The 57,671-nt window shown below is 34.2% G+C and carries 53 protein-coding genes and 3 tRNA genes (2 of these 56 only partly in view); 21 read left to right on the top strand and 35 right to left on the bottom strand.

Going from position 1 to position 57,671, the window contains the following annotated elements:
• The 4 genes from CAP47_RS09620 to rlmB all read left to right on the top strand — a co-directional run.
• On the top strand, positions 1 to 89 hold the 3' end of the coding sequence (locus CAP47_RS09620; protein WP_100776421.1) for a SusC/RagA family TonB-linked outer membrane protein. It extends 3,109 nt beyond the left edge of the window; 89 of the gene's 3,198 nt are visible here — the last part of the coding sequence; its start codon lies off the left edge, out of view; the stop codon is at positions 87 to 89.
• A gap of 7 nt (positions 90 to 96) precedes the next feature.
• A complete protein-coding gene (locus CAP47_RS09615; protein ID WP_100776420.1) occupies positions 97 to 1,572 on the top strand; it encodes a RagB/SusD family nutrient uptake outer membrane protein in 1,476 nt (491 codons plus the stop codon).
• A 99-nt stretch (positions 1,573 to 1,671) separates the two neighbouring features.
• On the top strand, positions 1,672 to 3,624 hold the full coding sequence (locus tag CAP47_RS09610) for a S8 family serine peptidase (RefSeq protein WP_100776419.1): 1,953 nt from the start codon (positions 1,672 to 1,674) through the stop codon (positions 3,622 to 3,624).
• Between the two features lie 75 nt (positions 3,625 to 3,699).
• On the top strand, positions 3,700 to 4,431 hold the full coding sequence (gene rlmB / locus CAP47_RS09605) for a 23S rRNA (guanosine(2251)-2'-O)-methyltransferase RlmB (RefSeq protein ID WP_100776418.1): 732 nt from the start codon (positions 3,700 to 3,702) through the stop codon (positions 4,429 to 4,431).
• A 19-nt stretch (positions 4,432 to 4,450) separates the two neighbouring features.
• Here rlmB and CAP47_RS09600 read toward each other — a convergent pair whose 3' ends face one another.
• A complete protein-coding gene (locus CAP47_RS09600) occupies positions 4,451 to 5,209 on the bottom strand; it encodes a rhomboid family intramembrane serine protease (protein WP_100776417.1) in 759 nt (252 codons plus the stop codon).
• Between the two features lie 74 nt (positions 5,210 to 5,283).
• Between CAP47_RS09600 and CAP47_RS09595 the strand changes: the two genes are divergently transcribed.
• A complete protein-coding gene (locus tag CAP47_RS09595; RefSeq protein WP_100776416.1) occupies positions 5,284 to 6,564 on the top strand; it encodes a replication-associated recombination protein A in 1,281 nt (426 codons plus the stop codon).
• A 16-nt stretch (positions 6,565 to 6,580) separates the two neighbouring features.
• On the opposite strand, the gene CAP47_RS09590 is transcribed toward CAP47_RS09595, so the two are convergent.
• From CAP47_RS09590 to CAP47_RS09530, 13 genes are all read right to left on the bottom strand, one after another.
• Positions 6,581 to 7,333: a hypothetical protein gene (locus CAP47_RS09590; RefSeq protein WP_100776415.1), complete on the bottom strand. Its 753-nt coding sequence runs from the start codon at positions 7,331 to 7,333 to the stop codon at positions 6,581 to 6,583.
• On the bottom strand, positions 7,330 to 8,007 hold the full coding sequence (locus tag CAP47_RS09585; protein ID WP_100776414.1) for a YjjG family noncanonical pyrimidine nucleotidase: 678 nt from the start codon (positions 8,005 to 8,007) through the stop codon (positions 7,330 to 7,332). Before CAP47_RS09585 ends, CAP47_RS09590 begins: the two co-directional genes overlap by 4 nt.
• On the bottom strand, positions 8,007 to 9,296 hold the full coding sequence (locus CAP47_RS09580; RefSeq protein ID WP_100776413.1) for a DUF7033 domain-containing protein: 1,290 nt from the start codon (positions 9,294 to 9,296) through the stop codon (positions 8,007 to 8,009). Before CAP47_RS09580 ends, CAP47_RS09585 begins: the two co-directional genes overlap by 1 nt.
• Positions 9,297 to 9,995: a RadC family protein gene (gene radC, locus CAP47_RS09575; protein ID WP_100776412.1), complete on the bottom strand. Its 699-nt coding sequence runs from the start codon at positions 9,993 to 9,995 to the stop codon at positions 9,297 to 9,299.
• A 61-nt stretch (positions 9,996 to 10,056) separates the two neighbouring features.
• Positions 10,057 to 11,412: a UDP-N-acetylmuramate--L-alanine ligase gene (locus CAP47_RS09570; protein ID WP_100776411.1), complete on the bottom strand. Its 1,356-nt coding sequence runs from the start codon at positions 11,410 to 11,412 to the stop codon at positions 10,057 to 10,059.
• 47 nt (positions 11,413 to 11,459) lie between these two features.
• On the bottom strand, positions 11,460 to 12,314 hold the full coding sequence (locus CAP47_RS09565) for a tetratricopeptide repeat protein (protein ID WP_100776410.1): 855 nt from the start codon (positions 12,312 to 12,314) through the stop codon (positions 11,460 to 11,462).
• A complete protein-coding gene (gene rodA / locus CAP47_RS09560; RefSeq protein WP_100776409.1) occupies positions 12,314 to 13,567 on the bottom strand; it encodes a rod shape-determining protein RodA in 1,254 nt (417 codons plus the stop codon). Before rodA ends, CAP47_RS09565 begins: the two co-directional genes overlap by 1 nt.
• A complete protein-coding gene (gene mrdA / locus CAP47_RS09555) occupies positions 13,568 to 15,433 on the bottom strand; it encodes a penicillin-binding protein 2 (RefSeq protein ID WP_100776408.1) in 1,866 nt (621 codons plus the stop codon).
• Positions 15,430 to 15,921: a rod shape-determining protein MreD gene (mreD, locus tag CAP47_RS09550; RefSeq protein WP_238141027.1), complete on the bottom strand. Its 492-nt coding sequence runs from the start codon at positions 15,919 to 15,921 to the stop codon at positions 15,430 to 15,432. Before mreD ends, mrdA begins: the two co-directional genes overlap by 4 nt.
• Before the next feature lie 4 nt (positions 15,922 to 15,925).
• Positions 15,926 to 16,756 carry a rod shape-determining protein MreC gene (gene mreC, locus CAP47_RS09545; RefSeq protein ID WP_100776406.1) on the bottom strand — a complete coding sequence of 277 codons (831 nt, stop codon included), beginning with the start codon at positions 16,754 to 16,756 and terminating at the stop codon, positions 15,926 to 15,928.
• An 11-nt stretch (positions 16,757 to 16,767) separates the two neighbouring features.
• The gene (locus tag CAP47_RS09540) at positions 16,768 to 17,796 is read right to left on the bottom strand and encodes a rod shape-determining protein (protein WP_100776405.1); all 1,029 of its coding nucleotides are present in this window, start codon (positions 17,794 to 17,796) and stop codon (positions 16,768 to 16,770) included.
• Between the two features lie 43 nt (positions 17,797 to 17,839).
• The gene (purH, locus tag CAP47_RS09535) at positions 17,840 to 19,375 is read right to left on the bottom strand and encodes a bifunctional phosphoribosylaminoimidazolecarboxamide formyltransferase/IMP cyclohydrolase (RefSeq protein WP_100776404.1); all 1,536 of its coding nucleotides are present in this window, start codon (positions 19,373 to 19,375) and stop codon (positions 17,840 to 17,842) included.
• Between the two features lie 82 nt (positions 19,376 to 19,457).
• Positions 19,458 to 19,898, bottom strand: a complete 441-nt coding sequence (locus CAP47_RS09530; RefSeq protein ID WP_100776403.1) for a retropepsin-like aspartic protease — start codon at positions 19,896 to 19,898, stop codon at positions 19,458 to 19,460.
• A 50-nt stretch (positions 19,899 to 19,948) separates the two neighbouring features.
• Here CAP47_RS09530 and CAP47_RS09525 point away from each other — a divergent pair, with 50 nt between their 5' ends.
• From CAP47_RS09525 to CAP47_RS09490, 8 genes are all read left to right on the top strand, one after another.
• Positions 19,949 to 20,719: a TatD family hydrolase gene (locus tag CAP47_RS09525; protein WP_100776402.1), complete on the top strand. Its 771-nt coding sequence runs from the start codon at positions 19,949 to 19,951 to the stop codon at positions 20,717 to 20,719.
• The gene (locus tag CAP47_RS09520) at positions 20,716 to 21,744 is read left to right on the top strand and encodes an asparaginase (RefSeq protein ID WP_093237964.1); all 1,029 of its coding nucleotides are present in this window, start codon (positions 20,716 to 20,718) and stop codon (positions 21,742 to 21,744) included. Before CAP47_RS09525 ends, CAP47_RS09520 begins: the two co-directional genes overlap by 4 nt.
• A gap of 78 nt (positions 21,745 to 21,822) precedes the next feature.
• Positions 21,823 to 21,912 (top strand) — tRNA-Ser (locus CAP47_RS09515).
• A gap of 56 nt (positions 21,913 to 21,968) precedes the next feature.
• On the top strand, positions 21,969 to 22,754 hold the full coding sequence (locus CAP47_RS09510) for a MotA/TolQ/ExbB proton channel family protein (protein WP_093237967.1): 786 nt from the start codon (positions 21,969 to 21,971) through the stop codon (positions 22,752 to 22,754).
• Between the two features lie 8 nt (positions 22,755 to 22,762).
• On the top strand, positions 22,763 to 23,197 hold the full coding sequence (locus tag CAP47_RS09505; RefSeq protein ID WP_100776401.1) for a hypothetical protein: 435 nt from the start codon (positions 22,763 to 22,765) through the stop codon (positions 23,195 to 23,197).
• A gap of 2 nt (positions 23,198 to 23,199) precedes the next feature.
• A complete protein-coding gene (locus tag CAP47_RS09500) occupies positions 23,200 to 23,826 on the top strand; it encodes an ExbD/TolR family protein (protein WP_093237973.1) in 627 nt (208 codons plus the stop codon).
• Between the two features lie 15 nt (positions 23,827 to 23,841).
• Positions 23,842 to 24,324: an ExbD/TolR family protein gene (locus CAP47_RS09495; RefSeq protein ID WP_093237976.1), complete on the top strand. Its 483-nt coding sequence runs from the start codon at positions 23,842 to 23,844 to the stop codon at positions 24,322 to 24,324.
• Between the two features lie 80 nt (positions 24,325 to 24,404).
• Positions 24,405 to 25,106 (top strand): outer membrane beta-barrel protein, encoded by a 702-nt coding sequence (locus CAP47_RS09490; RefSeq protein ID WP_238141022.1) that lies wholly within the window; start codon positions 24,405 to 24,407, stop codon positions 25,104 to 25,106.
• Here CAP47_RS09490 and CAP47_RS12380 read toward each other — a convergent pair.
• The 17 genes from CAP47_RS12380 to cysQ all read right to left on the bottom strand — a co-directional run bounded on the left by CAP47_RS12380 (position 25,094) and on the right by cysQ (position 43,245).
• On the bottom strand, positions 25,094 to 25,306 hold the full coding sequence (locus tag CAP47_RS12380; protein WP_192869979.1) for a phosphatase PAP2 family protein: 213 nt from the start codon (positions 25,304 to 25,306) through the stop codon (positions 25,094 to 25,096). The two genes, CAP47_RS09490 and CAP47_RS12380, sit on opposite strands and share 13 nt — an antisense overlap.
• A 398-nt stretch (positions 25,307 to 25,704) precedes the next feature.
• A complete protein-coding gene (gene rpoN / locus CAP47_RS09480; RefSeq protein ID WP_100776398.1) occupies positions 25,705 to 27,150 on the bottom strand; it encodes an RNA polymerase factor sigma-54 in 1,446 nt (481 codons plus the stop codon).
• Positions 27,151 to 27,152: 2 nt separating this feature from the next.
• Entirely contained in the window at positions 27,153 to 28,031 is an 879-nt protein-coding gene (locus tag CAP47_RS09475) for an RluA family pseudouridine synthase (protein ID WP_100776397.1), read from the bottom strand.
• A 5-nt stretch (positions 28,032 to 28,036) separates the two neighbouring features.
• Positions 28,037 to 29,479, bottom strand: a complete 1,443-nt coding sequence (gene asnS, locus CAP47_RS09470) for an asparagine--tRNA ligase (RefSeq protein ID WP_100776396.1) — start codon at positions 29,477 to 29,479, stop codon at positions 28,037 to 28,039.
• Between the two features lie 344 nt (positions 29,480 to 29,823).
• Complete coding sequence (locus CAP47_RS09465) at positions 29,824 to 32,211, bottom strand: efflux RND transporter permease subunit (protein ID WP_100776395.1); 2,388 nt, start codon at positions 32,209 to 32,211, stop codon at positions 29,824 to 29,826.
• Positions 32,212 to 32,268: 57 nt separating this feature from the next.
• On the bottom strand, positions 32,269 to 34,569 hold the full coding sequence (locus CAP47_RS09460) for a DUF5686 family protein (RefSeq protein ID WP_100776394.1): 2,301 nt from the start codon (positions 34,567 to 34,569) through the stop codon (positions 32,269 to 32,271).
• Between the two features lie 18 nt (positions 34,570 to 34,587).
• Positions 34,588 to 35,142: a ribosome recycling factor gene (gene frr / locus CAP47_RS09455; protein WP_093238007.1), complete on the bottom strand. Its 555-nt coding sequence runs from the start codon at positions 35,140 to 35,142 to the stop codon at positions 34,588 to 34,590.
• Between the two features lie 10 nt (positions 35,143 to 35,152).
• Positions 35,153 to 35,860: a UMP kinase gene (gene pyrH, locus CAP47_RS09450; protein ID WP_093238010.1), complete on the bottom strand. Its 708-nt coding sequence runs from the start codon at positions 35,858 to 35,860 to the stop codon at positions 35,153 to 35,155.
• A gap of 169 nt (positions 35,861 to 36,029) precedes the next feature.
• Positions 36,030 to 36,854: a translation elongation factor Ts gene (gene tsf, locus CAP47_RS09445; RefSeq protein WP_100776393.1), complete on the bottom strand. Its 825-nt coding sequence runs from the start codon at positions 36,852 to 36,854 to the stop codon at positions 36,030 to 36,032.
• A gap of 84 nt (positions 36,855 to 36,938) precedes the next feature.
• On the bottom strand, positions 36,939 to 37,838 hold the full coding sequence (gene rpsB / locus CAP47_RS09440) for a 30S ribosomal protein S2 (protein ID WP_093238015.1): 900 nt from the start codon (positions 37,836 to 37,838) through the stop codon (positions 36,939 to 36,941).
• Between the two features lie 159 nt (positions 37,839 to 37,997).
• Complete coding sequence (rpsI, locus tag CAP47_RS09435) at positions 37,998 to 38,384, bottom strand: 30S ribosomal protein S9 (RefSeq protein ID WP_093238018.1); 387 nt, start codon at positions 38,382 to 38,384, stop codon at positions 37,998 to 38,000.
• Positions 38,385 to 38,840: a 50S ribosomal protein L13 gene (gene rplM, locus CAP47_RS09430; RefSeq protein ID WP_093238021.1), complete on the bottom strand. Its 456-nt coding sequence runs from the start codon at positions 38,838 to 38,840 to the stop codon at positions 38,385 to 38,387. It abuts the gene before it with no gap.
• A 356-nt stretch (positions 38,841 to 39,196) separates the two neighbouring features.
• Positions 39,197 to 39,550: a hypothetical protein gene (locus tag CAP47_RS09425; RefSeq protein WP_100776392.1), complete on the bottom strand. Its 354-nt coding sequence runs from the start codon at positions 39,548 to 39,550 to the stop codon at positions 39,197 to 39,199.
• Positions 39,551 to 39,609: 59 nt separating this feature from the next.
• Positions 39,610 to 40,866, bottom strand: a complete 1,257-nt coding sequence (locus tag CAP47_RS09420) for a sulfate adenylyltransferase subunit 1 (protein ID WP_100776391.1) — start codon at positions 40,864 to 40,866, stop codon at positions 39,610 to 39,612.
• 80 nt (positions 40,867 to 40,946) lie between these two features.
• Positions 40,947 to 41,852: a sulfate adenylyltransferase subunit CysD gene (gene cysD, locus CAP47_RS09415; protein ID WP_100776390.1), complete on the bottom strand. Its 906-nt coding sequence runs from the start codon at positions 41,850 to 41,852 to the stop codon at positions 40,947 to 40,949.
• Between the two features lie 11 nt (positions 41,853 to 41,863).
• Positions 41,864 to 42,451, bottom strand: coding sequence for an adenylyl-sulfate kinase (gene cysC, locus CAP47_RS09410; RefSeq protein ID WP_100776389.1), 588 nt, complete (start codon positions 42,449 to 42,451; stop codon positions 41,864 to 41,866).
• Complete coding sequence (cysQ, locus tag CAP47_RS09405; RefSeq protein WP_100776388.1) at positions 42,448 to 43,245, bottom strand: 3'(2'),5'-bisphosphate nucleotidase CysQ; 798 nt, start codon at positions 43,243 to 43,245, stop codon at positions 42,448 to 42,450. The genes cysC and cysQ overlap by 4 nt, the downstream gene beginning before the upstream one ends.
• A 191-nt stretch (positions 43,246 to 43,436) precedes the next feature.
• Between cysQ and CAP47_RS09400 the strand changes: the two genes are divergently transcribed.
• The 8 genes from CAP47_RS09400 (at position 43,437) to CAP47_RS09365 (ending at position 55,741) form a co-directional block, all read left to right on the top strand.
• Complete coding sequence (locus tag CAP47_RS09400) at positions 43,437 to 46,079, top strand: calcium-translocating P-type ATPase, PMCA-type (RefSeq protein WP_100776387.1); 2,643 nt, start codon at positions 43,437 to 43,439, stop codon at positions 46,077 to 46,079.
• A 2-nt stretch (positions 46,080 to 46,081) separates the two neighbouring features.
• The gene (locus CAP47_RS09395; protein ID WP_100776386.1) at positions 46,082 to 46,411 is read left to right on the top strand and encodes a DMT family transporter; all 330 of its coding nucleotides are present in this window, start codon (positions 46,082 to 46,084) and stop codon (positions 46,409 to 46,411) included.
• A gap of 96 nt (positions 46,412 to 46,507) precedes the next feature.
• On the top strand, positions 46,508 to 47,683 hold the full coding sequence (locus CAP47_RS09390) for a CynX/NimT family MFS transporter (RefSeq protein ID WP_100776385.1): 1,176 nt from the start codon (positions 46,508 to 46,510) through the stop codon (positions 47,681 to 47,683).
• Positions 47,684 to 47,794: 111 nt separating this feature from the next.
• On the top strand, positions 47,795 to 50,527 hold the full coding sequence (locus CAP47_RS09385) for a TonB-dependent receptor (RefSeq protein ID WP_100776384.1): 2,733 nt from the start codon (positions 47,795 to 47,797) through the stop codon (positions 50,525 to 50,527).
• A gap of 10 nt (positions 50,528 to 50,537) precedes the next feature.
• Complete coding sequence (locus tag CAP47_RS09380; RefSeq protein WP_153043515.1) at positions 50,538 to 51,887, top strand: DUF4876 domain-containing protein; 1,350 nt, start codon at positions 50,538 to 50,540, stop codon at positions 51,885 to 51,887.
• A 24-nt stretch (positions 51,888 to 51,911) separates the two neighbouring features.
• Complete coding sequence (locus tag CAP47_RS09375) at positions 51,912 to 53,468, top strand: DUF6850 family outer membrane beta-barrel protein (protein ID WP_100776382.1); 1,557 nt, start codon at positions 51,912 to 51,914, stop codon at positions 53,466 to 53,468.
• Between the two features lie 9 nt (positions 53,469 to 53,477).
• Positions 53,478 to 54,611, top strand: a complete 1,134-nt coding sequence (locus CAP47_RS09370; protein ID WP_100776381.1) for a cytochrome-c peroxidase — start codon at positions 53,478 to 53,480, stop codon at positions 54,609 to 54,611.
• Positions 54,612 to 54,778: 167 nt separating this feature from the next.
• Entirely contained in the window at positions 54,779 to 55,741 is a 963-nt protein-coding gene (locus CAP47_RS09365) for a YfaP family protein (RefSeq protein ID WP_100776380.1), read from the top strand.
• A 280-nt stretch (positions 55,742 to 56,021) separates the two neighbouring features.
• Here CAP47_RS09365 and CAP47_RS09360 read toward each other — a convergent pair.
• The 4 genes from CAP47_RS09360 to CAP47_RS09345 all read right to left on the bottom strand — a co-directional run.
• Positions 56,022 to 56,096: transfer RNA gene (locus CAP47_RS09360), tRNA-Val, on the bottom strand.
• Between the two features lie 38 nt (positions 56,097 to 56,134).
• A tRNA-Val gene (locus tag CAP47_RS09355) sits at positions 56,135 to 56,209 on the bottom strand.
• 64 nt (positions 56,210 to 56,273) lie between these two features.
• On the bottom strand, positions 56,274 to 57,494 hold the full coding sequence (locus tag CAP47_RS09350; protein ID WP_100776379.1) for a bifunctional folylpolyglutamate synthase/dihydrofolate synthase: 1,221 nt from the start codon (positions 57,492 to 57,494) through the stop codon (positions 56,274 to 56,276).
• Positions 57,495 to 57,671, bottom strand: partial view of an energy transducer TonB gene (locus tag CAP47_RS09345; RefSeq protein ID WP_100776378.1) — the final stretch only. 690 nt of this gene lie beyond the right edge of the window; the window shows 177 of its 867 coding nt (coding positions 691-867); its start codon lies off the right edge, out of view — the gene reads right to left on this strand; it ends in the stop codon at positions 57,495 to 57,497.

Here is a 57,671-nt window from a genome sequence, read left to right as displayed (position 1 = left end):
TCAACCCATCAACGTCTATCAGTGGAGCATCCACATATAGATATTCACCGCTTTCTACTTTCACAGTAGGCGTAACTTTAAAATTCTAAAAAAACTATGAAAACACTAAATAAATTATTCGGTGCAGCTCTAGTGGCGTCATTGTTATTTTCTTGTAACGATGATTTCCTTGAAACTGAACCAACTGAGTTTATCAGTTCAGATCAAATCGGAGATCTTTCAGAACAGAATCCTGAACTCCAAGCCGCAAACATTAAAGGTATCTATGCCTTAATGTACCAAAGAGGAACAGGGGGAACTTTAAGACATACTGACTTTGGTCAAAAATCTTATGATATTTACGGAGATTTGCTCTCTGGAAACATGGTCATGGGAGGTCTCAACTACGGATGGTATTCTAACGTTGCAGACTTAACGATGACGACTGATTATAATGACACTGAGAATTATGAAGCGTGGAGATATTACTACAGACTGATCTTCTCTGCCAACTTAATGATTGAACAGTTGGGTGGTAATGATGAAATACCAGAAGACGAACAAGCACAAGTATATTATGCTCAAGCAAAATTCTTCAGAGGAATGTCATACTTTTACTTGATGAATTATTTCACAGAAGGTTATGCACCCGGAACACAAGGAATCCCATATTATGACGTTGTGTCTGATGCTCAACCATCAATAGAACAAGCAGAATTGTATGGTAAATTAACTGATGACCTTAAGCAAGCAACTCAATTACTCGAAGGTTTCGATCGAGGAACAATTAAAAATGAGGTTAATCAAGACGTTGCTGAATCATATTTAGCGTATGCTTATGCAGCAATGGGTGAAGACGATTTAGCAGCTACACATTCTAAAAATGTTATTGACAGAGGTAATCACCCTATTATGACAGCTGCTGAAGTATCTGGAACAAGTGCACCAGCTGGTTTTAATGATGCATCTACTCCAGGTTGGATTTGGGGTATGGACATTACTTTAGACCAAGGCTTAGGTCTTGTATCATGGTGGGGACAGGTTGATGTTTACACTTATAGTTATGCATATGTAGGAGATCCTAAATCTATAAACGCTGAATTATTAGATGAAATGCCTGCTGATGATGTAAGAAAAAGCCAATTTTCTGACGTTTTTGGATCAGGGCAACCAGCACCAGTTAACAAATTTTTTGCAGAAGGTAGAAGCTTAGGAGGTCAAAGAAATATTACTTCAGATTATATTTATTTAAGAATGGCTGAAATGTATCTGTTAAATGCAGAAGCAAGCGCTAAATCAGGTGATGAAGCAACTGCAAAAACTTCATTAAAAGCTGTTGTTGAATTGAGAGTAAATGATGCGACTTACATTGATGCTTTATCAGGTCAAGATTTACTTGATGAAATCTATGTACAAACTCGTCGTGAACTTTGGGGTGAAGGTAAATCTTACTTAGCAATGAAGAGAAACGAAGCGACAGTGAAGTATCCTACAAATCATTTAACAAATGCTGGTGAAACATACCAATATAATGCAGATGAATTAACTTTTGAATTTCCAATTGAAGAAGTTCAAAATAACCCGAACTTGTAATTATCAAATATTTTATAAATATTTAATAATAAGTTAAATCATTAACATTGATTACGCCCAAATATCTATATATTTGGGCGTAATTATTTATATAAACTTATGAAAAAGATTATTTACTCTATTTTATTTTTAACAACATGCTTTGGTTATTCTCAGACAGAAAATGACAGAGAAAAAATCAAAAGTTCTTACAATCAAAAAAATGTTGAAAGCTTAAAAAAGGAAGTCTTTAAGTATTCAAAAGAGAGAAAAAAACGTGTCAACAATCTTATTGCTAAAAATAACATTACCGATCAAGATTTTATTAATAGCTTATACGATGTTATCGACAACAATCTAATTTTCAGAGCAACTGAAAATGTTAACGCATCTTTACTCACAAGGACCCTTGAGTTAAATACAGGCGGAAGTTTGGGATTAAATCTTAATGGTGAAGAACATTCTGTAGGTGTTTGGGATGAAAAGAGAGTAATGGTAAATCATGATGAATTCAAACTAGTTGATCAAGATTCTAAAGTGACTATAGGAGATTCAGGAAATAGTTTTGGTGGTCATGGAACGCATGTTGCCGGTACCATTGGAGCTTACGGAATAAACCCTAGTGCCAAAGGAATGGCTCCGGAAGTTGAAATTTTAACTTACGATTGGCAAGATGATATTGCTGAAGTTCTTGCTGCCGCAAATGAAGGCCTTTTAATCTCCAATCACTCTTATGGAATACCCATTTTTAATAATCAAGGAAATCTAGCTCTACCTGCTGCTTATGTAGGAGCATATATGAACGATGCATATTATTGGGATTATCTAGTTCATCAGCTAGATTATATATTGCCTGTCATGTCAGCTGGAAATGAAGGAGTTCCCAATAATAGCCAAGCCATAGCACCTGGTTATGATAAATTATTTGGAAACAAGGTCAGTAAAAACTTATTGATAGTAGCAAATTCATTCAAACCTTATTTTGATGAAGATACGAATGAAAGATTGACTGAAGCAACAATTAATCCTTCTAGTTCTGAAGGCCCTACAGATGACGGACGAGTAAAGCCTGATATTGCTGGTATGGGCTCCAACTTAGAGTCATCATACTATTTTGTTGGCTCACCGAGTGCTACTGATGGTTATGCAACTTTGACAGGGACTTCGATGTCAACTCCAAATGTTGCGGGATCTTTAATCTTATTACAACAATATAATAATGAACTATATAGTGAACACTTAAAATCATTTGAATTAAAGAATTTAGCTATTCACACAGTATACGATCCACAATCACCAAGTATAGGTCCTGATCCAAAATTTGGTTGGGGCGTGCTTGATGCTTATGAATCAGCATTGGTAATTCAAAATAAAAATAATAGTGAAATTATTTTTGAATCACATGAATTAAGCGATGGGCAAACGATCTCTTATGATATTACAGTATCAGAAGACTCTAGTGTTAAAGCTTCTATAGTTTGGAACGACATTGCAGGTAAAGGAACGGCAAGCTCCCCAGGAAACTCTCCAACTTTAAATGATCCAACTCCTGCATTAGTCAATGATTTAGATATGCGAATCATAAACAATGATACTGATGAAGAATATATGCCATGGGTATTAGATATGTCGTCTACTCCAATTGCTGCTATTAAAGCTGATAATAATGTAGATAATGTTGAAAAGATAGAAGTTAATAATTTACCAGCAGGTAATTATACAATTGAAATATCTCACAAAGGCTCGTTGGTTGCAGGAGATCAAGAATTTAGTCTTATTGTAACTGGTATCGATTCTTTTTTAAGTACTGAAAATATTATTAGTCAAAATGAGATCAAAATATGGCCTAACCCAGTCAAAAATTATTTAAACATAACAGGTGCTGAAGCATTTGAAGGTCAAGCCGAAGTAAAAGTTTATGATTTAAGTGGGAGGTTAGTTCTTTCTTCAACAAAAAATTCTACTTCTCAAAATACAATCCAAATGAATACAAGTTCATTATCAACTGGAACATACTTAGTCAAAATTACAGATGGTAAAACATCATTAAACAAGAAAATAATTAAAGAATAATCACTTTAATATTAGACTAAATTAAAAGGCTGACATATCTTTGTCAGCCTTTTGTTTTTGTATAAAATGAATCTTATGGAAAATATAATTTTTGGAAATCACAGTGTTCAAGAAGCTTTAAATCAGAAAAAAGATATTGATAAAATATTAATCAATATGAACTTAAAGAACAAGTTTAACGATTTGGCTTCTCAAGCTAGAAAGGAAAACGTCAAAGTTTCTTATGTTCCTGTTCAAAAGTTTAAGAAGTACGATCATCTAAATCACCAAGGTATCATTGCTGAAATTTCTGATATCAACTATGCTGATTTTGAAGAAACAGTTGAAAAAGCTTTAGAAAAAGATGAACCAGCGACTTTCTTATTATTAGATGGAATTACAGATGTAAGAAATTTAGGAGCTATTTTAAGAACAGCTGAATGCACAAATGTTGCTGCAGTGATTTTGCCAACACAAGGAAGTGCAAAAGTCAATAGCCAAGCGATAAAAACTTCAGCAGGAGCAGCCTATAAAGTGAATATTTGCAAAGTTAATCATCTTAAAGACGCTATATTTTATCTTCAATCATCAGGTGTGAAACTTATTGGTGCGACAGAAAAAGCAAATCAAAATATTTATGAAACTCAACTCACAGAATCAACCGCATTTGTGATGGGAAGTGAGGAAAACGGCATTCATCATAGCATTGTAAAAATGTTAGATGAAACTGCTAAAATTCCACTTTTAGGTGAAATCAACTCTCTCAATGTTTCAGTGGCTTGCGGAATGTTTCTTTATGAGAATTTAAAACAAAAACTCAATAAATAATTGAGATAACAGAGGTGTTTTAATCTTCCTGTTTCGGCTTATAGTAAACCTTTATTTCTAATTGATTTGATGAATCGTTTGATACTTTATCGATTGATTCTTCTTCGGGTTCTACAGGACTAAAATGACCATTTTCATCAAATTGTCGCATAAACTCTTTCTCTTTTTCTGTTTGCTTCACTGACTTATGCTTTTTTATATTAAATTCAGAAGTAACTAACTGAGAAGTGTAAAAATAGCTTAATAGAAAGCCGACAATTAAACCAGACAAATGGCCTTCCCAAGAAATATTCTCTTTCGTTTGATCAGGCAAAACGCCCCAAACTAAACTCCCATAAACAAATGCTACAGTGAGCGCAAGCGCAATTAATCTATAATTTTTAGATTTAATACCATTAAAAAATAAAAAGCTAGCCAGAAAGTAAACTACGCCACTCGCTCCAATATGGTATGACGGCCTGGCCATAATCCAAGTTAATATTCCGCTCAACAGAAACCCATAAAGTAGAATTTTGAGATGCCTTTTAGGATAAAAAAAAGTTAAAGCAGAAATTAAAATAACCAACGGAATACTATTTTTAAATAGATGTTCTATTCCGCTATGAATAAAAGGACTCAGCAAAATCCCACTCAAACCTTTAAGAGATCTTGGGTACAATCCATATTTATTAAAATTGAATCCAAATCTAATTTCAATCCAATAGACAATCCAAATTGCTAATAAAGCAAAAAAAGGAAGCCATAAATATCGATATGTTTGGTAAAGCTTAGATTTCATCAACGTGAAGATATCAAAAAACTTTCCAATCTACATCTTCTGCTATTGTGTCAGTAAAATTGTAATTTTGCAATATGAATACGCCATTAGCAGAAAGATTAAGACCCAAAACATTTGCCGATTACATGAGCCAACAGCACTTAGTTGGCTCACAAGGCTCTATCACTCAACTTGTTAAAAATCAAGTCTTACCCTCACTGATTTTATGGGGACCTCCTGGAGTTGGTAAAACAACTTTGGCACATATCATCGCTTCACAAACAGACAGAAATGTTTACACACTTTCTGCAATAAGTAGCGGTGTTAAAGATGTGAGAGAGGTGATTGACAAAGCAAAAAAGAATGATGGTTTATTCAGTAAACAGAAAAATCCAATTCTTTTTATAGACGAAATACATAGATTCAGCAAATCTCAACAAGATTCACTTCTTGCCGCTGTTGAAAAAGGCTGGGTTATTTTAATCGGTGCGACAACTGAAAATCCAAGTTTTGAGATTAACTCTGCCCTGCTCTCGCGCTGTCAAGTCTATACTTTAAAGCAATTCAGTGAGAATGATTTAAAAGAATTGCTTCAAAAAGCAATGAAAGATGATGACATTCTTAAAACAAAAGAGATTAAAATTCAAGAATACGAAGCTTTGATTCGTTTTTCTGGTGGTGATGCCCGAAAGCTTCTTAACAATTTTGAACTCGTTGTCAATTCCTTTGCAGCTAATGAAACCATCAATATTACAAATGCAATTGTTGCTGAAAGAATAAACCAACAAAGCACGCGCTATGACAAAAATGGTGAGCAACATTATGACATCATTTCTGCATTTATCAAATCAATAAGAGGAAGTGATCCAAACGCAGCCGTTTATTGGTTAGCAAGAATGCTGGATGGTGGAGAAGATGTAAAATTTATTGCAAGACGTTTATTAATATTGGCCAGCGAGGATATTGGTCTTGCAAATCCAACAGCTTTAGTTATGGCAAATAATACTTTCCAAGCAGTAAATACAGTAGGAATGCCTGAATCGCGTATTATTTTGAGTCAATGTGTAATTTACATGGCAACATCAGAAAAGAGTAACTCTGCATATATAGCAATCAATAAAGCGATGGTAGAAGTCAAAAGAACTCAAAATCTCAATGTTCCCTTATCACTAAGAAATGCACCAACAAAACTGATGAAAGACAGTGGTTACGGTGCAAACTATAGATACGCACATGATTATCCAGGTCATTTTGTGCAACATGAATTTATGCCAGAAAGTTTGACACAGACAAGTTTTTTTAAACCAACTGATAATAAAAGAGAGCAGCAGCTCAGACAGAAACTAAAAAAGCAATGGCCAAAGTACAATTACTAAGGCCATCTTGTTAGGTTTATTGAACTCTATTGAAGTTTAAGGTTTGTACTTCATCAATATCTTGATCTCTGTACTCAACTTTTAAATCACCTTTGGAAGTGAAATAAGCAGCACCTAATAAATCTCCTGATTTATAAATATAACTTCCTTTATCAGCAGCTTCTAATTCGGCAAATTTATTTTGGCTTGAGGCGAGATAGATCACAAAATGATCTTCACTTTTTTGAATCATCCAATAGGTTTGACCAGCAAATTTAAAAATAATTTTATCTAAAAATTTATCTTGGTCACCTGTACTTTCTTTAGCTTGATTTTCGTCAACTTGAACCAGCCTAAAATTGTTAGAAAGAGTTACATCTTTCGAAGAAAAGCCTTGAAAAGAACCACGAAGAGCCTCTACATAGGCCTCTTTAAATTTTTTAGAATTACTTACTCCTACCTCAGAAGTATAAACCGAATTATCACTACAATCCCGTAAAGAAAAGAAGAGTCTTTTTCTTAAAAAAGAATCCACTTCCTCTAATTCAAAGCGAAGATTTGAGCATGGGTTGGATTGAATTTCTAATGGCTTTTCTTCAACGTCCATATAAACATTAAATCCAGCTTCTTTGAGTAAAACACGTGCTAGAATATTAAGGTTATACTGATTTTTTTCTTTTAAAAAATCAAACTTCATAGGAACGGTAACACTCATTTTATTTTCATCAAAATCTTGAGCTTGTAAGCCAAGTGATAATGTAAATATAAAAAGTAAAAATAATTTTCTCATTTCAGTATTGTTTTTAATTCAGATAAACATGTGATTTGATGCCCGTCAAAGGTATCATCTTTGCCGAATAACACAGCATTGATCCCGAATTTTTGTGCACCTTCTACATCAGCTTCAATATTGTCACCTATCATTAAGCTCTCTACTTTTTTAGCTTGAGCTAAATTGAGCGCGTAAGCAAAAATATCAGGGTTTGGCTTTTTACAGCCAGCGTCATCAGAAGTCGTTAAAGTCTCGAAGAAGTGATCAATATTAGAACTCTTCATCTTTTTTGCTTGAACTTCCTTAAAACCATTTGTAATAATATGAAGTTGGTAAAAAGGTTTCAACTCAGACAAAATTTCAATTGTATTGGGAAATAACTGGTTGTAATTAGCTAAATTCTGAATATAATCTTCTGATAAAACAGATATCAAATCGTCATTCGCCTTGTATTTTAAAACATCAAAAGCTTCTTTTAAACGCGCATATCTCAAATCTTCTTTAGAGATTTTATTATGTCTAAAAAGTTGCCAATATTTTGCATTGATCGGTTCATAAACGGGTATGAAATCCGTCATGTCAACACCGACATTGTGATGATCAAAAATATGTTGAAAGGTTGATTTAGAGTTTGAATTAAAATCCCACAAAGTGTGATCTAAATCAAAGAAAAGATGCTTTACAGGCTGCATTAACTAAGTTTTTTTAAAAGTGTATATATTTTTTCGTGATCTTCATATAATGAAAAATCAGCATTGGTAAATGTTAACCGATTGATTAAACCCAACTTTCTTAAAATAGCAGATATTCTTAATAATTCTGCTTCAATAGCATTGAAACTTCCACTTTGAAGCGTGTCACTATTAAACAAATATGGATGTATAACAAGGCGTGTACTTTGCTCTAGATTAAGATCATAATACTGAAAAGCACTTGCTGTTCCTGCTCTAAAGCCAATTTGATTTGGGTAACCCATTGAATAATCATCTGTGATTTCAAGCTTGTTCATATGTTCAAAAACCAAAGGAAAATTCAATCCATCAGAATTGATAAGTGTTGCATATAAATTTTGGTTAACAATATTTTGCCATCTCTTTTTTTCCTTCTTAAAAATCAAAAAGTTATTGATGGCTTCGTACCCTGGTCTTAATCCTAGCTTTACATAATCGCCCATAGATTTTATCAATTTGTGATAAACACGTTTATTGTAGCTAATGCTTTTTGAATAACGCGTATAATCACTCAACTGAAAGTAAAAATCAAGAATGATATTTGAGTTTTGACCAAATTTAACCAGATCATCATAAACATCATAAGGATCTGGAGCCAACCTGAACATTGTCTTTAATCTCTGATAAATATTCAGAAAATCAAATTTGAATAAATCTTGAAAACTCGCTCCCAGCAACCTCACAAAACCCCTGTGCCTAAAAGCATAAGCTTGCTCAACTGAAATGTTGACTTTTGCTTGATAGTTTTTTTCAGTTTCAGGAAGTTCAAATTTTTGTTGTAAAAGATTTTTAAAACATTCAACCCACATTTCAATAACAGGGAGCGTTAAGAAGTTTTTCTGAAAAGCTAAGCTTTCTTCATACCCAAAGCATCCATATTCATTTTTCACATGAGGTTGATATTCTTCATATCGTGAGAGCAGATAAAAGCTTGCGGAAAATATATCAAAGGATAAATCACTATTATTCGATACTCTGAAAAAACAAGGACACTCTGCTTCTTCCCAATAATCAACCATGATGCTGACATCGTTGATACCATGTTCTTCTAAAAGGCCATATTGCTGAATGAAAATTTCGTTTCCAAGCTTCTTTTTGCAATAAGATATTTTTGGACCTTTAAAGCTAATAAAAGTTTCAATTTTAGAAGTAAATTGAACCTCAAAACCCATCATACGGCCACAAATATGATTAAAAATATAGCTAATCCGAGAGCTGTTTTTGGGCACGTAAACAAGTAATTCCTTCATTTATAATAATCCTTCATCTGCGAAACTAAAGTAAGATTTTTCTGTGATAATGAGGTGATCTAGAACTTTAATATCAAGAATTTCTCCTGCTTTCTTTACTTTTGCCGTTAATTGCTTGTCTGCCTGACTTGGCTTGAGTGTTCCCGACGGATGGTTGTGTGCCAAAATAATACTCGTTGCAGATTGGCTTAATGCTTTTTTAAACAATAGCCGTATATCGACCATCGTCGCAGTGATGCCGCCCTTACTCAAGTTGTATTTATGTATAACTTTATTTGAATTGTTTAACATCATGATCCAAAATTCTTCATGAGAAAGTTCTCCTATATAAGCATACATTAAATGATAAACATCTTGGCTAGATTTAATTTTAGTTAACTCGTGAGCATCCTCACTCCTTCTTCTTCTCCCCAGCTCAAGAGCAGCAACAATTGTAATAGCTTTTGCTTCTCCAATTCCTTTAAATTGCATCAAATCTTCAACACTAGCTTTGGCGATATTCTGCAATAAATTTTGATGCGATTTCATAATACGCTGACATAAGTTCACAGCAGATTCATTTCGATTCCCGGAACCTATTAAAATCGCAAGTAATTCAGCGTTTGTCAAGGCTTGTTTACCTTTAGCAAGTAACTTCTCCCTTGGTCGATCAGCAAGAGACCAAGTTGTGATAGGGAGTGATTCAGCTTGTTTTTTCATGAAAGAACTTTCCTAAAGATAATGATTTTTAAGAAACCAAAAGACAAACTGAAATTACCAACTACGAATGTTTATCCGAAAAGTCTTTAAAATTAAAACCTCCGTAATGACCGCTACTCATCATAAGTAAAACGTCTTTTTGATATTCTTTTTGTTCTAAATATTCGAGAACATCTTCAGCAGAAGTAAAAACTTTCAAATCTTTTCTCTTGAATTTATCTAAAATTGCTTCTTTTGATAAAATGTCTAATCTTTTAATTTCAACAGCTTTTGGTGAAAAGAAAACAATCGCTTCATCAGCTGCATCAAGTGTTGCTTCATATTCGTCTAAAAATTCAGAATTTAAACTACTGTAAGTATGTAATTCTAAACAAGCGATCAAATGTCTGTTTGGGTATTGCTTTTTAACAGCTGCTGTTGTTGCTTGCACTTTAGATGGTGAATGCGCATAATCTTTATACACGATCACATCATCAGATTTATGCATTAACTCCAAACGTTTTGAAGCGCCTTTAAAACTCGCAATCGCTTCATAAAAATCATTTTCATCAACGCCCATGTGTTGGCAAATCCACTTGGCACCTGCAAGATTTTGTAAATTGTGTGCACCAAAAATCTCTAGAGGCATTTCACCTTCTGGTGTTTCTATTGAAGTGACACCGTCATTTATCGTAAATTCAGGTGTTTGATATGGATGATTTCGAGTTGGCTTTGTAGCTTCTTCTGCTATTCTAACTAAATTTTTATCTTCAGCATTATAAACTAAAGTTGATCCATTTGTCATTGAATCTAAAAATAATTCAAATTGTTTAATGTAGTTTTCAAATGTTGGAAAAACATTGATGTGATCCCAAGCGATGCCACTTAATAAAGCAATATTGGGTTGATATAAATGAAATTTAGGTCTTGTATCTAGCGCAGATGAAAGATACTCATCTCCTTCTAATAATATGAAATCGTTTGTTTCAGTAAGGTGAACGGAGTTTTCGAAGTTATCTATTTGAGCACCAAGCATATAATCTACTTCGCGTTGATGATAATGCAAAACATGCAAAATCATTGCTGTGATACTCGTTTTCCCGTGTGAACCACCTATCACAACACGTGTTTTTTCTTTAGAATGCTCGTAAAGAAATTCTGGGTAAGAGTAAATATTTAAACCGAGTTCTTTGGCTTTAAGAAGTTCAGGATTGTCAGCCTTGGCATGCATACCAAGAATAACTGCATCAATATCTTCTGTGATTTTTTCAGGAAACCATCCGTATGCTTCAGGAAGAAGTCCATGGGATTCTAGTAAAGACTTCGAGGGATCAAAAATTTCGTCGTCACTTCCTGTGATTTTATCACCTTTTTCCTGTAAGGCAATAGCTAAACTATGCATTGCACTGCCGCCAATTGCTATAAAATGTAATCGCATATCAATGATTTTGATGTAAAATTAAAAACTTAAATGTTTTAATGAAGTTAGATTGAATCAATTTTCAGTTGAAGTTTTTCCAAAAGATGAATATCCTTTTTAGGGTTTTCTCTTCTAAATAATTCTTGAAATTTATTTCTTACTCTTGTTGACAAATATTGCGTTTTAATATCTTTTTCTAAAAGTTGTTGTAAAAATTCAGCATTATACGTTTGTTGATATGCTTCAATCAAGGTGATTATCTCTTTTTTAAAAGCATTTTTTTTATGATAAAGGTTTATCAATTTCTGGTAAGTCGTTGTTGATTGTCCTATTTCAACAGCTTTTTTATAATGAACCTCAGCCTGATCATAATTTTCACCGTAAACTTCAATATAACCAAAAGCCAAGGCTCCATCTACTGGGCTAATATCATGAAGTTGATTTGCATATTTTTCTGAAACTTTTTGGCTTCCTCCTATAATTCCAGGAAGTTCCATATAAAGTTGAATCAATGCCCAGCGCGTATCAATATGATTTCTATCTAACTCAGCTGCGCGTTTTAAATGATGTTTCACATCATCTAGTAAAAATAATGCCTGAAATTTTGAAGCATTTTTAGCCCACAAACCCAGCGTTCCTCCATATCGATAATGGTAATCGGCGTTATTCTCATCGCTTTCAACTAGTTCTTTATTAACATCAGAAGATTTTTCCCATTCTTTCTGATGTGCATATATTTCGCCTAAAAGCATTTTTGCCCTAACATCCTGTTGATTGTATTTCAAATGCTTTTTGACAACAACTTCAGCCTCTACATAATCCTTTTCTTTGATTTCATTTTGAGCTTGTGCATAGAAATCTTGCCCAAAAAAATTAAGTGGACAAAATATGATAAGGATAAAATTCAGAACAATTTTCATTAGTTTAAGCTGATTCGTTTAGCATCTAATTTTAGAAAGATAAAGATTAAAATTAAGAATCCCCATAATCCTGAACCGCCATAACTAAAAAAAGGTAATGGAATGCCAACTGTTGGGAACAAACCAATAACCATAGCGATATTGACAAAGAAATGAAAAAACAAAATTCCGAATACCGAATATCCAAAAACCCGATTAAATTGAGATTTCTGCCGTTCTGCCAAAAAGTAAAGTCTTAAAAGTAAAACTGCAAATAAAATAACAACTGTACTTGTTCCTAAAAAGCCCCATTCCTCTCCAACGGTACTAAAAATATAATCTGTGTGTTGCTCGGGCACAAATCGACCTTGCGTCTGAGTTCCTTTCAGCCAGCCCTTACCTGTCATACCGCCGCTTCCGATAGCAACTTGACTTTGGTACAAATTAAAAGCTGTTCCTTTTATATCAATGTCATCTTCCAAAAGTACATCAAAACGATCTTGCTGGTGTGGCAGTAAAACTTTATTAAATATAAAGCTGACTGACAATGAAAATCCAACAGCAATTAATACACTAAAAATATAGGGTAAAAGTTTTTTTCGCTTTGATTTATTAAATAAATAAGCCAAAGTCACAAGTAATATGACAATCGATGAAACGATAACAAAACCAAATTTTAACGTTAGAACAAATAGAACGCCTGCCAAAATTGCAAGTGTCAAGTACCAATGCGGTAAACCTTCTCTATATAAAGGGATGGCAAAGGACAAATAAATCAATGCGCTACCAGCATCTGGCTGCAACATGATTAATAAAATTGGCAATAAAATAATGACAAATGCTTTGAGCTGATTTTTAAATCTTTTTAAATTCACATCAATTTCACTAAGGTATTTTGCCATTGCCAAAGCAACTGTCGCTTTAACGAATTCTGCCGGTTGGATGCTAAATGAACCAAAGGAATACCAAGCTGTTTGACCTGCGATTGTTTTTCCAAAAAAAAGCAGACCTAACAAAGAGAGTAAGGCAACTAAATAAAAAACATTCGCAAACCGCTCATAAAACTTGACTTCAACTGATAAAATAACAATTACCAAAAAGAAACCCATAATAATCCAAAGGATTTGCTTCCCGTAAATTTCAGAAAAATCTAAAATATCTGCATTCGCATCGGTGACAGTGGTTGAGTAGATGTTTCCCCATCCGAAACCAATAAGAATCACAACGAGTAAAATACTGAACCAATCTAACTGAAAAAAAGTACGTTTTGACATTTAGTTCTCCTTTTCTTCTTTAATGAGATAAGGTTTTGCATACTCTTCTTCTAAGCTGTTTGACAAAATCCATTTCTCTAAATCTGTTCTTTCAATTTCATCTTTTAGATATTTTTCAATCATCAAGCTTGAAATTCTACCTGCGTAAGTTGAACCAAAACCTCCATTTTCAACAAAAACTGCAATTGCAATCTCTGGATCATCCTTTGGTGCGTAAGCCACAAAAATAGAATGATCTTCAAGTTGAACGATTTCACCATTGATACGCGTTTTATTTTCAGCAGTTCCTGTTTTTCCACAAACCTCAATACCGGGAACTCTCAAAAAGCGAGCTGTTCCGTATTCATAGGCATTATGCATCCCTTCGATAATCGGATCGAAGTTTTCTGGCTTTATTGTCGTATAGTTTTTCTTAGTGTATTCTTCAAATTTAATAGGCTCACCATTAACCTCTTTTAAAATATGCGGCTTGATATACCATCCTCTATTTGCTATTGCTACAATCCCATTAGCCAATTGAATTGGAGTTGTTAGCACTTCACCCTGACCTATTGCATTAGAAAGTGTTGCAGTTGCGTACCATTCATACTTAGGATATTGGTAAGCGCGGTTGTAATAATCTGCGTCTGGCACCAGACCTTTTCTTCCTACAGGTAAATCGTAACCTAGATAATTTCCAAAACCAAAACTTTCTAAATGTTTTCTCCAAACTTCAATTCCTTCTTGAGGTGTGTCATATTTTTCTATAGTATGACGATAAACTTGTGCAAAATAGGCATTACATGAATATGCCAACCCACTCACTGCATCAACAGGATTTTTGTGATGGTGGCAAGCCATTCTCGCGCTACGTCCGTATGAATAATAACCTTTGCAATAGTATGTTTCATCTGGTGACATCACATTTTCTTCTAAGCCAATTAAATCTGTGAAAGCTTTAAATGGTGATCCTGGAGGGTAAACAGCTTGAAGCGCTCTATTGTATAAAGGCCTAGAAATTGAGTCATAATACATTTCCGTATAATTACGTGAACGTTTACGACCCACTAAAATTTCAGGATCATAAGAAGGTGCTGTGACCAAACTGAGTATCTCTCCCGTTTTAGGTTGTATAGCGACAATTCCTCCTCTTTTATTTTTCATCAACTTCTCGCCGTAAGCTTGCAGTTCAGAATCTATAGTTAAGCTTAGATCCTTTCCTTTTTTAGAAATCGTATCGTATTTCTTGTTTTTATAAGGTTTGATATTTCTATTAAATCTATCCCTAAGAAAGTGCTTAACACCTCGCGTTCCTTTAAGTAAATCTTCATATTGTTGCTCAACTCCTCTTCGACCAATAAAATCACCAGACTGATAGTAAGCATTCTTTTTAATATCCCTTTGATTCGCTTCAGCGATATAACCCAAAATGTTTGCACTATGACTCACATTGTAATCACGTAAAGATCTTTTCTGAATGTAAAATCCAGCATATTTATACATACTTTCTTGAACGTAAGCATACTCATCTTTTGTTAACTGAGGTGTCACAACTGAAGCCAAACGCGGAGAATAAATAATTGCATTTTCAATACGATCTTTTAAACGCTCTGGAGTCAAATTAAGCAAATCAGCTAAAGCTAAAGTATCAAACTCTTTGACATCATTAGGCACAATCATCACATCATAGGCAGGTTGATTTCCAACGAGTAACTTCCCGTTACGATCAAAGATATATCCACGTTGAGGGTAATCATAAACCTTACGTATGGCAATATTTTGAGAGACATCGCCATAAGAATCATCAATCATTTGAATATAAAACAAACGCGTCAAAAAAATAATGACTGAAAAGCTTACCAAAACTAAAGGGAGTAATTTTTTCATCTCAATTTCTTTTTGACTAGACTCATCATTAGCATAATTAATAAAATACTAAATACGGATGATAAAAGCAATTTTTCTAAAAATAAGCGCCAAAGATCAAAACTAAAAACCTCTAAAGCAAAAAGAACTGAATGATGTATAAAAACCAATAGAGCGACGTAAGTCATTTTTTTAAAAAAACCTTCATGCTTGATGCTTAAGGTTTGATAATCATAACTTAAGCCAAATGTCAAGTGCAAAAGCTGTGGCCTAAAATAAGCGGCGACCAATGTAGCAGAAGCATGAATCCCACCTGTACTTTCAAAAATATCAATCGATAAACCTAGAATAAAAGACAGAATTAATGTTTGGACACGGTTTGCATGTGGCGGCAATAAGACCAAGAACATGATATAAACATAGGGAATCACAAAACCAAACAAATAAACTTCGTTAAGGATGAGCGTTTGCAATAAAACCAAACCTATAAAAGCAAATATTTTTTGCAAACTTTTATTCACTTTGCTCTGTATTTTCTAATAATTCCATTGCTTCTTCTTTGTCCTTTCTTTTAACAACGTAAATTTCACCGAGATCTGTCATGTCATTAAATAATTTAATCTGAATATCATAATAACCTCGATTTAAATCTAACTCAAAACCTTTAACGGTACCAATTAAAACTTCTCCTGGAAAAATAAATGATTTTCCTCCCGTCGTAATTGTATCACCAACATTAACTTTAGCTGATCTAGGCACATCAATCAAATTGACAATATAAGGATCTTCACCAACCCAAGTTAGGGTTCCAAAATGATTACTCTTTTTTAACTTAGCATTGATTGAAATATTCCGGTTTAATATAGAAATAACGCGTGTAAAATTTGCAGAAACTTGTTCTGTGATGCCAACGACACCTAAACTTGAGAGAACTGCCATACCAGGTTCTAATCCATCTTTATCACCAGAATTTAATAATAAGTAATTATCGGTATGCGAATAATTGTTGGCTATGACTTTAGAAGTATAAACTTTGAAAATCGTGTCATTGAAAACAACTGAAGTATCTATTTTCGGCAATTGTTGTTGACGATATTGATAAAGTTCTTCTTGTAAATTTTTATTTTCTTGTAACAGAACTTCATTCTGAGAAGCTAGCCTGAAGTAGTCACTAACATTTGTCTTCATTTGGAACAAATTGCCAGTCACGCCATTTGCAGCACTTATTATTTTCGAATTTTGATAATCGTGTGCTTTAACGGTTAAACTCAAGCCTAAAATCAACAATCCTATAAATACCAATCCAGCCTTATACTTGATAAGAAAATTGAAAATCTGCTGCATGGATTATGGACTTATTGAATTAAAATCGGCTTAAATTTTTCGATATTTTTCAGTGTAATTCCTGTTCCCCTCACTATCGATCTCAAAGGATCTTCTGCTATGTAAACTGGTAGATCTGTTTTTTGAGACAAGCGTTTATCAAGCCCACGAAGCATTGAACCTCCACCAGCAAGATAGATTCCTGTATTATAAATATCAGCAGCAAGTTCGGGTGGTGTTTGTGATAAAGTTTCCATCACTGCATCTTCGATGCGCAAGATAGACTTATCTAGTGCTTTTGCTATTTCTCTAAAAGAAATTTCAACTTGCTTAGGTTTTCCAGTCAGCAAATCACGTCCTTGTACATTCATGTCTTCAGGAACTGTCTCTAAATCTTCAGTTGCCGAACCAATTTGAATTTTGATTTTTTCAGCTGTGCGTTCACCTACGAATAAGTTATGTTGGGTACGCATGTAATAAATAATATCATTCGTAAAAACATCTCCTGCAACTTTTACTGATCGGTCACACACAATACCACCAAGCGCAATAACAGCAATTTCGGTCGTTCCTCCACCGATATCAACAATCATATTTCCTTTAGGCTGCATGATATCAACACCGATACCTATCGCAGCTGCCATAGGCTCATGGATCAAATAAACCTCCTTTCCATTAACGCGTTCAGCTGAATCTTTTACAGCACGCATTTCAACCTCAGTAATACCACTTGGAATACAAATAACCATACGTAAGGAAGGTGTGAACAAACGTTTTTTAAGTGCAGGAATTTCTTTGATAAACATACTTATCATTTGCTCACTGGCATCAAAATCGGCTATAACACCATCTTTAAGAGGACGAACAGTTTTGATATTTTCATGAGTTTTACCTTGCATCATCGCAGCTTCATTTCCGACAGCGATTATTTTACCACTAAGTCTATTTCGCGCAACAATTGAAGGACTATCAACAACAACCTTGTCATTATGTATAATTAATGTATTTGCTGTTCCTAAATCGATAGCAATGTCCTCAGTTAAAAAATCAAAAAATCCCATGCGTCAAGTTGTAATTCAAGTATAAGGTGTAAAGTTAGCTAAATTAATGCTTAAAATGTCTAATGCCAGTCATTAACATTGTCATTTTATTTTGGTCGCAATAATCAATACTCAGTTGGTCTTTTATAGAGCCTCCTGGTTGTATAACGGCTGAAATTCTTGCTTCGTGTGCAATCTCAACACAATCAGGAAAAGGGAAAAACGCATCACTTGCCATCACGGCTCCTTTTAAGCTAAAGCCAAAAGATTGCGCTTTCGCTATAGCCTGATTTAGGGCATCAACACGTGATGTTTGACCAGTTCCACTTGCTAAAAGCTGACCATCTTTAGCCAATACAATCGTGTTTGATTTTGTGTGTTTACTTATTTTTGAAGCAAACAACATGTCCTGGACTTCAGCTTCTGTTGCTTGTTTTTTTGTAACAGTTTTTATGTCTTCAACAGTATCTGTTTTTAGATTTTTATCTTGAACTAAAACACCGTTTAAACATGTTCTAACTTGTGCTTCTTTAAACTCAAATTTCTTTTGTACAAGTAGAATTCTGTTTTTCTTCCCTTTTAAGATTTCTAATGCATCTTCAGCAAATGAAGGCGCTATGACAACTTCACAGAACAATTGATGTATTTTTTCAGCAGCAGCTTTATCAATTTCAGTGTTTGAAATCAAAATACCTCCAAATGCTGAGACTGGATCACCAGCCAAAGCATCTTCATAAGCCTCTAAAACAGTATCACGTTGCGCTAAACCACAAGCGTTATTATGTTTCAAAACTGCAAAAGTTGGTTTGTCATCTTTAAACTCAGACATTAAATTAATGGCGGCATCAACATCTAAAAGATTATTGTAAGAAAGTTCTTTACCATGTAATTGTTCAAAGACATCATCAAAATCTCCGTAAAAGCTTGCTCGTTGATGTGGATTTTCACCATATCTTAATTTTTTCGCTTGCTCATAATCTGCTTTATAAGCATCGACAGCATTGATGCCATTATTTAAATAGTTAAAAATAACAGTATCATAATGTGAAGAAATATTGAAAGCTTTTGCTGCATATTTCTGACGGTCCTCAAGACTCGTTTCTCCATTTTTTTCTTCTAACAAACCTAAAAAAGCATCATAATCTGATCGTGAAGATACACAGATAACATCCTTAAAGTTTTTTGCGGCAGCACGAATAAGTGAGATTCCTCCAATATCGATTTTTTCAATAATATCTTGCTCGCTAGCACCAGACGCAACAGTATCCTCAAACGGATATAGATCAACAATCACAAGGTCAATTTGAGGGATTTCAAACTTTTTCATTTCATCTTGATCACTGTTTTGATCTTGACGATTCAAAATACCTCCAAAAACTTTAGGGTGTAATGTTTTGACACGTCCTCCCAATATGGAAGGATAATTCGTGACATCTTCAACAGCTGTAACATCGACACCGAGCTTTCTAATAAAACTTTCTGTGCCGCCAGTTGAGTAGATTTTTACACCTAATTGATGAAGTTTTTTCACAATAGGCTCTAGCCCATCTTTATGAAATACTGAAATTAATGCTGATTTAATGTGTGTGTTGGAAATCATGAGTCATTATTTAAGCTGCGAAAGTAATATTTTTCAGCAAAAATGAGTCTCATTTTAAAAACAAAATAACTTTTAAAAGAACTTATATTTTCAAGTAAAGACGATTTGTTTTGTAGTCGATTACAGCTTTGGATTTTTTTAATAAATCAGCACCGATAATCCCATTAACACATTCAGAATCATGCTCTTCCAATGCAGCATTAACATGCGACAAATCGAATAAAACAAGTTTGAATTTTGATTGTGCCCACTCTCCTATTTCAATATGATTATCAGTTGAAGTTTTTGTCAGCATATTAATAGCTCCTGCTCCTGCAGCTCGCACATCAGAATCTTCAGACAACAATTCAAAATGATCAGCAGATTTAAAATCAACACATGAGCTTGACGCACCCGTATCTACTATAAAAGAACCTTCAACACCATTAATGATCGCTTGACATTGGTGATGACCAGTTGATGTCACAGTCATTTTGATACTAGTGTAATTCTTCGTCTGTAAAAATTTTTTAAGAGAGGACATTTTTTCTTTTTTTGCAAATATAGATTTTCAATTTAATAAATTTGCCAACTATGAATTTTACTGACACACATACACATCTTTATGTTGATGCTTTTAAAGAAGACATTGACGAAGTGATGAAACGCGCAAATGACGAAAACATCAATCGTTTTTTTATTCCCGCAATAGATTCGGCAACAACCGAGGCTATGTATCAACTTGAAAAAGATTTTCCTAGACAGGTATTTTTAATGATGGGGCTACATCCAACATCAGTCAAGGAAAATTATCAGGAGGAATTGAAACATATTGAGGAACAATTAGAAAAACGTCAGTTTTATGCCATAGGTGAAATTGGTATTGATTTATACTGGGATCAAACTCATCTTCAAAAACAACAAGATGCTTTTAGACATCAGATAAAATTGGCTAAAAAGTATAAACTACCCATAGTCATTCACTGTAGAAATGCTTTCGATGAAGTTTTTGAAATTCTTGAAGAAGAAAAATCTGAAGATTTATTTGGAATATTTCACTGTTTTACTGGCACTTACGAGCATGCTCAACAAGCGATTAATTATAATTTAAAACTTGGTTTAGGTGGTGTTTTGACTTTTAAAAATGGAAAGATTGACAAATTCATGTCTGAGATTGACATGAAGCATATTGTTTTAGAGACAGATTCACCCTACCTTGCGCCAACGCCATACAGAGGCAAAAGAAACGAAAGTTCATACTTGATAGAAGTCGCAAAAAAATTAGCTAACATCCATCAAATAAGTTTAGAAGAAGTTGCAAGAATCACGACAGAAAACGCAAATCAGATATTTGGTACATCATGAAAAATAAAGCGAAAATTTTACTGATTTACACAGGTGGTACAATCGGAATGATTAAAGACCCTGTAACCAATAGCCTGAAAGCTTTTAACTTTGATCAGCTTCTTTCTAAAATACCAGAACTCAAATTATTGAGTCATAAAATAGAAACCTACAGTTTTGAAGACCCTAAAGATTCATCTGATTTTGATCACACGGATTATATCGCTTTGGCAAAAGTTATAGAAGCAAACTATGAAGATTTTGATGGGTTTGTCGTTTTACATGGAAGCGACACGATGTCCTACACTGCTTCTGCACTTTCTTTTATGCTCGAAAACTTAACGAAACCCGTGATTTTCACTGGATCTCAACTTCCTATCGGAGATTTGAGAACTGATGCAAAAGAAAATTTAATCACAAGCATACAAGTTGCAGGTTTACATGAAAATGGCAAACCAGTCATCAAAGAAGTTGGACTCTATTTTGAATACAAACTATATAGAGCAAATAGAACAACGAAAATAAACGCTGAACATTTTGAAGCATTTGAGTCTTTAAACTATCCTCCTTTAATAGAATCTGGCGTCAATCTTAAAATAAATAGATCATCACTTCAACGTATTCCATCTAAAAGAAAATTAAAAGTTCATCATGAATTAGACAATCGCGTGATGGTGATCAAATTAATTCCTAGTCTTGCAAAGAAGACTTTAGAACATATTTTGGAGACACCACATATTAAAGGTATTATATTGGAAACTTTTGGAAGTGGTAATTCTAAGACTGACATTTGGTTTATTAAAGCTTTAGAAAAAGCAATAAATAAAGGCATTCATATTGTCAACGTCACGCAATGCAGTGGTGGAAGTGTAGAAATGGGAAAGTATGAAACCAGTGATCAGCTTAAAAAAATTGGATTAATAGAAGGAAAAGATATTACAACTGAAGCTGCGGTTGGCAAAATGATGTATATGCTGACCAAGGATTTAGAATACAATGTCTTTAAAACAATATTTGAAACGAGTTTAAGAGGTGAAATGAAATAATTTAACTGACTTTTTTTAAGAACATTAAAATATTTTTTGTTATTTGCATTCTAATTCGTTTATTTGAAATGATTTTAAAGAGAGGTGACCGAGCGGTTTAAGGTGCACGCCTGGAAAGCGTGTGTTCTGATTGTATCGGAACCGAGGGTTCGAATCCCTTCCTCTCTGCTTAACCATGTAATATAATTTAAACTATACATTTACTAATTCTAAGACAAACAACAATGAAAAGAGTATTTTCAATTTTAGCCATTTGTACATTAATGGTTTTAGGTAATTTCAATGCACATGCGTCAAAGACTGATGTTGTTTCAGAAAACATCATCGTTAACTTTGTGCAAGATGAAGAAGCTGCAGCAGCAGACACAAATGAAGACAAAGGTTTTCATCAAGTTTTAAAAGAAAGATTTATTGAGGGTGGCCCAACGTTTATGGGAATTGTTCTCTTATGTCTTATTCTAGGTTTAGCAATTGCCTTTGAAAGAATCATTTACTTAAACTTAGCAACAACAAACACTAAAAAGTTAGCTCAAAAAGTTGAAGATGCTTTAAATAGTGGTGGAGTTGAAGCAGCAAAAGAAGTTTGTAGAGATACAAGCGGACCAGTTGCATCAATTTACTACCAAGGCCTTGACCGTATGGATGAAGGTGTTGAAGCTTCAGAAAAAGCAGTTATTGCTTACGGTGGTGTTCAAATGGGACAACTTGAGAAAAACGTATCATGGGTTTCTTTATTTATTGCCTTAGCACCAATGCTTGGGTTTATGGGTACTGTAATCGGTATGATTCAGGCATTTGATAAAATTGAAGCAGCAGGAGACATGCAGCCATCATTAGTTGCTGGAGGTATTAAAGTTGCACTTTTAACAACAGTATTCGGTCTTATCGTTGCGATTATACTTCAAATTTTTTATAACTACATCATCTCTAAAATCGATGCTATTGTAAACGATATGGAAGATGCATCAATCACATTGATTGACATGTTAGTTGCTCACAAAAATAAATAAGACAAACAATGAATAAAGTATCAAATATATTTAAAATCCTTGTCGGTGTTATTGGGGCTATTTTATTCCTCAGAATTTTTTACACTGGCGATGATGTTATCGAAAGCGAAGCTGCGCTTCAAGACAGTATTTTAGCACCATTACTTTATGTTGCTTATGGTATCTTGGCGTTAGCTATTATTTTCACCTTAGGATTTTCTATTAAAGAACTCTTTACTGGAAATGTTGTCAAAACTCTAATTTCTTTAGGTGTATTTATTGCAATTATTGCAGTATCATATGGTATTGCAAGTGGAACAGAAACCGCTTTAAGAGATGGTGAAATGCTATCTGCCTCAGGCTCGAGATGGGTCGGCGCTGGATTGAATGCCTTTTATATATTAGCGGTTCTAGCAATAGGAGCTATGCTTGTTTCAAGCGTTAGAAAATTAATAATTAGATAATTATGGCAAAAAGAGGATCACCAGAAGTTAACGCTGGATCAATGGCAGACATTGCTTTCCTGCTCCTTATCTTTTTCTTGGTTACTACAACCATCGAAACAGATAGTGGTATTAGCAGAAAGTTACCGCCATTAGATGAAGAAACAGAGAATCCTCCACCGCTTAAAAAGAAAAATATCTTTATCGTGTTAGTCAACGCTAATGAAGAGATTTTCGTTGATCATGATATAATCAAAGAAAACCCTGTAAAATTAGAAGACTTAAAAGATAAAGCTATAGAATTTCTGGACAACGGTGGCGGTACAGGAGATGAAGCATGTAATTATTGTCAAGGAACTGGAAACCCGGAATCATCAGACAACCCAATTAAGGCTGTTATTTCATTGCAAAATGATAGGATGACAGAATACGGAACTTACATCGCAGTTCAAAATGAGCTTGTTGCAGCTTATAACACATTGAGAAATCGTGAAGCGCAACGACTTTATAACATGGATTTTACTGAAATGGAAAAAGCATTTAAAAATCCTGAAACAAGCGACGCTAATAAAGAAAAGCTAAAGGAACGTATCGGAGTTGTAAAAGACATGTTCCCTCAAAAATTATCTGAAGCTGAACCTAAGAAATAGTTTAAAATAAAAATTATGTCAAAATTTAAAAAGAAACAAGACGAGGGTACACCTGCAATTTCTACAGCTTCTTTGCCTGATATTGTTTTTATGCTATTATTCTTCTTTATGGTTGTTACTGTTATGAGAGATACAAGCTTAAAGGTTAAAAATGTATTGCCATACGCTGATCAAGTTGAAAAGCTTGAAAAGAAAGATTTGGTTATGTACATTTACGCTGGAAAGCCTTCTCCACGTTATCAGCAACAATTTGGTACTGAAGCGAGAGTTCAGCTAAACGACAATTACGCGAGAATTAGCGATATACAACAGTTCATATTTCAGGAAAGAGAATCTAAAAGAGAAGAATTAGTGCCAGCATTAATTACAGCTCTTAAGGTTGACAAGGAAACAAATATGGGCTTAGTATCAGATATTAAGCAAGAGCTTAGAAAGGCTGAAGCCTTAAAAATTAATTACACAACAAGAGAAGGTGATGCGAACCTTAATATGGAATAAGCATTTTGCTTTTTATTGTTATCTTAGAAAACATCCAATTTACGTTGGATGTTTTCTATTTTAAGACATATCTTAGCGACATGAAATCCATGTACTTCTTCTTATTACTTCTCATAATCTCTTTGCCTTCATTAGCACAAAACAAAGATGAAGCAGACAACAAAGTTATTGACAGTCTTTACAGAGAAGATCAGTTTTACGCTGGCGTTGCATTCAATTTAATGACAGAAATGCCAAAAGGCGGAAATCAATCAGGATTTTCAGGAAGTTTTGACCTTGGATTTATCAGAGACTTTCCAATAAATAAAAGAAGGAGTCTTGCAGTTGGTGTAGGTCTCGGTGTAAGCTCTAGTAGTTTTGGACATAACATTTTAATAAGTGAAACCGGTGACGGCCAGGATATCGTTCAACCTATTTCAAAAGATATTGAATATAAAAACAATCGCTTTGCAACGCATTTAGTAGAGATGCCAATCCAAATAAGATGGAGAAGCTCAACACCTGAAGATTACGCTTTTTGGCGTGTATATTTTGGCGTAAAATTGGGCTATATATACTACTTCAAGTCAAAATTTGAGCAAGATGATCTGACTATTAAACAGACAGATGTCAATGCTCTTAATAGATTTCGAACAGCCGGATTCTTTTCTTTTGGTTATAATATTGTCAATATTCAAATTCAGTATGATCTCAATCCACTTTTTAGTGGTGAAGTTTCAAATGGTACAAGTAAAATAGGAATAAAGCCATTGAGAATTGGACTGATATTCTACATTTTATAGTACTTAAAAATGGGTATCGTAAGTTGAGTAATAACCCCAAGCACAACACCAACGATCACTTCTGAAGGAACATGCGCTTTTAAAATTAAGCGAGAAGAAGAGACAAGCCCTAAACACATCACCAAGAAAGCAATGCTATAAATAAAATTAAGCTGAAAATTAAAGCTTAAAATAATAAGGAAAGTCAGAAGGCTTGACATACCTAAACTATGTAAACTTATTTTGAAACGAAAAAAAAGAGCTATAAAAACTACCATAGAAGCTAACAACAAAGACCAAAAAAAATAAAATAAATACTGATAATTGTATAGCTCGAAAATGTAATTGATAATCACTAAATCAAGCATCATAAAAAACAACAAAGGCAATCTTCTCTCCTTTGATGTAGGAAGCTCAAAACTGGAAATCAACTTGAGTGTCTTAAAAAAATATAAGAATACTAGCGGGAGAAGTACTGAGACAATCAGCGTTGCAACTATTTTTGAATAAATAACTGAGCTATCAAAATAAATCGGAAGCTTGTAGAAAAAAATAATGACGGCCGCAAGCGGAACAAAAATTGGATGTAAAACAACAGATATAAGTTGCGATAGCTTTCTCATATTTCCTTTCTCAATCTAGCAACAGGAAGATCAAGTTGCTCTCTATATTTAGCAATGGTTCTTCTGGCAATCGGATATCCTTTATCTTTCAAGAGTTCTGCTAGTTTAGCATCTGTATGGGGTTTAGATTTATCTTCTTTTTCAATAATCACTTCTAATATCTTCTTAATTTCCCTCGTAGAAACATCTTCACCTTTATCATTCTTCATCGATTCAGAGAAGAATTCTTTGATTAAAAAAGTACCATAAGGCGTATCCACATATTTACTGTTAGCCACACGAGAAACTGTACTGATATCCATATCAATACGTTCAGCTATGTCTTTTAAAATCATAGGTTTAATCTCACGTTCATCACCAGTTAAGAAATAATCCTTTTGGTAATTCATTATTGTGCTCATCGTTGCATATAAAGTTTGTTGACGTTGCTTTATCGCATCGATAAACCATTTTGCAGAATCAAGCTTTTGTTTGATAAATAAAACAGCCTCCTTTTGTTTTTTAGTTTTCTCTTTAGACTCTTTATAGGCATTAAGCATATTTGCATAATCATGAGAAACGTGCATCTCTGGTGCATTCCGTGAGTTTAATGTCAACTCTAATTCTCCATTTTTTATACGTATTGTGAAATCAGGAGTCACATGCTCAACAATCTTCGTATTCGAGCTGTAAGATGCGCCTGGCTTAGGATTTAAACTTTCAATTTCATCTATCGCCGCTTTTAATTGGTCTTCATCAATTGAAAATTTATTCAATAATTTTTTATAATGCTTTTTTGTAAACATGTCAAAAGCATTATCTATAATCTGCAAAGCTAAATCAGTGCTTTCACGAGATTTTCTACGTTTTAATTGTATACTTAAACATTCTTGTAAATCACGTGCAGCAACACCACTTGGATCTAAATCTTGTACACGTTTAAACACTTTCAAAACATTTTTTTCATCAGTATAAATGTTCTGTGTAAAAGCTAAATCATCAACAATATCTATCAACTCACGACGGATGTACCCTGAACCATCAACACTGCCAATCAAAAACTCTGCGATCACATAATCGTTTTCACTGAGGCTCATCGTTGAAAGTTGATTTCTCAAATATTGCGTAAATGATATGCCAGCAGCGTAAGGAATTTGATTTTCCTCATCATCCTTAGAGTAATTATTTGCTTTTAGCTTATAGCTCGGTATTTCATCATCACTCAAGTAGTCATCGACATCAAATTCTGTCTCAATTACCTCATGATCATCTTCCATAGGCTCATTCTCAAAATGATCATCTTCCAATGATTCTTTACCAGATTCTAAAGCAGGATTTTCCTCTAATTCATTTTTAATTCTTTGTTCAAAAGCAACAGTTGGCAGCTGAATCAATTTCATTAATTGAATCTGCTGTGGCGACAACTTCTGGGATAACTTAAGATTTAATTGCTGCTTCAACATAATTATAACTTCTTATAGGATGTAATAAATTTACTAAACTTTTTAGGTAAATCAAGGTTTATATCAATTATTTGGTCTTTAAAAGGATGCTCAAAATTTAATCCACTGGCTTGCAAATATAAACGCTGAGATTTTTCATTACAGTTCTTTAAATCAGGATCATAAAGAACATCGCCTAATATAGGATGATTAATTCCTGCTAAATGCTTTCGTAACTGATGCGTTCTCCCTGTTGTTGGAAACAATTTCAAAACAGTAAATTGATCATTAACTTTTATAAAATGCTGATCAACTAAAACCTCAGTAAATGCTTCTTTATTATCAACCTCATCTTTAATTAATAATTTTTGAGTTTCAAAGTGACCTTTGACAATCGCTGTGTAAACTTTATTCACCTGATGATCTTGAAAAAGCTGAGATAATTTAGATTTAGCGTGCATTGTTTTAGCACAAATCAAAAGACCTCGTGTCGGATTATCTAAACGATGAACAGGTTGCGGGTAGCTGAGTTTATCTTTTAAAACTGAAGATTTTAAATTATAAGAAAGTGCGTTTTCAATTGTTTTAAAATAATTACCGTTTGTGGGAAATCCAGGAAGCTTATCAATAATCGCAAAATAATCATCCTCAAAAAGAACTTTTATCTCTAGTCTGAAGATAGGTCTTTCTGATTTCTCTTGAGGTTGTAAAAGTGATATTTCATACCCAACTTTAACCCAATCGCCAGTGTAAGCAACTTTATTATTGATTAAAACCTGACCTCTTTTAATCGCTTTTTTTAGAGCACTTTTAGTTTGAATAGATTCAAAAATATGAACCGCATAGTCTTGCAGTCGCATTTCTTGCGAAAGCGACTGAACAAGATGCCTTTCAATAATCATATTTCTTAAAAATCTGCGTTTTGTGGCGTACGTGGGTAAGGAATTACATCACGAATGTTTGTCATGCCTGTCGCAAATAAAACGAGTCTTTCAAATCCAAGACCAAAACCTGAATGTACACAAGTCCCAAATTTACGAGTATCAAGGTACCAGGACAATTCTTCTTGGTCGATATTAAGCTCTTTCATTTTCGATTGCAACACATCATAGCGTTCCTCTCTTTGAGAACCACCTACAATTTCTCCAATACCAGGAAAAAGAATATCCATCGCTCTTACTGTTTTCTCATCTTCATTTAAACGCATGTAAAACGCTTTAATATCTGCTGGGTAATCAAATAAGATAACAGGACATTTAAAATGCTTTTCAACTAAGTAACGCTCGTGTTCACTTTGTAAATCTGCGCCCCATTCTTCTATAATATAGTTGAATTTTTTCTTTTTATTCGGTTTTGACTTTTTCAGAATATCAATCGCTTCAGTATAACTCACACGTTTGAAATTATTAGCTAAAACAAAATCCAATTTCTCACGTAATTTCATCGGAGAGCGATCTTTTTCTGGTTTTGATTTTTCTTCTTGTAAAAGTCTATTTTCTAAAAATTCTAAATCATCTTGACAATGATCTACAATATATTGAAGCACATATTTGATGAAGTCTTCCGCCAAATCCATATTTCCATCAAGATCGCAAAAAGCAACCTCAGGTTCTATCATCCAAAATTCAGCTAAATGACGAGATGTGTTTGAGTTTTCTGCTCTAAAAGTTGGTCCAAATGTATAAACTTTACCAAGGCCAAGCGCATAAGTTTCAGCTTCTAACTGTCCACTCACAGTTAAGTTTGTCTCCTTACCAAAGAAATCTTCTTTGTAATCAACTTTACCATCTTCATTTTTCGGAACATTGTTAAGATCATGATTTGTCACTTTAAACATCTCCCCTGCTCCTTCCGCATCACTTCCTGTAATAATTGGCGTGTTGACATAGAAAAAACCGTTTTTTCTGAAGTAGTCATGAACAGCAAATGACAACTGCGATCTCAATCGCATAACAGCGCCAAAAGTATTTGTTCTCACGCGTAAATGCGCCTGCTCTCTTAATTTTTCAAGACTATGTTTTTTTGGCTGAAGTATCGTTTTCTTCACTTCATCAGGATCAGCAGCTCCCAAAATATGAACGTCTTTGACAACAACTTCATAACTTTGGCCATGTCCTTGACTTTCCTCTAAAGTTCCTTCAACTTTAATTGCCGCACCAGTTGTAATTTGCTTTAATATCTTTTCGTCTGTATTTTCAAAATCAACAACACATTGAATGTTATGAATTGTTGAGCCATCATTTAAAGCAATGAATCTGTTACTTCTGTAAGCTTTAACCCAACCAGAAATTTGTATATCTTGATGTAGTTTCTTACCTTCTAACAGTTGTAAAACGGTGTTATTTTTCATCTTGGAAATTTTAAGATTACAAATATAAAGTTAATTATATGTGATAACAATCTAAGTTGAAAAAAAGCCTAGATTATTATATCATAATTTAAAAATCAACTCAATGCTAGGCTTCCATTTTAAAAAATTAATTGAAATACAGTTGAAGTTCCAGAGCAAATTTAGCTAAGGTAAAATTTAACAGATTTAAATGAAAAATACCTAGTATTAGGTATTGATATGACTGGGATGTTGATTTATGTTTGTACCAGATATCCAATCTAATTTGAAAAAATTTTAATGCGAGTTTTTTTTGGGGTAAAAACTTCTCGCAATTTCAAACCGACTCAATCGAGTCGGTTTTTTTATTCCTCGTCATCAATAATGTTCATCTGAGGTTTTCTGAAAGTTTTCTTGTTTGCAATATTGCGTTCTAAAGACAATAGTAGTGAAGGAAGCAGTAGTAAGTTTGCTAACATTGCGAAAAGCAAAGCTGCAGAAACAAGCCCACCTAAGGCAACAGTTCCTCCAAAACTCGAAATCATGAAAACGGAGAAACCAAAGAATAAAACGATAGAAGTGTAAAACATACTTACCGCGGTTTCTCTTAAAGTTGGATAAACCGATCGTCTGATTTTCCAATTATTCGCTTTCAATTCTTGTCTATATTTCGCTAAAAAGTGAATTGTATCATCTACGCTAATACCAAAAGCAATACTAAAGACTAAAATTGTTGAAGGTTTTATTGGTATTCCAATATAACCCATCATGCCAGCTGTCATGATTAAAGGTAATAAGTTTGGCAGGAGTGAAATCAAAATCATACGGAATGACCTGAACATCCACGCCATAAATAATGCGATGAGCAAAATCGCCAAACCTAGAGATAAAAGTAAATTATTAACCAAGTAATAAGTCCCTTTTTGGTAGATTAAAGCTTTCCCAGTGAGGCTAACGTTATAACGATCTGGCGGAAATATTTTGTCAATTTCGGGCAGTAATCTTTCTTCTATTTTTTCAATTTCATCAGTTCCTATATCTTGCATAAAAACCGTCATACGTGCAAATTGTCCAGTAGAATCAACATAAGATGTGATACTGCTTTGCCCCTCTCCTTCTGATAAACTTTTAAGGTAAGGCATCATAAAGTTACGTTCCCCGCGCGTTGGTAATTGGTAATATTTTTCTTTACCGTTATAGTAAGCTTGTTTAGAATACTTAGCTAAATTAACGACTGATAAAGGCTTTGAAAGTTCATCAATATCATTAAGCTCACTTTCCAAACGCTCCATTTTTTTGAGTGTTGAAAGCTTGATAACACCATTTTTCTTTTTAGTATCTATCATAACTTCAAGTGGCAAAACACCTTCAAATTCTTTCTCGAAAAATTTGAGATCTTGAAAAAATTCAGCTTTTTGGGGCATATCTTCTAAAATACTTCCTGAGACTTTTATTTTATAAATACCAATCACACTGATCACCAAAATAGCAACTGTCGCAAAATAAATTGTCACTCGTCTAAACCTCACCATCTTCACAATCCAGTCAACAAAACCTCCAATCCATTGCTTGCCTAAGTGTTTAAGGTGTTTTTCTCTTGGAGGCGGCATATAGCTGTAAATAATTGGAATAATCAATAAACTCAGCACGAAAATGGTGACAATATTAATTGAAGCCAAAATACCAAACTCCATTAAGAGCTCGCTTCCTGTAAGTACGAATGTGATAAATCCTGAAGCTGTCGTTAGGTTTGTCATTAAAGTTGCATTCCCAACTTTTGTAATCACACGTTGTAAAGACTTGGCTTGATTGCCGTGTTTTTTTATTTCTTGTTGATATTTATTAATCAAGAAAATACAATTCGGAATACCAATAATAATAATCAACGGCGGTATGACCGCAGTGAGCACCGTAATCTCGAAACCTAGCAATCCTATAAAACCAAAAGCCCACATAACACCAACTACAACAGTAAACATGGCAATCAATGTGGCTCTAAAAGATCTGAAAAAGAAAAAGAAAATAAACGATGTTACAAATAAAGCAGCTAAAACGAACCATTGTATTTCTCCAACAATATTTTCAGAGTTTAATGTTCTGATGTACGGCATACCCGAAACATGAATTTCCATGTCAGATGTGGCCTTGAAATCATCGATGAGCGGTATGATTTTATCAACAACAAAATCTTTTCGTAAAGAGGAATTAACAACGCTATCATGCAAATAAATCGCCGTTTGCACAGTTCGATTATTCGGACTAATAATTAAACCTTTATAAAAAGGTAAGTCATTGATTAAAGTTTGTTTATATTCTTTTAAATCCGTTTCTGATAACTCTTTATCCTGATCTAAAATGAAATCAAAATCAAAACGTTTTGGATTTTCTTTTTTGACGAGTTTTTGCAAATTATGTATGCCTGAAACTGACTTGACTTCGGAAAATGTAGCTATCGTATCAGCTAGATTTTTCCAGGATTGAAAATGTTTTGGCGTAAAAAGCTTTTCATCATCTGTGCCTATCATCATCAAGTTTCCGTCACTACCAAAGCGCTCAGTAAATGTCTCAAACTGTTGATTGATCTCAGCATCATCAGGAAGCAGGTTTGCTTCTGAGTAAGAAAAACGCATGTTTTTCCATTGAAGTGCTAACAGAAAAGTAGCCACTGCAAGAAGAACAATAATAAGAATTCGATTTCTTAAAATAGCACTTGCAAGCGTATTCCAAAAACCGAAGCTAAAAAGCTTTTGCATAATCTGAATTTAAAACTTACAAATGTATAAAACACGATGATATTTTTTCACTTAAAATCAAAGCTTTAGATAAAATGTGAATTTAAATGAAACATTATCTTCAAATGTTGGTAAATGATAAGCTCCATATCGATAAGCAAGACTTAAACCAAAACCGAATAAAACATTGTTGACTTCAACTGCAGCTTCGTTATAAACCTTATCAATTGTATTAAACTCAATTTCTTGATGTTTAAATTGATCTGAAAAATCACCAACTGCATGCCGACTAATCAATACCAATTGCGGAGCCATAAAGCGATTAATACGATAACTAGGAAAATAATGTTTGAAGTGTAATGTTGCTTGTCTTGAGCTGAAAAATTCGTTGAAATACATGGTTTCAAAACTTTTAACACCTGCCACTGAAAAACGATTAACGATTTTTTCTTTATTCGGACTGTTAGGTAAAGCATGAAAAGCATGCGTAATTGGTAAATCGCCAAAACCGATGTTCCCTTCTAAATTCAGCTCAGAAGTGTGATTATTAATATGTTGATAGATGTAATCAAATTTAGCACTCACCTTGGTAAAGTTCAAATCACTTTTAAACACATCAGAGAAACTTTGTTCAACCTGCGCGCTGATTGTAGGTGAATTTTCACTTTGTAAAAACACACGATCATCTATAGAAAGATGAGTTGAATTTGGTGTCCATCTCAAACCAAACTTAGCAGTAGAGAGTTTGTAATCTTTCAATATTCCGTCTGAACTTTCAAATTGATAAGGCCTTGTTTGTTCAATTTCACTTCTTTCAAAACGAAGCTCAGTCATAATCTTTGGTGAAAAATTATGTTGAATATCAAGACCAACAGTTTTGTATTTATAAAAATAAGTGATGTTAACCAAGCGTGGTTCGAAGAGTGAATAAGCGCGCTGATCAGTCATATATTTATTGGTCCCAACTTCATTAATGTCCTGTGCATAATCAACATTCAGCCAAGTATTGGTTTCTTTATTCAATAAAGCACCTCCGCTAAAACCATGCTTGAAACTAGCATCTTTCGTTCCGTAAGCCACGTAAGTCCCTAAACGGAAACGATCAGAAAAACGAGAATTTGTTTGAAAACCCAAACCAAATCTAAAACCTTCGTAATTGTTTAATTTTACAAGTCTTTTTAAATCAACATCAGCGAAATTGATAGGAAAAAAACCGCGTTTAAAAGCATTTCGTCTTCTTAATCGAGAACTTAAATTATTGTTTGAGACGTAATCAGAAACATATTCTCCAGACTTTGGCGCTTCAGTCATAAACTCATAAGCAATATTTTGCCATAAATTAATTTCTTTGGGCTTCCCTGAGTAAAATTTAGTTTGAACAATAGTGTTATCTGTTGTTTCGTCCAAATCAGAGATATCATCATAAACACGTAAATGTGATAGATAAGCCTGTGGTTGATCAGTAAAACTGCTCTGCTGAATTTCGCCAAGTTTAATTGTACCACCAAAAAAAGAAAGCTTTTCTCCTCCATATCCTGGTCGAATATATAGTTCTTGACTTAAAGGAAATTGATTAAAAGACTCAAAGGTTGACATAAAATACAATTGATATTCCGCATCAAAAGACATGGTATAATTTTCAATTGCATCGGTTTTGTTATTAATGAAAATCAAACCTTGCCAAGCGTATCGACTTTGTCTTGATTTATAAAAAAGAATTGTTTGTCTTTCATCTTGATGTAGCGTATAAAATTGATAAGCTCGGTAACGGGTACTTCCTAAGGCTGAATAAATTTTGTCTTTTAAGAAATTAATTTTATTTTGAAATAAATTATAACTTACAATATTTTGACGAATCACATTGTAATCAATTTGATCAAAACCATTGATATCGATTTGGTCAATAATCACTTGATCCGTCGAACCTTTATATTTTTTATATTCAGAAGATTTTCTTAAATCGAAAATTAATGAATCATTTTGAGGGTCAATTTTCGTTCGCTCAACAACACGTGATTTAAACTTTAACAATGATGCCTTTAAAATAAGGCTATCAAGTTTGTTTTTTTCTTTATTGCCAAGGATCTTTGGAGAAGAAGAAGGTTTCAAAAAAATCGTGTCTTGTTTTTGATACAAGCAATTGACATCTTGGTAAAAAGCAGCTTTAATAGTAAGACTATCTTTAAACTTTTTACCAAAAAGTAAATCACCATCAAGATTAGATTGATAAACTTGATGGTGTTTTGTGATAAGTATAGCGTTAGCTATTGGTTTTTTGCTCTCAGCATCTATAAGTTTGAGCGTGTCTTTTGATCTTATTTGGCCATGAACTAATAGGCTTGCAAAAATGAAGCAAAAGACAAAAAATAGTGATTTCAAAAAAGTGATTTTTAAAACTTAAACCGTCATAATCTCTTTGTCTTTAACTTCATAGATCGCATCTATTTTCTCGATATGTCGATCAGTTAGTTTTTGAACATCAGCTTCCACATCTTTCTGTAAATCTTCAGAAAGATCTAATTTTTTAATTTCAGATAAAGCATTTCTTCTATCATTTCGAACACCTACTTTAGCTTCTTCAGCCTCAGCTTTAGCTTGTTTTGACAATTGCATACGACGCTCCTCGGTTAATGGTGGCACATTGATGATCACATGCGTTCCATTATTCATCGGGTTAAAACCTAAATTAGCATTCATAATCCCTTTTTCAATTTCTTGAATCAGTGATTTTTCAAATGGCTGAATAGATAAAGTTCTTGCATCTGGCGTATTGATATTACTCACCTGAGAAAGTGGCGTCTGTGAACCATAATATTCTATTTTCACAGAATTAAGCATCGTTGGGTTAGCTTTACCAGCCCTGATGTTCATCAATTGTTTTTCTAAATGTGTTATAGCGTTTTGCATAGCTTCTTCAGCACTATCCAAAACAAAATCTACATCTTCGTTCATAAAATTTTATTTAAAGATTCACTTTTGTTCCTATATTTTTACCTGAAATCAATTTATGGAGATTTCCGCTTGTATTCATATCAAACACAATAATTGGCAACTTATTTTCTTGACTCAATGTAAAAGCAGTTGTATCCATCACTTTTAAGCCACGCTTAAGAACATCATCAAAAGTAATTGCATCAAATTTTGTTGCATCTTGATTTTGTTCAGGGTCAGAAGTGTAAATTCCATCCACACGTGTTCCTTTTAAAATAACATCAGCTTCTATTTCAATAGCGCGTAAAACAGCTGCCGAATCTGTTGTAAAGTATGGATTACCTGTCCCTCCTCCAAAAATAACAACACGTCCTTTTTGCATGTGTCTCATCGCTTTTCTTCTGATAAAAGGCTCAGCAACTTCATTGATTTTTACGGCAGACTGAAGACGAGTTTCCATACCAGCATCTTCACAAGCGCTTTGCAAGGCAAGGCCATTAATCACTGTTGCCAACATGCCCATGTGGTCACCTTGAACACGATCCATTCCTTTACTTGCTCCAGCAACACCTCTAAAAATATTGCCACCTCCAATAACGACTGCAACTTCAACACCTTGGTCTACAACTGATTTGATTTCTTCAGCATAGTCTTTTAAACGTTCAGGATCAATGCCATATTGACGATCGCCCATTAAAGCTTCTCCAGAAAGTTTAAGTAATATTCTTTTGTATTGCATAAGTTTATAATGTGTTGCAAATATATGGATATTCTTTATTGGATAAAGCAATGTAATTTGATTTTTAACAAGAAGTAAGAATCATTTGTTAAACAGCAATTTAAATCATAAAAAAACTGCTTTAAGCAGAAGCCTAAAGCAGTTTTATATATTTCAAGTAAAAATGATTTTACACCAATGCTACTCTTTCAAAAGCGACAACTTTAGCGTCATCACCAACAGTTTTTACGTGCTGTGCAATTGAAATTTTGTTGTCTTTGATAAAAGCTTGGTTCACCAAAGTGTTATCTTTAAAGTAACGTTTGATTTTTCCTTGTGCAATTTTATCAAGCATATCTTCTGGCTTACCTTCTTGTCTCAACTGATCTTTTGCAATTTCGATTTCTTTCTCGATAGTTGCTTGATCAACACCTTCTTCATCAAGTGCAACAGGATTCATAGCAGCAGCTTGCATAGAAACATCTTTAGCCACTTCTTCAGCTTTTTCGCCAGCTTTAGACAAACCAGTTAAAACAGCAATTTTATTTCCAGCGTGGATGTATGAACCTACAAACTCAGCTTCTAAAGCTCTGAAATCTCCGATTTCAAGCTTCTCACCGATCACACCTGTTTGCTCTATTAATTTCTCTTCAACACTTAATCCATCAATATCAGCCTTTAAAAGCTCATCTTTTGAATTTGTGTTTAAAGCTATTTCAGCAAGTTGAGTTGCTAAGCTAACAAAGCTATCATTTTTAGCAACGAAGTCAGTTTCACAGTTTAATGAAACGATAACACCTTTATTGTTGTCAGCATTGACTTTAGCGATAACGGCACCTTCTGAAGATTCACGGTCAGCTCTTTTAGCAGCAACCTTTTGACCTTGCTTACGAAGAACTTCTACTGCTTTATCAAAATCGCCTTCAGCTTCTACTAAAGCTTTTTTGCAATCCATCATACCTGCTCCGGTAGATTTTCTTAATTTATTTACTTCTGCAGCGGTTATTTTAGACATAATATTTTAATTTAAAAAAAGTCGTAAAGAAACTCACCTTAAGAAAGAAACTAAACGACTTTTAAATTGTCAAACAATTTTATTTTATTTTTCTTCTTTAGATGAATTAGCTTTATCTAAGGTTTCCTTTTTAGATTCAAGTTTAACCTCTTTTTTAGCTTCTTTCATATCTTTTTTGTCTTCAGGATCTTGAGAAGGAACTTCAGCTTTAGCTTTTGCTTCTTCTTTAGCTTTCGCTTCCTCTTTTTCCTTTTTCAACTCAGCCTTTTTTTCAGCGGCTTTAGCTTTAGCATCATGACGTTCTTGAACGCCTTCAACGATTGCGTCTGACATATAAGAAACCACTTTTTGAATAGATTTAGAAGCATCGTCGTTAGCTGGCACTGCGTAATCAACATCTCTTGGGTTAGAGTTTGTATCGATCATTGCAAAAACAGGAATGTTTAATTTTTGAGCTTCCTTAACAGCGATGTGCTCTCTTAAAGTGTCAACAACAAAAAGTGCTGCTGGTAATCTTGTCATATCAGAAATAGAACCTAAGTTCTTTTCTAATTTAGCACGCATACGGTTCACTTGAAGTTGTTCTTTCTTTGATAAAGAGTCGAAAGAACCGTCTTTTTTCATTTTGTCAACAGCAGCCATTTTCTTAACTGACTTTCTGATTGTAACAAAGTTAGTTAACATACCACCTGGCCATCTTTCTGTGATGTAAGGCATGTTAGCTTTTTTAGCTTCGTCAGCAACGATTTCTTTTGCTTGCTTTTTAGTTGCAACAAACAAAATTTTACGTCCACTTCCAGCAATTTTTGCAAGTGCGTCAGCAGTTTCTTGCATTTTTGCTGCAGTTTTATATAAGTTGATGATGTGAATACCATTACGCTCCATATAGATATAAGGCGCCATATTTGGATTCCATCGTCTAGTCAAGTGTCCGAAGTGAACACCTGCATCTAGCAATTCTTTTACTTCTACTTCTTTTGCCATTTTTGTAATAGTTTACGTTCTTGTTTCGAATAGCAACAAATAAGTGGCAAATCAAGTGATTTGGCCTTATTCATTTAGATGCTAAACTAAGCTGAGGCGAACCTCAGGAATACAAAAAACAATTATTTTAAATTTTATGCCGCTATGCAGCAGTACCAATTAACGTTTTGAGAATTGGAATTTCTTTCTTGCTTTCTTCTGACCGAATTTCTTTCTCTCTACCATTCTTGGGTCTCTCATTAAAAGACCTTCTGGTTTTAAGATCGAACGATTCTCAGGATCAAGCTCGCACATTGCACGAGAAATAGCTAATCTGATCGCTTCTGCTTGACCAGTGATACCACCACCAAAAACATTGATATTTAAATCAAATTGTCCAGCGTTATCAGTCAATTCTAAAGCTTGATTTACTTTGTAAAGCAAAGGTCCAGTTGTAAAATAATCTGCAGCTTTCTTTTTGTTAATCGTAATCTCACCTTTTCCTTCAGAAAGATAAACTCTAGCTACCGCTGTTTTTCTACGACCAATTTTGTGAATTGTCTCCATTTACACGAGTTCGTTTATGTTAATTTCTTTTGGTTTTTGAGCATCTAAAGTATGCTCTGCATCTGTAAAAACACGTAGATTTCTGAACAATGCAGAACCTAATTTGTTTTTAGGAAGCATTCCTTTTACAGATTTTTCGACAAGTCTTTCTGGGTTCTTATCGAAGATTTCTTGCGCTTTCAAGCTTCTTTGACCTCCTGGATATCCAGTATATCTTAAATACTCTTTAGCGTCCCATTTTTTGCCCGTCAGGTTAACTTTTGCAGCATTGATAACGATAACATTATCACCACAGTCAACGTGAGGTGTAAAGTCTGGCTTGTGCTTTCCTCTCAATAGCTTTGCTACTGCTGAAGACAAGCGTCCAAGCGACTGACCGTCAGCATCTACAACAAGCCACTGTTTATTTACAGTGTTTTTGTTTGCAGAAACTGTTTTGTAACTTAATGTGTCCACACTTAACTTTTTTATTATTAAACATTCCTAATTTTCCTATTCTGCGTACAAAATAGGCGTGCAAATTTACGATTATAAATTTAGATAGCAAATTGGAATTGAATTTTTATCTTTAAGCCTTCTATCTGTCAAGCCCTTAGAAGGCTCAATCCTTTATAAAAGGCTTAAATCAAAGCTTTTTCTGGTTTCAAAAAACTTTAATTCTTCAAAATAAATCTCAAAAACATATTTTAAGATTCTCAAAATTCAGTTTCTAAATGAAGATGCAAATATAATGTATTTCAAACAGCTTTTAAAACACAAAAAAGTCACTTGAACAATACAAGCGACTTTTAAAATTCAATAAATATTATTGATTACTGATTCAATTTTTTATAAAAAAGCATGAAATCAGCATAACGTTCTGGCGTCAAAATAGTCTTGATTTCTTTTTTGAAATCGCCATAAACACGTTTTTCTTGATTCCTTAAACCTTTAGTCGTGTTCGGATCTGAATTTTCAACCTTTGCTTTTCCAATATGGAATTTAGCAATTGATCTTTGAAGCTCCTCTGTTTGAACATCAGTTAAATCCATTTTTTGGCTGATTTTATCAGCTTGAACAGTTGCTTCTTTTTGTAAAGCCTGTTTATTGACGTCTTGCGCTTGCGCTGCTAAACTGAATGTAAAAACAGCTACAAGTGTTAATGCGAGTTTGAATATTGATTTCATTTGTATTAATTTTTGCTAAAAATATAAAAAAATTCCGAATAAGTTAGCCAAATCCAATTTTAAACAAGCATACCTGCCGCAACCGTCTCTTTTGTTGCCTCATCTATCAAAGTAATACTTCCAGTGTTACGGTTATCGCGATAAGAATCTAGCATTAATCGATGCGTTGTTCTAATCTTAACACGTGCAATATCATTCATTTTCAATGATTTATCATCCGTATCACGATCGTAAGTATTAATATCAACCTTGTAGACAACATCTTTAATCATCGCTTTTTGCTCGTTAGAAGTGTGCTGAATTGTGTATTTTGTTCTCGGCTTAGCTTGTTCATTATTTAACCAGCAAAGCATCACATCAAATTCTTGTAAAAGTTCTGGTTGATTGTTAGTTTTCACAATCATATCACCTCGACTAATATCAATATCATCTTCTAAAGTCATAGAAATTGACATCGGCGCAAAAGCTTCTTTCACTTCTTTTTCTCCTGCATTGATCGATTTAATTTTCGACGTAAAACCAGAAGGTAAAACCGTAATTTCATCACCAACTCTATAAATTCCGCTTGCAATGCGACCTGCATAACCTCGGTAATCAATAAAGCCTTCGCGCTGTGGTCTTAAAACAGTTTGCACAGCAAATCGCGCATCTATTTTATTTGTATCGCTACTGATATGCATATTTTCAAGCTCACTTAGCATAGGCGAACCCTGAAACCAAGGCATGTTTTCAGAACGATTAACGACATTATCACCTAATAATGCGCTGATCGGAATAAAACGAATATCTTTAATTAATAATTTTGATGAGAAAGCCTCAAATTGTTGTCTAATGTCATTGAAAACTTCTTCTTTAAAATCGACTAAGTCCATTTTATTAACACACACAATAATATGCGGAATGTTAAGAAGTGATGCAATAAATGCATGACGTTTGGTTTGCTCAATCACACCATGTCGCGCATCAATCAATATCACTGCTGCATTGGCTGTTGAAGCTCCAGTGACCATATTTCGCGTGTACTGAATATGTCCTGGCGTATCGGCAATGATAAATTTTCGTTTTGGCGTTGTAAAGTAGCGATAAGCAACATCAATCGTAATCCCTTGCTCACGTTCATCTTTCAGGCCATCTGTAAAAAGCGCCAAGTCAACACCATCAATACCTTTTTGTTTACTTGTATTTTCTATTGAAGCGAGTTGATCTTCAAAAATTGACTTTGAATCGTATAATAAACGGCCGATCAATGTACTTTTACCGTCATCAACACTACCTGCTGTTGTAAATCTTAAAAGTTGATTTTTATCTATTTCCATTTTGTTTCGTCTTTGTAACTGCGACAGATTACACTGTCATCTATTAATTATTTATGAAAATTTCTTGAGCATATTAACTCTTAGAAATAACCTTCTTTTTTACGATCTTCCATAGCAGTTTCTGATCGTTTATCATCACTTCTGTTTCCGCGTTCAGTTTCTCTCATGGTCGAAACTTCTTCAACAATTTTCTCCATGGTATCTGCATCAGATTCAATTCCGCCAGTAATTGTGATATCACCTAAAGTTCTGAAACGAATTTTTTTCTTAACAATTTCTTCGTTTGGTTCTAATTTTAAAAATTCAGAATTTGGAATCCAAGAGTCATTTCTCCTCACCACTTCTCGTTCGTGCGCTAAATAAAGTGAAGGAATTTCGATACCTTCTTTTGTGAGATAATTCCAAACATCCATTTCTGTCCAGTTTGAAATTGGGAAAGCCCTGAAATGTTCACCTTCAAAATGTTTTCCGTTCAGAAGATTCCATAGTTCTGGGCGTTGGTTTTTGGGATCCCATTGGCCAAAATCATCACGGTGAGAGAAAAAACGTTCTTTAGCTCTTGCTTTTTCTTCATCACGTCGACCTCCTCCGATTGCACAATCAATTTTGTGCTCTTCAATCGTGTCTAAAAGTGTTGTTATCTGCAAAGCGTTTCGCGTCGCATTTTTACCTTTTTCTTCAGCCACACGACCTTTATCAATTGATTCTTGCACAGAACCAACAATCAATCTCACGCCTAATTTATCAACTAAATCGTCTCTAAATTGTAGTGCTTCTGGGAAGTTATGACCTGTGTCAACATGCATTAAGGCAAAAGGTATTTTTGCTGGATGAAAAGCTTTTTTAGCCAAATGTGTGACCAAAATTGAATCTTTTCCGCCTGAAAATAAAATCACAGGATTTTGAAATTGTGCCCAAACCTCTCTTAAAATATAGATAGCTTCAGACTCTAATTCTTCTAAATAATTTAAATAATATGAGCTCATAATAATTGTTTCTAGATGAGAGTGTTGATGTGGTTTAAGATTTCTTCAACCGCTTGATCAACAGTTTTTTCTTCAGTTTTAATATGTATATCAGGATTTTTTGGTGCATCATAAGGTGCATCAATTCCTGTAAAATTTTTAATTTCTCCAGCTCTTGCTTTTTTGTAAAGTCCTTTAACATCACGGCGTTCACATTCCTCAAGACTTGTGTCAACGAAAACTTCGATGAAATCTTTTTCACCGATAATATTTTTCACAAGATCTCTATCTTTATAAGTTGGTGAAACAAATGCAGCCACAGTAATATGTCCTGCATCTACAAAAAGCTTGGCTACTTCAGCAATACGTCGCAAATTCTCATAGCGATCTTCTTTTGTAAAGCCTAAACCTTTGTTGATTCCGCTTCTGATGTTATCGCCGTCAAGACTGTAAACTTGTTTATTTTTTTCAAATAAAGCAGCTTCAACTTTATTAGCGATTGTCGATTTTCCTGAGCCCGACAAACCTGTAAACCATAACACAAATGACTTGTGCTGATTTCTGTTATTGCGTTTTTCGCGGCTTAAATCGTAATGATGTATGGTGATATTTTCACTCATGATAAAACGCTGACATGAAAGTATGAATTCAGTAAATCCTCCCTATTATAAAGCATTTCTTGATCAGTATCAAGATCGATGACTGATAAGCCAACAGCCTTACAAATTGCTTGCCCAGCAGCGGTGTCCCACTCCATTGTTGGTGCGTAACGCGGATAAACATCAGCTTTTCCTTCTGCGACTAAGCAAAATTTTAAAGAACTTCCTTTTGAAACGATCTCAACATCTTTATTGTAAGTCGATTTTAATTTTTCAATATAATCAGTTGTGTCTTGATTCATGTGAGAACGACTCCCAACAACTTCAATTTTATCTGAAGCCTTTTTAGGTGATAGCTTTTCAACCGAACTTAAAACCTCAACTAAATCATAAACTTTAGGAACCTCTACTTTAAATGCATTTTCATTTTCAACATCACCAACATAAAGCTCACGTTTGGCAGGAACATAAATAACACCAAAAACAGTTTTTTGCTCTTTAATTAAAGCGATATTCACCGTAAATTCTCCATTTTTTTTGATAAACTCTTTTGTGCCATCTAATGGATCAACAATCCAACAAGCTTTCCATTTTTTTCTTTCTTCATAATCAATTGCTTTATTTTCTTCACTGATGATCGGATATTCGGTTTGCTTCAAAAAATCCATAATCACTGTATTCGCACGCTGATCGGCGATGGTCAAAGGTGAATTATCTTCCTTCTTTTCGACGATAATTTCATCTTGATAAACTTGCATAATCTTCTCGCCTGCTTCAATTGAAGCCTTAACAGCCAGCTCTTTATGATGTTCCATTGATTGGTTTTGTTTTTATGAATTGACAAAAGTATGTAATTTCTATTGAATTAGTAGACTATTCAAAATAAAGTCTTTTAGAAATCTATTTTTTATGGCTGATCACTTAAAAAAACTCATTAACAGAGAATGAAAAATAATTCAATTTTCTTATGAAAAACATCTACATTTACACTAAAATCATTTCGTAAATGTGGTACTCACAATCGGCTAACGACGTCCTTCAAAAATTAAAAACTGATGTTCAACAAGGTTTGTCTCCTGATGAAGTTGAGAAAAGGCTTGAGCAGTATGGCCTGAATAAATGGCGCGAACAAAAAAGCAGAAGCATCTTAAGCATGCTAAAAGATCAGCTCAATGATGCGCTTATTTTTGTTTTGTTAGGCGCTGTTATTATCACATCGTTTATGGGTGAATATGTTGATGCGATCATCATTATCCTCGTCATTTTTATCAATGCAAGTTTAGGGATCATCCAAGAGATAAAAGCTGGGAAAGCCATTGAAGATTTACACAAATTGGCTTCTCCAAAAGCTTTGGTCCGCAGAAACGGAAAAGTTAGTGAGGTTAATACAGATCAATTAGTTCCTGGTGATATCGTTATTTTGGAAACTGGCCGATTGATTCCTGCTGATTTAAGATTAATAGAATCTATAAATCTACAAGTAGAAGAATCAGCATTGACAGGAGAATCTGTTTCAGCTCATAAAAATGCAGATGAAATATTTAAGGTTGAAGATCTCCCGCTTGGTGATCAACAAAACATGGTTTTTATGTCAACCTTAGTCACTTATGGTCGCGGAGTTGGCGTCGTGGTTTCTACAGGAGAAGATACAGAAGTTGGAAAAATTGCAGAAGAAATTAATACGGATGAAGCTAAAACACCTTTAGAAAAAAGATTAGACGAACTTGGTAAAGTACTTGGAAAAATAGCTGTTGCTGTTTGTGTTCTTATTTTCATTATCGGTTATTTTCAAGGAAGAGATTTAGCAGAATTATTTCTCACCGCAGTTTCTCTTGCTGTCGCTTCAATTCCTGAAGGCCTTGCAGCTATTGTCGCTGTTGTTTTATCAATTGGTGTGACCAAAATGTCTAAACAAAATGCAATTATTAAGCGCTTACCTGCCGTTGAAACTTTAGGCTCTGTCAATATCATTTGCAGTGATAAAACAGGAACATTGACGCAAAACAAAATGACAGTCACCTCCTATTTTACATTATCTCATAACATTCAAGAAGTTGATCATGAAAAAAATAATGAGCATTCAAAGCTTTTAGCTAAAGTGATGTTTTTATGCTCTGACGCAACTTTAGAAGGAGATAAAAGCTCTGGCGACCCAACAGAAATTGCTTTACTCAGTTTCGCTGATGACTTAAATTTAAATCGTCAGAAAATCAGCGATCAATCAAAACGCCTTGATGAACTACCGTTTGATTCTGATCGAAAAATGATGTCGGTTGTCGTTGAGAATAATGATCAAAAACGCATTTACACTAAAGGTGCTATTGATCGACTTTTACCAAAATGTACGCATGTACTTATTGATAATCAAGTTTTAGAAATAAATGAGCAACACAAATCTGAAATAGAAGAAAGCATTCATCAACTTTCATCACAAGCATTAAGAACACTAGCATCTGCATACAAGGATATATCAGAGATTCCATCAAGAAATGAATGGGAAGAAAATCTGGTTTTTATTGGACTAGTCGGTATGATTGATCCCCCACGTGAGGAAGTTAAGCCCGCAATTGCTAAAGCAAAAGCAGCAGGCATCACAACATTGATGATTACTGGCGATCATGCTGAAACTGCTTTTGCTATTGCAAAAGATTTAAAGATTGCTGAAAACATATCCCAAACGATTACTGGTCAAGGTTTAGATAAAATTGATTCAGATAAGCTTCAACATCAAATTAAAGACTATCGTGTTTTCGCAAGGGTTTCACCACAACATAAAGTTGCGATTGTCAAAGCCTTAAAAGCCGAAGGCAATATCGTTTCTATGACGGGTGACGGTGTTAATGATGCGCCATCATTGAGTAATGCAAATATTGGTGTTGCCATGGGGATTACTGGAACTGATGTTTCAAAAAGTGCTTCTGATATGATTTTGACAGATGATAATTTTGCGACAATTGTCACTGCTGTTGAACAAGGAAGAAACATCTATAGCAACATTAAAAAGTCAGTTATTTTTCTTTTAACCAGCAATATTGGAGAAGTTGTTACAATGCTTGTCACAATTTTAGCAGGAATGCCAGCCCCATTAATTGCAACACAGTTGTTATGGATTAATTTATTAACTGACTCTTTACCGGCTATTGCTTTAGGAATGGATCCAAGCTCTGATGATGTGATGACGCATAAACCAAGACCTGCAAAAGAAAGCTTCTTTGCTCATAAGCAAGGTTCTCGTGCAATTTTAGGTGGTTCATTGATTGGTTTTTTAACAATTGGCGCATATTGGTTTGGGTTTTATGAGCACGGCTATTCACCTTTTGATAACAATATACCTGAGGACATTTTAAGTTACGCACGCACAATGGCGTTTATGAGTTTAATTGCTTCTCAATTATTCTATTCCTTAGCATTTAGACATTATCGAAAATCTATTTTTCAAATCGGTATTTTCTCTAATAAATATTTAACTGGTGCAATTATTATTGGTTTTCTTCTTCAGGTACTCGTTTTAGAAATTCCTGTTTTACAAGAAGCTTTTAAACTTCAGAGTTTAGATGCCGCTGGTTGGGCTATGGCAATTGGCTTAGGTTTGGTTCCTTTAATCGTCAATGAAATTATAAAACTATATCTTAGATCTCAAAGTCATTAATTATGAAGTGGATTTTCTTACTTGTTGCAATTTTATTTGAAAGCATCGCGACAACAGCTCTAAAATACTCAAATGGTTTTACAGAATGGAAACCAACGGCCATAATAATTATCGGTTATTTATTTTCATTTTATTTCTTAGCTTTAACATTAAAAGACATCCCGATGGGAATTGCATATGCAATATGGAGCGCAGTTGGGATTATCTTAATTTCAGGCATCGGATATTTTAAATTTCAACAAAATCTTGATATCCCAGCGATTATTGGCATCTCTTTCATCGTCATCGGTGTTTTGATCATTCAAATATTTTCAAAAACCACTTCTGTATAGATTTATAAAACGTAAAACCGACCTTAATTCTTGGTTAAAGAAAAATTTTATGACCCAAGAAAACTTAGCTTTGCAGCTTTTTAAGTCAAATTTTATATGAAAAATCAACATAGGAGAAATCAAATCTTTTTGATTGTCGGCATTCTCTGCATCGCCTTTAACTTACGTCCGGCTTTATCGAGCATCGGCCCCTTGATTGATTTCATTAAGCAAGACTTAAATTTATCTGGAACACTATTAGGCTTACTCACAACTTTACCACTTTTAGCTTTTGGTGTCATTTCAACACTCACATCAATATTCACAAAAAGGTTTGGTATCGGAAAAACACTTCTGGCTGCAATGCTTTTACTTACAGTTGGTATTGTTTTAAGGTCTTTGTTTGATAATATTGGCTTGTATCTAGGAACAGTTTTATTAGGTATCGCGATTGCTTTTGGTAATGTATTGATTCCGGCTTTAACAAAACAAAACTTTCCTGATCGCGCAGGGATGATCACAAGTTTATACTCGAGTATGATGGCCGTTGGCGCTTCTTTGGCAGCTGGCATCAGTGTGCCTTTAGCTGTGACCTACAAAATGGGATGGCGAGGTTCCTTAAGTGTTTGGGCCATCTTTGCATTTATCGCATTTTGTGTTTGGTTGACACAGTTCAAAAAAATAAAAAGAACTAAACCCAGACGCTCTTTCTCTGAAGCTATTAAAAATTTGAGTGGTAAGCGTATCGTTTGGCAAATCGCCATTTATATGGGTTTACAATCCATGGCTTTTTATGTGATTTTGGCTTGGCTGCCTGCCATATTATTAGATGATGGTTACGATTCCTCTTACGCAGGTTGGATGCTCGCTTTATCGCAAGCCACGGGAATTATTGGTTCCATTGTTATTCCGCTTTGGGCTGGCAAAAGGAAAGATCAGCGTCTCGTTATTGGCACTTTAGTCGCTTTAGAATGTATTGCATTACTAGGTTTAATTTTCCCGAGTCCGATTATTATTCCGATGTCGGTTTCTTTACTAGGTTTTGTTTTAGGCGGAACTTTTGGTTTGGCATTATTGCTTATCGTTATGCGATCGTCAGACACTGATACTGCTGCAGAACTTTCTGGTATGGCACAATCTATTGGTTATCTTATCGCTGCCGCAGGACCTCTTGTCGTTGGTGCAATTCATGATGTTTTTGACAACTGGAATTTTACAATTATTCTATTAATTTGTGTAGCTCTCATTAAATTAATGATGGGTCTCGGAGCTGGAAAAGAACAACAGATTTAAGATTTTACTCAACAAAATTCACGCTTGAAACTTGTCATAAATTAATCTGAAAAAACATTATTCATTTTTAGTCTAAATAAGATTTATATGTATTTTTGCCCAAAAATTTAATTGAGGTACTTGAGAGTTTTCTTGTTTATTTTTATTCTACCTGTAGCATTAAATGCACAAATCAACTTAAAAGGTATTGTGTTAGATGCTGAAACGCAAGAACCATTAGGAAATGTTACAATTATAGATTTGAACTCTAAGCAATGGAGTATTTCAAACTTAAAAGGAGAATTCACATTAGAGCTCAAGTCCAAAAAATCAACTCAAGTTGAATTTCGTTTACTCGGTAAAAAAGTAGAAACTTTAAATCTTAATCAAAACGAACTTCTTCAATCTCAAGTCGTTTATTTAAAAGACAAAAATTTACGTTTAGATGAAGTCGTCATCCGTGCTAAAAAAGGACAAAGCTTTTCTGAAATTATTTTAGAAGAAGAAGCTATTAATCAAGTGCAATCCTTTTCACTTAATGAAGTTTTAGAGCAACTCCCGGGTCAGAAAATAACAGAGTTCAGCCTCAATGAATTTAAACCGATCGCATTCAGAACAGTAAGACCTCCAGGTATAAGCGATGAGGGTTTTGGTAATAAATCTTTTGGCACTGCTGTTGTTGTAGACGATATTCCTTTATCCAATAACGGTAATATGCAATCTTTTACAGCAAATATGTCATCTCCTTTTAATCCAAACTATTTAGGCTTCGGAGACAGAGACGCAGGCACCAGCTTTAACGGTAATTTTACAAATGCGAATTTTGGTGTAGATCTCAGACAAATTACTACTCAAAATATTGAAAAAATCGAAATTGTTGAAGGTATTCCTTCTGCAAAGTATGGCGACCTCACATCTGGTTTAGTCAAAATTGATCAAAAAGCTGGACAATCTCCTTTTCTAGCCTATGCTTCGTTAAGGGAAGGCACAACTGAATATGGCTTAAATAAAGGCTTTCAGCTGAGTGAAAAGGCGGGCTTTTTAAATGTTTCTGCGAGTTTATTAAAAGCAAATGCAAACCCTAGAGTTTCTTACACAGATTACGAGCGCATCAACACACAACTGATGTGGAGTTGGGCAAATCAACCTAAAAGTATTCGAAATTCGTTGACTGTTAAATACGGATTTAATGTTGACAACGTCAATTATGAAGAGGAAGACAAGGATCAGAAGCGCGTTAAAAACGAGCAAAAAGATTTAAGAATTTCAAATCGCTTTAAATATAAATTTGAAGAAAATCACTTTCTTGATCACTTTGAACTCAATACTAATTTAACGCTCACAGACCAATATAGTTTTGAAAGTAAATATGTCAATAACGGAGGCAAACTTGTCGGTTTTCAAACTGAAGAAGGTGTTTATGAAGGCATTTACACTGAGCCAACTTATATCGCTAGTAAAGAGGTTGAAGGCAAACCCATCAGCGTTTATTCGGCAGCAAACATTTATAAAAGTTTTTCAACCGAGCAATGGACACATCATTTATCAGCAGGAATTTCATACCGTATGAATGACAATAAAGGTCGTGGCAGACTTGGCTCACCAGAAAATATGGGTCCTGCTCTCGTCAGCCAAACTAATAGTGGCGGACAAGCATTTCGCCCTTATAATTATGCCGATGAAGTTAAAGCAGAATCACAATTTTCTTTATTCATTGAGGATGAATTTTCAACTTATGGCGACAATAGCAAGCTCAACATCGCTGCAGGTTTAAGAAGTGACATCCAAAACAGTTATCTCACATTATCTCCGCGTTTAAACTCATATTATATTTATAAAGATTTAAAAATCAGAGCAGGATTTGGTCTCACTGCAAAGTCGCCTTCTCTTAATCAAATCTATACGGGTTATCGCTATTATGATGTTATTCTTGGTGATTTTAGAGTGCCAGGAGAATACAATATTGGCGCGATTCAAACTTTTGTAGAAAAGGAAAACAATCCTGAAGTTAAACCTTCTAGAAGCTTACGAACTGAGTTAGGCTTTGATTACAGATTCGATTTCGGAAGTATTAATATCACAGGTTTTTATAACAAATTGTACAATGGAATTACATCTAGTCCCTACCCTATCAAACGTGATTTGGCTGATGTTAGCGTTGATGATTCTGATTTATCAAACCCAGAAATTGTGATCGATGGTTACAACTCATATTATTACACAGAATCTCAAATTTCAAACGGCCTAGAATCTGAAGATATTGGTCTTGAACTTTTCATGAATTTCCCTGAATTTATTTTTAAAAATATTGATTTCAGTTTACAAGGCAGTTATATTTCTACAATAAATAACAATACAGAAGATGCTTATGTTAAATCTTCAAACGCTAGCAAGCCTGAAAGTTTTGGTGTGTATCACCAAGGAGATAAAGATTTATCTCATTTGACATTTGGCGGCACACTCAATTATCATATTCCCGACATCGGTCTGGTTATCGCTGTGAGAAGTGAGCATTTTATTTTTGATAAATACAAAAGAAATGCTTCGCTTTACCCTTACGCTTTTATTGATAAAAATTTAAATAAAGTTCCGATTTCATCAGAAAATCAGAATAATGAAGATTTATACGGACACATTATCAGAAGCAGTAGTGCTTATGAAAATAATAGAACAAAAGTTTTTCACAACTTTCATTTAAGAATTTCGAAAGACTTTTTAAATGGTTTTCGTTTTTCTTTTTATGCGAATAACTTTCTTGATCTTAAACCAACTTCAATTGAAAGATCAAATGGAAAAGATATTGAAATGATTAACCCTGATATGGTCAAACTATCATTTGGAACAAAAATCGAATATCAATTTTAAATCAAATGTCATGAAAAAAATAATTTTTAGCTTCATAGCAATACTCGCATTGTCTGCCTGTTCAGATGATGATTTTGGAAGCAATTCAAGTTTAACACCACAAAGCTTTCAAGTTAACGTCAATTTCGATAATGAAAATTATGATGGCTTAGCTGCCGAAAATGTTGATGTAACACTAACAAATGTAAATACTGGTGACACTTACCAGAAATCTTCATCGAGCAATGGCGCAGCAAATTTTGAAACTGTATTGCCAGGAACTTATAATGTGACTGCAAGTTTAAATTTGAGTGCAACTGAATTTAATGAGCTTTTCGGTTATGATCCTAATATTGATGAAGTCATCTTTAATGCTTCACAAGAGCAAGTGATTGTAAACGCAAACACAACATCAACATCTCTTATACTTAAAGCTGCAAGAATCGGAGATTTAGTCATAAAGCAAGTTTACTATGCTGGCTCGAACGCGGTGCAAGGTGCCGTTTTTAGAGATCAGTTTATAGAAATTTATAACAACTCAAATGAAGTTATTTTTGCTGATGGACTTTATATCGCGCAGCTTTACGGAAAATCTTCAACAACAGTTGAGAGTTATACTTTAGCAAACGGTCAGTTTGATTGGAGTCAATCAATCGGAATGAGCTCGGGTAGTTCTGCTAACACAGATTACGTTTATACAGATTACGTTTTTCAAATTCCTGGAAATGGAGAAATGCATCCTATTGAACCAGGTGAAAGTATTTTGATTGCTCAAAATGCTTTGAACCACAAAGAGCCTTTAACTGACAATAATGGTGACCCAATTACAATTGGCGATCCAAGCTTAACTGTGGATTTAAGCGAAGCTGATTTTGAAGTTTACTTAGGTGATTTTAGAGAGTCAATCGGTGAAGAACCTTACCAGTGGGATATCCAAAATCCAGCTGTTGAAGATTTGACAATTGCTTACTGGGGACGTGAGAATTACTATAGTGGAAATAAAGATTTTGTAATTGACACAAAAGGTCGTGATAGTTTTGCAATTTTTAGAGTTGACGAAGAAGAATTTAGCACTTATGAAGATTTCCCGAACCCTTCAATTAGTCAAATTGAAAATGACACAAAATTCTTCATGCAAATCCCGAATAGCCTAATTATAGATGGCGTTGATTTACAAAGCTATAATCCAGGTTCGCCACGCCCAAAAATCTTACCATCAGAAATCGATGCTTCTTCAATTGGAGTGGACGGAATTTTCAATTCGCAAAGTGTGATGAGAAAAACGAAAACTGAAATCGATGGCAGAATTATTCTTGAAGATAACAATAATACTTCTGAAGATTTTAAAATTTTGAACAGAGCAGATCCTAGAGGATTTTAAACAATAAAGACAAATTTCCTTGGCATGTATAACAAAGGTTTATTTATTCTTATTTTCCTATCAAGTTGGCTTACACAAGCACAATTGAAAGATAGTCTTGATTTGACTGAAAAATCTTATCACGATAATTTTCTTGAAAGATTAGAAAATCAGCCTTTGTTATATACCAAAGACCTATTAAAAAATGTGACCCAAACATCTCTTTCATTAGAAAGCAAAAAGCTAAATTTTAAGAGAGTTCAGACGCCTGAAGAAAGCATAACTTATCAATTTAAGACAGAAGGTTTTTTTTCATTATCAGAAAAACTGAAAGTATTCGGACGATTTAATTTTGATAAAATTGAAGAGAAACAAATGGGTTTTAATTCAACTTTGGAGCGTACAGAGAATCAAGCGGTTTTAACGCCTAATTATTTTTATGCGCCCCAAAAAGGCGATTGGGATAATCAGATTTTCGACATGATGGGCGGCGCGAGTTATCTCATTAACAATCATTGGTCGGTAGGCGGAGTGATTAATTACAAAAACCATAAAGCCTATCGCGATATTGATCCGCGACCTGATCTACAATTGGCTGATTATAAAGCAAAAGTACATTTAGGTTATGCTATTAAAAAGCATCAATTTATTGCAAATGCTGGCTTAGGTTCAGCTTCTACAACGGCAAGTATTATTTATGTGGATGACACTCAAAATGCACCTGTTTATCAAGAGACTTTTACAAAATTTTCTTCAGGTTATGGTCGTGTTGTTTTCAACAGTTCTTACAGAAGGTTTCTGGAAAGAGAAAGACCTCAATCTGCTGGTTTAGCTTATAGTTATCAATATAACAGAAGTCGTGTAAGTTTGGATTATAACTACTTGAAATCTATTAAAAATAGCTACAACAGAGATGCAAACAACAGAGTTTATTTTGATGAAAAATTGATTGCTTATAAATACCGAAGCATTGAGCATCTCACAAAATTGAACTTTGATTATGATGGTGAAAAAGTAGATTATTTTCTTCAACTTAATTACCAACAGCAAACGGGTGATAATTATTCTGTGATTGATCAAGGTCAGAATTATCAGCAAAACATTCAAGTTATCGGTTTTAATTCAGCGATTTTGCAACAAGAAAATAACAAGATGCTTTGGCAAGCAAGATTTAGCGCATCTTATTTAGATTCTGATTATACAGATTTGTTAGGCTTTACAAAAAAGGAAATTTCAGCTCTAAAGCTCAGAGGTGAATTTGGAAAAGATATTTGGACAAACTCAAAAAATAAAATCAATTTTGCTGTATCGGCTGAAGCTTATATTCCTGTTCAGGAAAATTTAATTACCACACAAGTGACGAGTGATACTTCTTTTACAGATCGCGTTATTAAGCCTGATCATGCTTTTGACAGCACATCAAAATTAAGAGCAGGTGCTGAAATCAATTATACTTTAAAATTATCCAATCAAAAAAGCTTAAGATTCTTTTTAAATTATAAAAATCTATCAGCTTTAAGTGATGAGTATCAGAAATATGCTCCGCAATTAAGGACATCTTCAAGTCATTTTACTAATTTTGGTTTACGTCTTTTTTATTGATAAATAATGATGAAATACATATTTTACTTTTGCTTAGCAACATTTGTTTTCAGCTGTGACAAAACTGATAAAGAAAAATATTACAATATTGCTGAACTAAAAGAAGTTTATAGCAGTGGCAATAAAGAAAATTGGCCAGAGCCACATTTAGACAACCAAGTCATGAATTTTCAGGAAATAGGCGTTCTTCCTGATCTTAAGCTTGATAAAGAAAGTGGTTACTCAGAAAAAAAACGTGAGCTCGGTAAGTTTTTATTTTACGATCCGCGTATGTCGAGTTCAGGACAGATAGCTTGTGCATCATGCCACGACCCCAACACAGGTTGGGCTGATGGTAAACGCGTTGCTTTTGGTCACGACAGAAGTCCTGGGAGTAGAAATACGATGTCTATCATCAATATCGGACATATGGATACAATATTCTGGGATGGAAGAGCGGCTAATCTGGCTGAACAGGCCAAAGCTGCTGTTCAAAATCCGATAGAAATGAATCACGGTATTGATGAAGCTGTGAAAACAATTCAAAATATTGAAGGTTACAAAGCTTATTTTGAAGAAGTTTATGGTGAGAATCAAATCACTGAAGATAATATTTTTGATGCCATTATTGCTTTTGAGCGCACAATTATCAGCCGTAAAAGTCGATTTGATAAATTTATTTCAGGAGACAGTACAGAACTTACCAACCAAGAAGTTGAAGGATTGCATCTTTTTAGAACTAAAGCAAGATGCATCAATTGTCATAACTCTCCATTATTTACCGATCAACAATTTCATAATTTAGGACTTTCATATTACGGAAGAGAAGAATTTGAAGATTTAGGTCGCTACTATGTTACACAAAAAGCTGAAGATGTTGGTAAGTTTAAAACACCTTCTTTAAGAGAATTAAAACATACCGCACCATACATGCATAACGGACTTTTTCCGCATTTAGAAGGTCTTCTTAATATGTACAACGCAGGCATGGCAACGCTTGTTCCTTCAAAAGAGCAAGAGAATGACAGTTTGTTTCCTACAAAATCAAACTTATTAAAAGAACTTGATTTAAACCAAGATGAGTTAGCATCTCTTGAAGCCTTTCTGAACAGTCTATCATCTACAATTTATAGAGAAAGACCACCTAAAAAGCTTCCTCAGTAATCTTACAAAAATCAGTTATTACGAGAAGAAATCGCCACATAAGTATCTTATCATCAAAAACTTACAGCTTACACATTCATTAATGTCAACCATACAACTAAGCTGATTCGTATACTTAAAAAAGGTAATTTAGTTGAAAATTATAAGTTTAACTAATCCTTTTTATGATGAAATCAAGACTATTAAAATTAAGTTTACTTGCTTTTATTTTTATTGGTATCCATGCGTGTAGCAGTGATGACGATGGAAATGAAATGGACGCAACGATTGATAACCTGTTTGATGTGCAAGATGCAGAATTACAGAATAGAAACTTCCCATCTTCAACAACAGATGCGAGTTTAGAAATTATCAATATGAACACAAGTGTAATTCCTGGTGGAACATCATTTGCCACAATCAGAACAAGCACGCCCGCTCAAAAACTTCTAATTGGTGCAGAAAATGAGTCTGGCTTTTATGAACTTCCAGTGGAAGGTGATTCAGACCAAAGTTTTATTCTAAAAATAAACCAACTTAACCAAGAAGATAATTTCAGCGTTCGCTTAGCCTATTTAGATGTTGATAATCAAATAAGTCAAAGTATTGTTGCAGAATTAAATGTAATGAGTGTCGGAACAGGAACACTTCAGGTGAGTTTATCCTTTGACAATGATAAAGACGTCGATTTACATCTTATAGAGCCAAACGGTGACCATATTTACTATGGAAGTATGATGAGTGCCAATGGCGGTGAGTTGGATTTAGACTCCAATCCTGCTTGTTCAATTGATGGTATAAATAATGAAAATATAACATACTCAGAAGACGCACAATTAGATGCTGGAACATATTATGTATATGTTGATATGTACTCAAATTGCGATCCTTCAATAGCCACAAATTATGTTGCATCAGTCTATTTGGATGGCGTAGAAATACCTACCTCTACTCAAAATCCTTACACTGGGAACTTTCCTGTAGATTTCCCAAGTAACAATGGCGGATCGGATATTCAAAACGATATTGAACCAGTCTTTAGTTTTACAATATCAGAGGACGCGTCGAGACCAATACCGAATAAATTGTTTAAACCAAAACCAAAAACGCAATCAGCTATAAAAAAGTTAGAAATCTCAAATAACAGATAGTTTTAATTTTAAGTTGTTAATTTAAGTTAGATTGCTGAACCAGATGTCAAGAAATTGATGTCTGGTTTTTTTTATTAAAAAGATTGTAGTTAGAGTTTAATATCTAATAATTCAGGATTGACTAATGTTGATCCAGATGAGAACCACGACTGCAAATAGAAATCCAACCGCTATCGCATTTCTTTGTCTTTTTTATTTTATACAAGCCATCAAGCAAAGCTTGGGCTTGTGTAAAGTAAAAAATCCAACACCTTATCTGGTATTGGATTTCTGCTTGATGTGGGTCATACTGGATTCGAACCAGTGACTTCCACGTTGTCGACGTGACACTCTAAACCAACTGAGTTAATGACCCCTTAAACTAAAAAACCCTAACGAATCGCTAGGGTTTTGTGGGTGCGAAGGGATTCGAACCCCTGACCTTCTGGGTGTAAACCAGATGCTCTGAACCAACTGAGCTACGCACCCTTGCGGATTGCGAGTGCAAATATAAGCCTATTTTTAATATCTCAAAATTATATTTTCGTTTTTTTTAAATTATTTCTGCTACTGTAAATGTGCTTCCGCCAATAAAGATTAAATCTGATGTTGAAGATTTTTCCTTTGCAGAATTTAAAGCTTGATTCACAGACAAGTAAACCTCACCTTTTAAACCTTTCTCTTCTGCTTTAGCTTGTAAAAACTGAACATCCATACCGCGTTCTATTTTTAACTGACAGAAATAATAGTAAGCTTCTTTCGGGAAAAGTTCTAAAATCTCTTCGATGTCTTTCTCTTTGACAAAACCTAAAACGATATGCAATTGATTGTAATCCTCTTCAGCGAGCTGAGATAAAACATAAGTCAAACCTTCTTTATTATGCCCTGTATCTACAATAACACGCGGCTGTTCTTCTAGAGTTTGCCAACGACCAAATAAACCTGTGTTGTGAATCACTGTGTGTAAACCCTTTTCTATTGAAGATTTGGACAGTTTAAAATCACATTGCTCAATTAAAGCTTGACATGCAGCAACAGCAGTTTTGATATTTTTCTGCTGATAAACTCCTTTTAAATCTGAAGTGAAATTTGGCAAAATTAAATCTTCTGCAAAAGTTAAGCTAGCCTTTTTGGCTTCTGCTATTTTCTTAAAAACAGATTCAGTTTCAGAATGTTTTTCTCCAACTACAACAGGCGTTTCAGGCTTGATAATTCCTGCTTTCTCCGTTGCAATTTCTGGTCGAGTTTTACCTAAAAATTGAGTATGATCAAAACCAATATTTGTAATCACAGATAGTAAAGGAGAAATAATATTTGTTGAATCTAAACGACCTCCTAAGCCAACTTCAATAACTGTTATATCAACTTTTTGTTCTGCAAATTCATGAAAGGCTAAGCCAACAGTCATTTCGAAAAAAGACAATTCATTTTCTTCAAAAAAAGACTGATGTTCACTTATAAATTCAACAACATTTTTTTTTTCAATTGGCTCTCCATTAATTTTAATGCGCTCTCTAAAATCCTTAAGATGTGGCGAGGTATGCAAACCAACCTTATAACCTTCTTCCTGTAAAATAGAAGCTAACATGTGACTCACAGAACCTTTGCCATTGGTCCCTGCGACATGGATACTCTTAAATTCTTGATGTGGATTTCCGAGATAACCAGAAAACAAATTAATATTGGTTAAATCCTTTTTATAGGCCGCTCCGCCTTTGTTTTGATACATTGGCAATTGCTTAAAAAGCCAATCTAAACATTCATCGTAAGTCATTTACTCTGATAATTTGAAAACATAAGTAATAAAACCAACTTGTTTTGAAGGTGCGTTTGAGTCGCTGTTAAACCTCGTCTCTAAAGCTGCTCTCTTGGCTGGTTCTAATAAACACGGACTGCTATTGGTTGTCCCTTTTACACCAGCGGTTGCTCTAGTGACATTTCCGTTTCTATC

Source organism: Psychroflexus sp. S27 (genome assembly GCF_002810405.1).
GTDB lineage: Bacteria > Bacteroidota > Bacteroidia > Flavobacteriales > Flavobacteriaceae > Psychroflexus > Psychroflexus halocasei_A.
Note: the sequence above shows the minus strand (reverse complement) of the source record. Positions and strands in the feature narration are given on the sequence as shown.

What these genes read in the sequence shown, in the direction of transcription:
- CAP47_RS09615 (WP_100776420.1), top strand. Translation starts at nt 97, where the DNA reads ATGAAAACACTAAATAAATTATTCGGTGCAGCTCTAGTGGCGTCATTG.
- CAP47_RS09610 (WP_100776419.1), top strand. Translation starts at nt 1,672, where the DNA reads ATGAAAAAGATTATTTACTCTATTTTATTTTTAACAACATGCTTTGGT.
- rlmB (WP_100776418.1), top strand. Translation starts at nt 3,700, where the DNA reads ATGGAAAATATAATTTTTGGAAATCACAGTGTTCAAGAAGCTTTAAAT.
- CAP47_RS09600 (WP_100776417.1), bottom strand. Translation starts at nt 5,209, where the DNA reads ATGAAATCTAAGCTTTACCAAACATATCGATATTTATGGCTTCCTTTT.
- CAP47_RS09595 (WP_100776416.1), top strand. Translation starts at nt 5,284, where the DNA reads ATGAATACGCCATTAGCAGAAAGATTAAGACCCAAAACATTTGCCGAT.
- CAP47_RS09590 (WP_100776415.1), bottom strand. Translation starts at nt 7,333, where the DNA reads ATGAGAAAATTATTTTTACTTTTTATATTTACATTATCACTTGGCTTA.
- CAP47_RS09585 (WP_100776414.1), bottom strand. Translation starts at nt 8,007, where the DNA reads ATGCAGCCTGTAAAGCATCTTTTCTTTGATTTAGATCACACTTTGTGG.
- CAP47_RS09580 (WP_100776413.1), bottom strand. Translation starts at nt 9,296, where the DNA reads ATGAAGGAATTACTTGTTTACGTGCCCAAAAACAGCTCTCGGATTAGC.
- radC (WP_100776412.1), bottom strand. Translation starts at nt 9,995, where the DNA reads ATGAAAAAACAAGCTGAATCACTCCCTATCACAACTTGGTCTCTTGCT.
- CAP47_RS09570 (WP_100776411.1), bottom strand. Translation starts at nt 11,412, where the DNA reads ATGCGATTACATTTTATAGCAATTGGCGGCAGTGCAATGCATAGTTTA.
- CAP47_RS09565 (WP_100776410.1), bottom strand. Translation starts at nt 12,314, where the DNA reads ATGAAAATTGTTCTGAATTTTATCCTTATCATATTTTGTCCACTTAAT.
- rodA (WP_100776409.1), bottom strand. Translation starts at nt 13,567, where the DNA reads ATGTCAAAACGTACTTTTTTTCAGTTAGATTGGTTCAGTATTTTACTC.
- mrdA (WP_100776408.1), bottom strand. Translation starts at nt 15,433, where the DNA reads ATGAAAAAATTACTCCCTTTAGTTTTGGTAAGCTTTTCAGTCATTATT.
- mreC (WP_100776406.1), bottom strand. Translation starts at nt 16,756, where the DNA reads ATGCAGCAGATTTTCAATTTTCTTATCAAGTATAAGGCTGGATTGGTA.
- CAP47_RS09540 (WP_100776405.1), bottom strand. Translation starts at nt 17,796, where the DNA reads ATGGGATTTTTTGATTTTTTAACTGAGGACATTGCTATCGATTTAGGA.
- purH (WP_100776404.1), bottom strand. Translation starts at nt 19,375, where the DNA reads ATGATTTCCAACACACACATTAAATCAGCATTAATTTCAGTATTTCAT.
- CAP47_RS09530 (WP_100776403.1), bottom strand. Translation starts at nt 19,898, where the DNA reads ATGTCCTCTCTTAAAAAATTTTTACAGACGAAGAATTACACTAGTATC.
- CAP47_RS09525 (WP_100776402.1), top strand. Translation starts at nt 19,949, where the DNA reads ATGAATTTTACTGACACACATACACATCTTTATGTTGATGCTTTTAAA.
- CAP47_RS09520 (WP_093237964.1), top strand. Translation starts at nt 20,716, where the DNA reads ATGAAAAATAAAGCGAAAATTTTACTGATTTACACAGGTGGTACAATC.
- CAP47_RS09510 (WP_093237967.1), top strand. Translation starts at nt 21,969, where the DNA reads ATGAAAAGAGTATTTTCAATTTTAGCCATTTGTACATTAATGGTTTTA.
- CAP47_RS09505 (WP_100776401.1), top strand. Translation starts at nt 22,763, where the DNA reads ATGAATAAAGTATCAAATATATTTAAAATCCTTGTCGGTGTTATTGGG.
- CAP47_RS09500 (WP_093237973.1), top strand. Translation starts at nt 23,200, where the DNA reads ATGGCAAAAAGAGGATCACCAGAAGTTAACGCTGGATCAATGGCAGAC.
- CAP47_RS09495 (WP_093237976.1), top strand. Translation starts at nt 23,842, where the DNA reads ATGTCAAAATTTAAAAAGAAACAAGACGAGGGTACACCTGCAATTTCT.
- CAP47_RS09490 (WP_238141022.1), top strand. Translation starts at nt 24,405, where the DNA reads ATGAAATCCATGTACTTCTTCTTATTACTTCTCATAATCTCTTTGCCT.
- CAP47_RS12380 (WP_192869979.1), bottom strand. Translation starts at nt 25,306, where the DNA reads ATGTCAAGCCTTCTGACTTTCCTTATTATTTTAAGCTTTAATTTTCAG.
- rpoN (WP_100776398.1), bottom strand. Translation starts at nt 27,150, where the DNA reads ATGTTGAAGCAGCAATTAAATCTTAAGTTATCCCAGAAGTTGTCGCCA.
- CAP47_RS09475 (WP_100776397.1), bottom strand. Translation starts at nt 28,031, where the DNA reads ATGATTATTGAAAGGCATCTTGTTCAGTCGCTTTCGCAAGAAATGCGA.
- asnS (WP_100776396.1), bottom strand. Translation starts at nt 29,479, where the DNA reads ATGAAAAATAACACCGTTTTACAACTGTTAGAAGGTAAGAAACTACAT.
- CAP47_RS09465 (WP_100776395.1), bottom strand. Translation starts at nt 32,211, where the DNA reads ATGCAAAAGCTTTTTAGCTTCGGTTTTTGGAATACGCTTGCAAGTGCT.
- frr (WP_093238007.1), bottom strand. Translation starts at nt 35,142, where the DNA reads ATGAACGAAGATGTAGATTTTGTTTTGGATAGTGCTGAAGAAGCTATG.
- pyrH (WP_093238010.1), bottom strand. Translation starts at nt 35,860, where the DNA reads ATGCAATACAAAAGAATATTACTTAAACTTTCTGGAGAAGCTTTAATG.
- tsf (WP_100776393.1), bottom strand. Translation starts at nt 36,854, where the DNA reads ATGTCTAAAATAACCGCTGCAGAAGTAAATAAATTAAGAAAATCTACC.
- rpsB (WP_093238015.1), bottom strand. Translation starts at nt 37,838, where the DNA reads ATGGCAAAAGAAGTAGAAGTAAAAGAATTGCTAGATGCAGGTGTTCAC.
- rpsI (WP_093238018.1), bottom strand. Translation starts at nt 38,384, where the DNA reads ATGGAGACAATTCACAAAATTGGTCGTAGAAAAACAGCGGTAGCTAGA.
- CAP47_RS09425 (WP_100776392.1), bottom strand. Translation starts at nt 39,550, where the DNA reads ATGAAATCAATATTCAAACTCGCATTAACACTTGTAGCTGTTTTTACA.
- CAP47_RS09420 (WP_100776391.1), bottom strand. Translation starts at nt 40,866, where the DNA reads ATGGAAATAGATAAAAATCAACTTTTAAGATTTACAACAGCAGGTAGT.
- cysD (WP_100776390.1), bottom strand. Translation starts at nt 41,852, where the DNA reads ATGAGCTCATATTATTTAAATTATTTAGAAGAATTAGAGTCTGAAGCT.
- cysC (WP_100776389.1), bottom strand. Translation starts at nt 42,451, where the DNA reads ATGAGTGAAAATATCACCATACATCATTACGATTTAAGCCGCGAAAAA.
- cysQ (WP_100776388.1), bottom strand. Translation starts at nt 43,245, where the DNA reads ATGGAACATCATAAAGAGCTGGCTGTTAAGGCTTCAATTGAAGCAGGC.
- CAP47_RS09400 (WP_100776387.1), top strand. Translation starts at nt 43,437, where the DNA reads ATGTGGTACTCACAATCGGCTAACGACGTCCTTCAAAAATTAAAAACT.
- CAP47_RS09395 (WP_100776386.1), top strand. Translation starts at nt 46,082, where the DNA reads ATGAAGTGGATTTTCTTACTTGTTGCAATTTTATTTGAAAGCATCGCG.
- CAP47_RS09390 (WP_100776385.1), top strand. Translation starts at nt 46,508, where the DNA reads ATGAAAAATCAACATAGGAGAAATCAAATCTTTTTGATTGTCGGCATT.
- CAP47_RS09380 (WP_153043515.1), top strand. Translation starts at nt 50,538, where the DNA reads ATGAAAAAAATAATTTTTAGCTTCATAGCAATACTCGCATTGTCTGCC.
- CAP47_RS09375 (WP_100776382.1), top strand. Translation starts at nt 51,912, where the DNA reads ATGTATAACAAAGGTTTATTTATTCTTATTTTCCTATCAAGTTGGCTT.
- CAP47_RS09370 (WP_100776381.1), top strand. Translation starts at nt 53,478, where the DNA reads ATGAAATACATATTTTACTTTTGCTTAGCAACATTTGTTTTCAGCTGT.
- CAP47_RS09365 (WP_100776380.1), top strand. Translation starts at nt 54,779, where the DNA reads ATGAAATCAAGACTATTAAAATTAAGTTTACTTGCTTTTATTTTTATT.
- CAP47_RS09350 (WP_100776379.1), bottom strand. Translation starts at nt 57,494, where the DNA reads ATGACTTACGATGAATGTTTAGATTGGCTTTTTAAGCAATTGCCAATG.